We start from the raw sequence: 56,344 nt of genomic DNA, 5'->3' as shown, positions 1-56,344 counted from the left end.
TGGATGCAGACCCCATCGTGGCGCCTGTGTTTGCCCGTCATTGGCCGCAGTGGAACGTCTCGTAATGTTTGTGCAATCAGAGGAAACAATGAACCTCGTCGCTTCAGCCCCCTTGCTTAGCGGGCGTCCTGGCCTACGCTTTCTTGAAGTGGTGTAGGAATCATCCTTGAATTTGGCTGTCGCAGACATGAAACTCAAGAACCCTGCATGGAATTCAAAGGAGGTGCGCATGCTCATCCGGTCGCTGACCCTGGCTACCTTGATGGCTTTTACGGGGCCGCTGTTGGCTGCTGATGATAATCCGCTCAAGCAGGATCTGGGCAAGGCCCGGCCGCTGGTAGTGGTAGAGCTTGACGCCGGTAACCCTACGTTGTCGACGCTGAAGAAACAGCTGGACGAGCCTGCAACCAAGCAGCCCTTCGAAGAGCGCAGCATGGTGCTCTACACCGTGAAGTTCGGCAGCATCGGAGCGGAGGGGGAGAAGTTCGCGAAGGATCCCAAAGACAGCAAAAAGCTCACACCGCCGGAAACCAACGCACTGATTCGCGCCCTCAAGCTTGGCGTCGGCAGCGGTACCAAGGTGATTCTGGTGGGCAAGGATGGCGAAAAGAAACTTGAGAAGACCGTGCCACCTGACAGTCTCGACCTGAAGGAGTTCTTCAGCGCCATCGATCAGATGCCGATGGCTGAAAAAGAAGCCGCTGCCGTTGCGGAACCCGCGCCCGTCGAGCCTGCTCCGGCCAAGGGCACGAAACCCGTCAAACCGGCCAAGCCAGGCAGTAAACCGGCACCGCAACCACTGGACGACTGATGACGCGTGATCGCCGCGACTTTTTCGGCGAGTATCGGGCAATCGGCGTTTGTCGAGTCAGGGTAATGTCATCGCCGGGGGGCGCAGTCCAATGCGCCTGTCATTTTGTTACCTCGGCGGGGGCGCGATCGTACAGGTCATCGAACCGCACGATGTCGTCTTCGCCCAGATACTCACCGCTCTGCACCTCAATTATCACCAGGTCGATGATGCCGGGGTTGGTCAGTCGGTGTTTGTGCCCGGCCGGGATGTAGGTGGACTCGTTGGCGCTGATCAACAATTGATGCTCGCCGTTGGTGATCTGCGCCGCACCGCTGACCACTACCCAGTGTTCGCTGCGGTGGCGATGCATCTGCAGGGACAACGACGCCTGGGGCTTGACCACGATGCGTTTGATCTTGAAACAGCTGCCTTCCTCCAGCACGGTATAGCTACCCCACGGCCGCGTGACGGTGCGATGCAGGCTGTATGCCGGATGGTGCTGACGCTTGAGCTCGGCGACGATATAGCGCACATCCTGGCTGCGGTGGGCATCGGCGATCAGCAGCGCGTCGGGCGTGTCGACGATAATCAGGTCGCGCAAGCCCACCGCGCCGACTACACGCTCGGGCGAGTCGATGTAGCAGTTGTGCACGTCATGCAGAATCGCTTCGCCGTTGACCTGGTTGCCTTGGGCATCGCTGGGCGCGAGTCGGCGCAGGGCCTCCCAGGAACCTATATCGCTCCAGCCGATGTCGCAGGGCACCACGGCCACTTGGCTGGACTGCTCCATCAGCGCCACATCGATGGAAATATCCGGCGCGCTGGCGAAGGCATCCGCGTCCAGTTCACGCTGGCGCAACGTTTGGTTTTGCAGGCTGTGACCGTGCGCAAGCGAAGCGCGGCTGGCTTGGAGCACATCGGGTGCATGGGCGGCCAGTTCGTTCAGCAGGGTGCTGGCCTTGAAGCAGAACACACCCGCGTTCCACAGGTGTTTACCGCCGTCAAGGTAGCCTTGGGCGGTGGCCAGGTCGGGTTTCTCGACGAAGCGTTTGACACGGTTGCCGTGGCTCAGTTTTTCGCCTTGTTCGATATAGCCAAAGCCGGTTTCGGGGTAGTCGGGTCGGATGCCGAAGGTCACCAGGTAACCGGCCTCGGCGAGGTCGCGGGCCTGTGCCACAGCCTCGGCAAACGCTACCTCATTGAGGATCAAGTGGTCGGCGGGCATCACCAGCAACTGCGTGTCGCCGCCGACGTGTTCCTGCACATGCAGGGCCGCCACGGCGATGGCTGCCGCAGTGTTGCGACCAAACGGCTCCAGCAGCAGGTCCAGGGGCAGGTGGGCGTTGTTCACGCTGCGGTAGTCGTCGAGGGTGCGAAACAGCAGGTCGCGGTTGGTCACCGTGAGCACGCTGTGCACGCCAGGCAATTTGGCCGCGCGCTGGAAGGTTTTTTGCAACAGGCTCTGGCCGTCACGCATGCGCATGAAGGGTTTGGGCATGTCCTGCCGCGATACCGGCCACAGCCGTGTGCCCGAACCACCGGAAATGATGCAGGGAATTAATCCGTTGAGAGGCTTCATCAATGATTTCCTTGGTGGAAAGGACGGCAGCGACCGTCATGTAGACGGTGCAGTCGCCCTACACCGATCATTGGGAGATGCACGCCAAGTCGTATTCGACACTTTCTGAATGTCGACAGGGTGTCGCTGTTCAGTGATTTGCGCAATAACGCAGCCGCCAGCCGTCTTACTTCACCACTTCGATGTATTCAACGGGCGCCGGAGTCGACGTCACCCCAACCGAGCCGCCGCCCGGGCCGTGATCTCGCCCCGCACCCTGCGCGAGTCCACCACACGCTTTTTCGCCTCTGCCACTACCTGCTCCGGCGCTGTCTGCGGGCTGCCTGCCTCAAACGGCGGTGCCGGCGCATATTCGATCTGCAACTGCACCAATTGCGCCGCCGCTTCACTGTACAACTCCGCCGCCAGCACCAGCGCGAAGTCGATCCCGGCGGTGATGCCGCCACCGGTAAACAGGTTGCCGTCGCGCACCACGCGCTCCTGCACCGGGATGGCGCCAAGCGGGGCGAGCATGTCGTGGTAGGCCCAGTGAGTGGTTGCCTTGCGCCCGCGCAGCAAACCCGCCGCGCCCAGCACCACGAGCCGGTGCACACCGAGGTCACATAGCGTACGGTCTGCGCCTGGGCCTTGAGGAAGTCCAGGGTCTGCGGGTCTTCCATCAACGCACCGACCCCGGAGCCGCCGGGTACGCAGAGCACGTCCAGGTTCGGCAGTCGGCATAGGTCATGGTCGGGGTAAACACCAACCCGGTGCTGGAAGTGACCGGCGCGAGGTCTTTCCATACCAGGTGCAACTTTACATCCGGCAGAGAGCCGAGCACGTCATAGGGGCCGGTCAGGTCCAGTTGCTGGATGCCGGGAAACAACACAAAGCCGATCTGCAAGGTCATCGATGATGCTCCGATAAAGGGGTGGACGGCTTCACTCTAGAGGCCTAGGCTTTGGCGAATACGCCATAGAGCCCACAAATTACGCCAATCATGCCCAGAATCGTCCACGTCCTCGCTTTCGATAATGCTCAGGTGCTCGATGTGACCGGGCCGTTGCAGGTTTTCGCCTCAGCCAACGACCTGGCCCGCCAGCGCGGCTTGCCGTTGCCTTACGCCGTCTCGGTGATTGCGGCACAGACGGAACCGGTGATGACCTCCGCCGGGCTGGCGCTGGTGGCTGCGCCGCTGCCTGCCGTCGACGCGCCGTGTGACACCCTGGTGATCGCCGGTGGCTGGGGCGTATACGGAGCCGCCGAAGACCTGGCCCTGGTCGACTGGGTGCGCGAAAAAGCCCGGTACACCCGGCGCATGACGTCAGTGTGCACCGGTGCGTTTCTATTGGCCGCCAGCGGCATGCTTGACGGTTGCCGCGTGGCTACCCACTGGACGCGCTGCGAAGAACTGGCGCGCAAGTTTCCCGCGCTGACGGTGGAGTCCAATCCTATCTTTATCCAGCAGGGCGGCGTGTGGACCTCGGCCGGTGTGACCGCCGGCATCGACCTGTGTCTGGCGCTGGTGGAAGAAGACCTCGGTCGCGCCGTGGCTCTGGAAGTGGCGCGGCACCTGGTGGTGTTCCTCAAGCGTCCTGGCGGCCAGTCGCAGTTCAGCGTCACGCTGTCCCTGCAAAAGAGCGACAGCCGCTTCGCCGAACTCCACGCGTGGATCGCCGAAAACCTCAACCTGGAGCTGAACATCGCGACGCTGGCCGCCCAGGCCGGCATGAGCGAGCGCAGCTTCGTACGCCATTACCGTGCCGAAACCGGGCAGACCCCGGCGCGCGCGGTCGAACTGATCCGCGTCGAAACCGCGCGCCGACAATTGGCCGACAGCCACACGCCAATCAAGCGCATTGCTGTGCAATGCGGTTTTGGCTGTGAAGAAACCCTGCGCCGCAGCTTTCTCAGAGCGCTGTCGGTGACGCCCCAGGCTTATCGCGAACGCTTTTCGCCGGTGTCGTAAGCGAGCAATTCCAGCAGTGCATCAAGCGTCGCTTGCGGCGCTTCCTGGGGCATATTGTGGCCCACGCCGGGCAGCACCTGGCGCCGGTAAAAACCACTGAAGTGCGCCAGGTCATCGTCCTCTTGCGACGGCGGGCCGACACCATCGTCGGCACCGCACAAGGAAATGCTCGGCACCGAAATCGGCGGTTGTCTGGCGAGTTGTTCTTCGATGAACGCCAGCGCAGGATCGCCAGGCGCGTACATGAAACGGTGGCGATAGGAGTGAACCACCACCTCGACAAAATCCGGGTTGTCGAACGACGGCGCGGTCTGCTCATACAGCCCCGGCCCCTCGGCCCAGGAGGGCGACCACAACGACCACAGCAGCCTGCACAGTTCGCGACGGTTGGTGGTCAAACCGTCCACGCCACGCTGGGTGTGGAAGTAATACTGGTACCACAACCGATGTTCCGTCTCCGGCGGCCGTGGCTTGAGCGACTTGGCAATGTTCTGGATGTTGTAGCCATCCCCGGTCACCAGTCCGCGCACGCGTTCCGGCCATAGCGCGGCGACGATACACGCGGCGCGCCCACCCCAGTCATAGCCGGCCAACGTCGCTTGCGCGATGGCCAGCTCATCCATGAAGTCCAACAAATCCTTGGCCAGCGCCGCCTGTTGCCCGGAGCGCATCACCCGGTCATCGATAAACCGTGTTGGCCCATAACCGCGCAGGTAGGGCAACAGTACGCGGTAGCCGCGCTCGCCGAGCACTGGCGCAATCGCGTCGTAGCCGCGAGGGTCGTAGGGAAAGCCATGCAGCAGAATCACCGGTTCACCGTCGGCGGGGCCATGGGTTTCGTAGGCGATGTCGAGCATGGAGGTTCGTACGTTTCTCAGGGTTGCCACACGGTTTTCTCCCCACTCAATTTGCGATCCAGAAACGTCGCCGCACTGATCAACGCCAAATGGCTCAACGCTTGCGGCGTATTGCCCAGGTGCCGCGCCTGGCTGTCGAACTCTTCGGCATACAACCCTAAAGGGTTGGCATAGCGCAACAGTTGCTCGAACTCCAGGTGAGCTTTGTCCACCTGCCCAGCGCGTGCCAGGCATTCGACGTACCAGAACGAGCAGGCGGCAAACGCGCCTTCGGTGCCTTGCAGGCCGTCGATCCGGCTGTCGTCGTTGCGGTAACGGTAGACCATGCCGTCGCGTACCAGGCTTTTCTGAATAGCCTCCAGCGTACTCAGCCAGCGTGGGTCGGTGGCCGCGACGAAGCGCACCAGCGGCATCAGCAGCATCGAACCGTCGAGTGCGGTGCTGCCGATGTGCTGCACGAAATGCCCGCGTTCTTCGTTCCAGAAGTTGCTCCAGATGTCGGCATAGATCGCCTGGCGTGTCTGGTCCCAACGGGCGAAGGGCGCCGGCAGCGAGCGTTTGGAGGCCAGGCGGATCGCGCGGTCCAGGGCCACCCAGCACATCAGTCGCGAATGCAGGAAGTGATGCTGCTCGCCGCGCATTTCCCAGATGCCCACGTCCTGGCTGTCCCAGATCCCGCAGACCTGATCGACCACGTCCACCACATGTGCCCAGCCCTCGTGGGAGATGGCCTCGCCGTACTTATTGACCAGGTACACCGCGTCCATCAACTCGCCGTAGATATCCAGCTGGATCTGCTCGACCGCCTCATTGCCGATGCGCACCGGCCTGGCGTCGCCGTGGCCGCCGAGGTGGTCCAGGTGGGTCTCGGGCAACTCCTGCCGACCGTCGATGCCATAGAGGATATTGATTTTGACCGGTTGGCCGCAGCAGTCACTGACCCGGCCTCTGAGCCAGCGCATATAGGCATTGGCCTCCTCGACAAAGCCCAGGCGCATGAAGGCGTAGACGGTGAACGACGCGTCGCGGATCCAGGTGTAGCGGTAATCCCAGTTGCGTTCGCCAGCGGGGGTTTCCGGCAGGCCGAAGGTGGCGGCGGCGATGATTGCGCCATGTTTGCGCGAGGTCAGTAACTTCAGCGCCAGGGCCGAACGGTTGACCATTTCACGCCAGCGCCCGCGGTAGTTCGACTGGGCGATCCAGCCGCGCCAGAACTTCAAGGTGTGGGCCAGCGCCAGGTCGGTACAGCTGCTGTCGACGCGTTCGTCCGCCTGGCCGCCGAGTACGAACTCGGCGCCTTCATCCTGGGCCAGGGTGAAGGTGGCCACGGCGGCATTGTCTTCGATGTGCAGCGCATGGCTGCCGGCCAGGCGCAAGCCGGGTTGGCCCTGGGCGGTGAACGTCACCGTGCCGTTATCGACGGCGGCGTGGGTCGGCGTGCGTGCATAGTCATGCCGTACCGCGCAGCGCAGGTGCAGGTTGGCCGTGCCGCTGACCACGCGCACGCGGCGAATCAACAAGGGCAGGTCGTCGACTTCTTCGCTGATGGTCAGCAGGTCGGTGATTTCCACCACGGCTTCGTCGCTGAGCCAGCGGGTTTGCAACACGTTGGTGTCAGGCAGGTAGATCTGTTCGCGGCGCGCGTTGGGCAGGTCCGGAGTGAGCTGGAAGGTGCCGGCATCGGGGGTGTCCAATAGGGCGCAAAAGATCGATGGGCTGTCGAATTCCGGCCAGCAAAAAAAGTCGATGCTCCCTTTATCGTTCACCAGCGCCGCGCTGCGCATATCACCGATGATGCCGTGGGCGTCAATGGCACTTTGGGGTTCGTTCCTGAGATCAACCATTGTCACGAAACTCCGGATAAAGGCTCATGCCGCCGTCGATGAACAGCGTGCTGCCGACGACGTAATCGGAGGCGTCGCTGGCCAGCCACACCACGGCGTTGGCCACGTCCTCCACGTCACCGACGCGGCCATAGGGAATCAGCTTCAGCAATGCCTGTTCGGCCGCGCCTTCGGTGGCGGCGCGGTTGATCGCCGTGCGAATGGCCCCCGGCGCGATGCCGTTGATACGGATGCGGTGCTCGCTGACCTCCTGGGCGAGGGTGCGCATCAGCATCTCCACACCGCCTTTTGACGCCGCGTAATTCACATGCCCGGCCCAGGGGATCAGTTGGTGCACCGAGCTCATATGGATGATCTTGCCGGCGGCCCGTGACACGCCGTCACGAATCCCCTGGCGATTGAAGATACGCACGGCCGCCCGGGCGCACAGGAACTGGCCGGTGAGGTTGACGCCGATCACGCTGTTCCAGTCGTCCAGGGTCATGTCGACCAGCGCCGCATCCTTTTGCATGCCGGAGTTGGCCACCAGGATGTCCAGGTGGCCAAACGCATTCAGGGTCTGGGCGAACAGCCGTTCTACATCCGCCTCGTTGGATACGTCGGCGCCAATAGCAATCGCCCTGCCGCCGTTGGCGTTGATGTGTGCCGCCAGGTCCTGGGCCGGCGCGGCCTGGCTGTTGTAGTTGAGCACTACCGCGGCGCCCGCTTGCGCCAGCGCTTTGGCCGCGCCAGCGCCGATTCCGGAACTGGCACCCGTCACCAGCGCCACTTGTTGCTCCAGCGAAATGTGCATTGCCCACCTGACCTTGAATTCGTGAGTTCAGCTCAGCTGACTGATGGCGCGCAATAGAAGTTCACCCATGTGAAATTCGCGACTACAACCATGGCGATAAAAGGAATAAAAGAATTATAAAAAATAACCATAAGATACTAAAAAACCGTTGAAAAGCATTTGACAGGATTTTTTGCCCCGTGTCTTATAGGCACACATCAACCCGCTCCGCTGGTAGTTCAGCAGTCACGCGGAGTCACCTATAAGAGACGCCTATGTCTATATTGGCAGCTATAGGGGAACTACCAGGGCAGGGGGCAACGCGGTTGCCCAAGTTGGTTATCTTCGATTGTGATGGTGTATTAGTCCAAAGTGAAGAAATTACCCTGTCTGTATTGATTTCCTTGCTTAATGCACGTGTGCCTGCCAGCAAAGCACTCGACCGCGCTTATTTTATTGAGCACTTTCGTGGGCGAAAGATTGCGGACTGTCTGCGCGAAGCCGAGCAGTTATTGGATATGTGTCTGGAGTGTATGTTTGAAGATGAGTTTCGTGCGCGTGCGCTGGAAGCATTGACACTTGAGTTGAAAGCCACCGATGGAATCATTGATGTCTTGCAGCGGCTGCAGGTGCCGTATTGTGTGGCCTCCAGCGCGCCACGAAACAAGATAGAGCAGTGTTTGCAGCTGACCGGCTTGTTCTCTTATTTCGACGGGCGAATATTCAGTTGTTATGAGTTGGGGCGTTGGAAGCCTGACCCGTTGGTATTTTTAACGGCGTGTGCTGCATATAACGTTAAACCGCATGAAGCCCTGGTAGTTGAAGACAGTGTCACGGGTATTCAAGCCGCTGTTGCGGCCGGCATAAAAGTTCTGGGGTTTGGCCCGGTGCACCGTCACGATGTATTGGCCGACGCGGGCGCATGTGTGTTTTCCGCTATGCATGAACTACTGAACATCATTGATCAGTTCACTCAAGGAGCAGGCGTGGTGGGTACATTGGGTTACATAGAGCGGCTTAAACATAATGATCGAGCTTGCGAAGTGTGGTGGGATTCATCGCCTGTTATATACGCGCCCTATAAAAAATACCTGTTGGAAAAATATCCGGCGGCCGTTGCCCATATTGAGCAATTGATGCCGGATGATTTTGCGCAGCCCGGTGGGTTTGCCAGCGTCACCACCAACCCACGGTTGGTCGCTGCCGTGATCCTGGAAAAGCGCGATTACTGGTCCTCGCGTTTCAACCTGGCCAGCCTGTCGGCCGCTCAATTGCGCAAGAAACTGTATGACGAAGTCATCGTCGAAGGCGCCGCGACGCTCATGCCTCGATGGGTTCAATCGGCCCAGGCCGAGGGCTGGATCTGCGCCCAGGTCGACCCTGGGGACGTGCGTTGTAGCGAGCGCATGACGGCCCGTGGCCTTGAGCTGCAGCGCCTGGCCGCGAATGTGATGGTAAAAGTGCCGGGCAGCCTGGAAGGCTTCGAGACTGTCGAGCAACTGGTCGCCCAAGGCACCTCGGTCAACATCACGTTTTGCTTTACCGTCACGCAATTCCAGGCCGGGCTCCAGGCGATAGAGCGAGGCCTGGCCACCGCGCGCGACAAGGGAATCGATACGAGCCGTTGCAAATATGTCATCACCTTCATGATCGGGCGTTTTTCCTGTCAGCCCGAGTTCTCGCTGCAGGCCGCGGAGCGCGGCCTGGCACTGAGCCCGCAAGCGATGCGCTGGGCCGAATTACTGATCTACGAGCAGATACAAAGCTTGGTGGGCGCCTCGAAAGTGCCGGTCAAGACGCTGCTTTCCAGCATAAAAATCGACGTCGACGAGCGTGGCAACAAATCCTGCTGGCACCTGGAGAAAACCGGGCGGACGGCAACGTGCTACACGCTTACACCCGATGTAGTGGAGTTTCTGATCGAGCGTGAAAGCCACGGCAAACCGGTGGTTCCCGCCAACGAGACGGCTTCGGTGCCAGCGTCGATCTTAGCCACGCTGATGCGGATTCCTTACTTCTGCGAGGCGTACTTTGTCGACAGCATCGAGCCCTACGACTTCGGCAACCATGAGGCGTTTATCAATGCCTGCAATGAAGCCAACAGCGCTTACCGTCGCCTGACCGATTACTGCGTTCGACTCTGCCCTGCGACCAAGCCCCTCAAAATGGCGCCCAACACCCTTCTGGCCGCTGAATACGGGGTGTTGGCATGAACAGAATGATCGGTTTATGGGCACATCCACGCTCGCGCTCCACCGTGCTGGAACGGGTGTTTATCGAGCGCGGCGACTTCGAGGTCTTCCACGAGCCTTTTGCGCATATGGCGTTCCGTGAGGACTCGGCGATTCCGTCGGATGAGTGGGATCACAGTTTGCCCACCACCTATCAAGGGATAAGGCAGCATCTTATAAAGGCCAAAGAACAGGCCAACGTCTTTCATAAAGACATGTGCTATCACTGCCTTGATGCGTTGAAAGTGGATGTGGACTTCCTGGCGCAACAGGACAACATCTTTATTATTCGCGAGCCTGCCAGCAGCATTGTTTCCCATCACCGTATACACCCGGATATGCCCCTGCAGGCGATTGGGCATAAAGCCTTGTACGAGATCTTTTGTGTGGTGACCAAACTCACCGGCAAAGTGCCTTACGTGATCAATGCAGATGACCTTGCCGCCGATCCGGAACGCGTTATTCGCAAGTTGTGTGATTACCTGCAGATCGAATTCCTGCCCCGCGCCATGACGTGGAAACGCGAGTGCCCGCCGCAATGGAAAACCTGGAGAAGTTGGCACGTGGCCGCGGAGAACAGTGAGCGCATTGTGTTGCCGCAGCCTCAGTCTGTTGACTTCAGTGCATTCGACTGCGCGCCGGAACTGCAACGTATGTATGACTTTCATCGGCCGTTCTACGCGCGAATGAACGAATTCTGTCAATAAGGTGGGTGCATGAAAAAGTTAATTATTACCGGCGCTGCCAATGGCATTGGTCGGGCAACGGTGGAACAGGCCATTCAACAAGGCTACTTCGTGATTGGCGCGGACAAAGATGCGGATGGCTTATACGCATTGCAACGACTGTATGGCGCGGATGTATTGGAAGTGCACGTCGCAGACTTTTCGGACAGCGCGACCCTCAAGGGTTTTATTGCCATGCTCTATGAACGTCACGCGACTATTTACGGATTGATCAATAACGCCGGTATTTACCATGGCAAAAGTATCTACCACTATTGTGATGATGAAATCGACGAGATCCTCAATGTAAACCTCAAGGCGCTGGTCTACCTCTCCAAAGACTTTGCCGAACGGGAGATGCGTCACGAAGCCCCGCGCAGCATCGTCAATATCGCCTCGGTGGCCGGGGAGGTGGGCAGCTGCGATGCGATGTATGGCGCCACCAAGGCGGCGGTGATCGGCCTGACCAAGGCTAACGCGTGGAATTTCGCACCGTTTGTGCGGGTGAACGCCGTATCGCCGGCGCTGATCCACGACACCGCCATCTACGACACCATCCCCGAATACCGCCGTGCGGAATATGCACGCCAGGAAATTCTCAAGGAGCCGATCCTGCCCGGCGCGGTCGCCGAGGTGATTTTGCTGCTGGCCGGTGATGCCATGCGTCATATCAGCGGCAGGGTGATTCCGGTCGACAACGGAGCCTACCCGCGATGACCGCCTCGGCACCCAAGAAAAAACTGCTGCTGGTGGGCGCGGGCAACCTGTGCCTGCAGATCCTGAAGATCCTCGGGCCGAAAAATGCGTTCGAGTTTGTGGTGCTCGGTCGTAATGAAGAGGCGACCTTACGCCTGTGCAACCTGGTCCGGTTGTCGTGCGCGCAGTTGGGGCACTACATCGCGATCAAGCCCGTGATCGCCGACCTTACCGATATCGACAGGGTCACGCGGCTGCTGCGTGAAGAAGCGCCGGACCTGCTGGTGAACTGCGCGTCGCTGCAGTCGTGGCGGGTGATCACCGGCTTGCCCAAACAGTCCTTCGAGCAGCTCGATCAGGCGCAGTTCGGCCCCTGGCTGCCCATGCACCTGACGCTCATGCACGGCCTCATGCTAGCCGTGAAGGCCTCGGGCATCGCAGCCAGAACCGTCAATGCGGCGTTCCCCGATGCCGTCAACCCGATACTGGCCAGGGTAGGGCTGGCGCCGGATATCGGTGTGGGCAACGTGGCCAACCTGATCCCGGCGCTGCGTTTTTCCCTCGCGCGACTGCTGGAATGTGCACCCGACGATGTGCAGGTGCAGCTGTATGCCCAGCATTACTTCAGCCACTACGTGCCACGCGGCGGTTTGCCTGGACGCGCCAATTACCGCTTGTTGTATGAGGTTCGCGACCGTCCGGACGTGGCACGCCTGCCGGCCGAGGTGATCTTTGCCACGGTCAAGACCGCGTTCCGGCGCCTGGGCGGCATCGATGGGCAATTTCTCACAGCCTGTTCGGCGGTCACGGTGATCGAAGGGCTGGTTTCACCCACGCCGGTGCTGGTGCATGCCCCCGGCCCGTTGGGGCTGCCGGGTGGGTATCCGGTGTGGCTGCACGATGGGCACATCGAGGTGCAGTTCTCGCACGCCTGTCCGCAGGATGAGGCCGTGCGCATCAATACCATCTGCCAAAGCCAGGATGGCATCGACGAAATCCATTGCGATGGATCGGTGAGCTACAACCCTCAGTGCATGGCCGTGATGCAGGCAATGCTCGGCTACTCGAAAAAAACCATGTCCATCGAACAGTCCGCCGACTGTGCTCGCGAGTTGGCGAGCAAGTACGCGGCTTTCAAAAATACAACTGGGGTAGGTGCGTGATGAATCGGATGTCGTGGCACGAGCACAACGAAGTCGCCAGTTACGCGACGCAATATTCGGCCGACTTCGTCGAGCGCTGGGATGACTTGATCGATTGGGAAAAAAGAAAGGCGGGGGAGAATGGATTCTTTGAAAACCTGCTGAAGCGGCACGGCGTGAAGTCGGTGATCGACGTGTCGACGGGCAGCGGTTTTCACGCGGTGCAACTCAAGCAGGCGGGGTTCGATGTGGTCGCCACGGACGGCAGCAGCACGATGCTGACCAAGGCCCGTGCGAACTTCAGGGCGCGAGGGCTGGATATCGAATCGCACTACATGGACTGGCAGACCCTCGACCCGAGCGTGTTGGGGCATTTCGATGCCGTGGTATGCCTGGGCAGCTCGCTGTGCCATGTGTTTGCGGCGCGTGACCGAATCAGTGTGCTGGAAAAATTCCGCGCATTGCTCAAGCCCGGCGGCTTGCTGATTGTTGATCAACGCAACTTCTTTGCCATTCGCGCGGGCAAGTTCAAGTCCAGCGGCAATTACTACTACTGCGGCAAACAGGCGTCGGTCAGCCTGGGGCAGGTGGATCAGTCGCTGTGCGAGTTCATCTATTCCTTCGACAACCGGGAACAGTACCGCTTGCAGGTCTATCCGCTGCTACCCGGGGAGTTGACCACAGAAGTGCTTGAGTCCGGGTTTTCATCCCATGAAACCTACGGCGATTTCGAGCGCGACTACGACATGATGGATTGTGATTTTGTCATCCACACCGCACGCGCCATATGAGGAGGGCCTGATGAGCACACTGGTACACAGCAGCACCCGTCCGTTGGACAGCGTCGTACTGGCCGTGGTCCTGACCGGCTTCGTGGCCAGCACCTACGGCTTTGGCGTCTACCTCTTCGCCAACCTGGTGGTGGACATGCGCCGCGACATCGGCTTCGACTACACCACCGTGGGCTTGATCACCGGCGGGGCGCAAGTCGGCTTCCTGCTGTTTTCGTCGGTCACCAGCGTGATCAGCCGCTATGTCGAAGGCTGGAAAATCAGCCTGGTCTCCACCGTGATCACCTCGCTGGCGCTGTTGGGCCTGAGCGTCAGCCACAGTATCTGGCTGTCCGGCGGCCTGTTGATTTTGCTCGGAGGCTGCTCCGCTTCGGTGTATATCCCGCTGGCGGAGATCGTCACCAAGGGCTTCAGCCCCGGTAACCGATCACGGGTCATGGGGTTGATCTCCAGCGGCACCAGCTACGGCGTGTTTATCAACGGCTTGCTGGTGTCGTTTCTTACCCTGAACGGCGGCTGGCGTTCGATATGGCTGACAGCCGGCCTGATTTCTGTGGTGTTGTGCGTGATGGCCTGGTTGCTGTTGCGCAATCTGGCGGCGGGCGGGGAGGGCGAGGTCGCCGCTGAGCGCTTGGCGTCTGCCAGACGCCCCGTGGCCTGGCTGAGCCGCTCGCTGTACCTGACCTGGGCGATTGCTTTCCTCAATGGCATGGCGTTACTGCCATTCCAGACCTACCTGGCACCGTACTTGCGCGATGAGTTGGGCGTGTCGGTGCGGGATGCCGGATTTATCTGGACGACCATCGGCGCGGTGGGCATGGCGTCGGGGTTTCTGGTCGGGTGGATTGCCGACAAGGTCGGTGTGCGGGTCTCGTTGGCCATGTGTTTTTTAAGTGCGGGGCTGGCCTCGGTTCTGGTATTCAGTTTCAACAGCATCGCGCTGTTCTACCTGGCGGCGTTGTTGTTTGCGCTGGCGTTTTATCCGGTGTTCGGGTTGGTCCCCAGTTATATCGGGCAAATCGTGCCGGTCAGCCGGCTGACCCAGGCCTTTGGCATTGCCAATGTGCTGATCGGCTTGGGGGGCGTGTGCGGCAATTTTCTGGGGGGGCTTTCCAAGGACCTTACCGGGTCGTTCTCGACAGTCTATTGGGTGGTGGCGCTGTTGCTGTTCGTGCAATGCGTGATGGTCTTCATGCTGGGTAACCCCTCCGTTGCGGCGCGGGAGAGCGATCATGAGTGATGTTGCACACCGTCAAAACCCTGATCTGCATGCGTTTGCGTTCAGTCACCGCGAGCGTTTGCGCATCGGGCAGCCGTCCAGGGTCATCTGGCTGACAGGGCTTTCCGCGTCCGGCAAATCAACCATCGCCGATGCGCTGGACAGTGCGCTGCAAGCGCGAGGGTACATGACCTGCATTATCGATGGCGACTCGGTGCGCGGCGGGCTCTGTCGCGACCTGGGATTCAGCGAGCGGGACCGGGAGGAGAATATCCGTCGGGTCGCGGAGGTTGCGCGCTTGATGCTTGAGGCGGGGCTGATGGTGATCGTGGCGTTGATCTCTCCTTCGGCGGCCTGTCGGCATCACGCGCGCTCGATTGTGGGCCATGATTATTTTGTCGAAGTGCACGTGGATGTCTCGTTGGAAATCGCTGAACAACGTGACCCCAAGGGACTGTACAAAAAAGCCCGGGCCGGGCAGATCAAGCACTTCACCGGGATCGACTCGATTTATGAGGTGCCGGTCTGCCCGGACGTACACCTGGACACCCAGCTGCTGTCCGTAGCGCAGTCTGTCGAGGCTATTCTTGAACGGGCTCTGCGCGCCGACGATCACGCCTAGCCGTTGGTCTTTGCGTCTTTTATCCCAATGCCTGCATCCTGGAAAAACACGGTACTCTGCGCCATCGCAGCACTCGCGTGTTTATCAGGAGCAGGCATGACGCATTTTACCGGCACTGCAAAGTCGATTCGGCTGATTGGTGGAACTCGCGTGCTGGACTTCATCAATACGACCAATGGCCGTCGGCCCGGCTCCGCGCTCAAGGTCATGGAAGAGCGGCTCACCAGTTTCCAGTTCTTCTTTGAGTGGGCGCTGCATGCCTCGTTGATTTGCGCCCAGGAATTCGAGGCATACAAGCCCATGGTGTTTGAAGCGTCGATGTCGTACCAGCCGGACCTGGAGGCGCTGATTGCATTCAGGGAATGTTTGTATGCGGCGTTCTATCCGTTGTCCCTGGGCCAGGTTGCGCCTGATCAGGCCTTGCAGCGGATCAACCTGACGTTCCAGCAAGGCGTCGCCTGGCGCGTGTTGCGCTCGGTGGACGGCGTGCCGGGTTGGGCCTGGAAAAGCTGCGCCAGTAGCCATGAACTGACCGCGATGTTGATCGGCCGCTTGGCCATCGAGGCAACGCAACTGTTGGTATCCGGCAATCTTCGCGAACTCAAGAGCTGCACCGCCACCGACTGCGACTGGCTGTTCCTGGACAGCTCCAAGAACAAATTGCGCAAGTGGTGCCAGATGAGCGTGTGCGGCAGCCGGGAGAAGTTGAGCCGCCTTAAACAGGTGCTTTGATTTCGATACCGCTGGTGAGGTCGATAGCAGGCAATTGCTCGACTTGAATAGGACTGAGGAAACGCGCTGCGTTCGCTGCGATTTTTTTGTCTGTTTCCTACGTTCCCGTCACGCACTGATTGCAAGATCGGGAACCGATTCCGACAGATGGGCCACACAAGGGGAAAGCTGATGGCTCTCGACTTCGGGTTGACGCTACCGGCGGAAAATCGTCCCCTTCGATGGAGAAACCTATGTCGGTCCCGATACTGGATAAAACCCTGAACCCTTCTTCAACCCCAACCCCATCACGAACCGGTTCCACGTCCGAGGCCAAAGTCGCTCGCCCGATGCCTTCCGAGCTCTCCTTCAACAGCCACGACGCTGCTGACCTCAATTATCGAGTCGGGGAAACCCAGGGTGGTCCGGTCTTCGGCAATTATCAGCCGTCAACCGAACGGCACTATCGTCCTTGCCATCCCGGTTATCAGGGCGGCGCTCCTGCAATGCCGAGTTTTATGGAACAGTTCAAACAATGGATGACACAGTGGTTTGGCGGGGGGCGCCCACCCCACCGTCCAGGCTGCAGCAACCCGCCTCCACGGCCAGACCCGACCATTGGCAATCCACCGCCAAGACCGTTCCCGACCCTGCCTGGCAGGCCTGACCCGCACTATTCGAAGATGAATAGAGCAGAGCTGGCGCAGTTGCTGCTCAACAATTTCGACGCCTTCAAGGACCCCAGAAAACCGGGGTATATCAGTGTCGACAGCCTGCATGCCATGGCGAACAAGCCATGGTCAAGCGACCCGGTCATGAATCAGAACATTCGTTTGGCCAAAGAGTTGTTACGGCGTCCAGAGCTGACTGATGCCCTTGATCGACACAGTCGTACAGGCTCGCTGGATGGGCTGATCGACAGGGAAAACGTAAGTCTGGTCATCAAGGGCGATAATTTTTTCCAATTCAAGAGCGACAAGGAGCTGGCCGGGAAGATGCTTGAGCATTTCGATGAGTTGAAAGGGCGCTGTGGGAACGATCTCAACATCAGTAACCTGAAAAAACTGGCGCGCCAAGACCTCACGGGCGACTCGTCCAAGGACCATTTGATCCAGTTGGCCCAGGAGATTCTCAAGCGCAGCCACGTACTGAGAGATATGGATAACCACACGGGTACAAAAAACGACAATCTCATCAGTCGCGAATCGCTCTGGCGGCTTTCCCGCTGAATGACGCTCGGACGCTGCGCCTGGCGCGCGGTGTCCGGGCATCTTGGGCAGGGAACCATTTGCGACGATTTACCACGAAGAAAACATCCACCGGCGTTCGACTGCCTGTGGATGTTTTCAGCTACTGGATCAGGTCTGGACCATGAATTCGACATCCTTTGAATCTCGTCACGCCCAGTACACCGTTTCGCCCCTGTCCGCTGCGCCACATGAAGTAGAGGGACCGGGCATCTCGCGGCCACAAGGACTCAATCTCACTTCTAAGCCCAAGTGCAGTTTCAAGGCGCCCACCGCCGAGGATTTTGACAAAGGTACCCAAGCGTTCTGCGAAGAACCGGTATCCAGCCCCGCGTTCCCGAGGCTCGCCAGTCTGTGGAGCAAATTGTCCGGTCGCCTGTAATTCGTGCGTCCCCTGCCAAGGCTTGCGCAGGCTCTGTGGGGCGACAGGGCAAGCGGGTTACAAACGCTCAAGGTTTTCCGGAGGGGACCCGGTGTCTGAGTCGCTCATTGCCGGAACCATTATTTTTAGAGCACCACATAACCGAAGCCTGACCCGTGTTGACGTTTAAAGCGGTTTTGAAGGTCGGACAGTTGGGGCACAGGCTGCGGTATCTAAAATGGGTGAGATAAAAAATGAGTAATGGGATCGCTGATTCAATGTTCAGGCTGCCTCCTTTAGGTCATCGGTATTCAACCGGTGAAGGGCAACCTGTGGCCCCGCCGACGCAGGGGTGTTCTCAACCGCAGGGGGCTCAGGCCAACCTACAGGCTTACGACCACAGGAGCACGGACGGTAATCCCTATGCCGGCTTCGATGATCGTCTGCTGGCGACCGAACTGAAGAACAACTTTTCACTGCTGGGAAAATTTCAGAAAGACGGGCGCCTGCACGGCAGTGCGCTGCGGCAGATCGCCAACGAGCCTCTACACGACGGCACTGTTTCCGAGTCCACCATCAAGTTGGTCCAGGAGATAATCAACCGCCCGCGACTGAACGAGGCGATGCTTGTAAAAGGCGGTTATATCACCCCGGACAGCCTGTCCAAGGCCGCCGATTTGCTGCCCGGCAATACCAGCCCCTTTACGTATAACCTGAATCCGTTCTATGTGGAGACCGACGCACAGGTGGTCGAGGCGTTCAAGGACATGTTGGATAACGTTCTATTTGCCAACAAGCATCGGTACGTAACAACAGACATGCTGATCGAAATGAGCAAGGACCCTGACGAAAAGAACGAGGCAGGTCAAGTTGTACTGGATGCGGCCAATAATGGATTTCCCAAGAAAAAATACAGCATGCAGCAGGTCTACCTAGCCAGGAGCCTCATCGAGCGCCCAGGCTTACTGGCCTCGCTCGAGAGTAACAAGGCTAACGGTACGCGTATTTTTGGCAGTCACAACCATGACGGCTGCTTGAAGAGCAGCAGCATCGAGCGCTGGTTGGAGAACGACAAGAAGGAAAAAGGCAATTGAGGTACCTGGGTGCACGCCGATTTATTGAACGATTCAAGCGCCTGCGCCGCGCCTTGCTCAGACCCGCAATATTTTGCCGCTGACCGCCACCGCCGCCAGCATCCCTGCAATCAGCAAGAACGCCGTGGCCAGACTGCTGCCATGCGCGATGAACCCGATGACCGCAGGCCCGGCCAGTATCCCGGCATACCCCAGGGTGGTGATGGCCGGTACGGCAATGTGTTCAGGCATGACATTCTGCTTGCCGACGGCGGTGTAGAGCACCGGCACAATGTTGGAACAGCCCGCGCCCACCAGGGCATAGCCCAGCAGCGCCATCTCCCAAGCGGGTGACAGGGTGGCAAGGAACAGGCCGGTCGCGGCCAGAGAGCCACCTCCCATAATCACCCACGTGGGGCCCAATCGACGCACGATGGCGTCACCGGTGAGGCGCCCGGCCGTCATGGTCAAGGCGAACGCGGCATAACCGAGGCCCGCGTAGGCCTCATCCAGGCCACGTTCGGCGCTGAGGAACACGGCGCTCCAGTCAAGCACGGCGCCCTCGGCCAAAAACACGACAAAACACAGGCAACCGATAAACAGCACTACGCCATGGGGCACCGCAAACGCCGGCCCGGAGCTTTCGCTACCATAAGGCAGCAGATGCGGCCCGGCCTTGAGCAGCGCCGCAAGGGTCACGACCACCACCACCAGCGTTGCCTGCAACGGCGACAAACCCAGGCCCAGCAGCCCTGAGACACCCGCCGCACCGACGATGCCTCCCAGACTGAACAGTCCATGAAACCCCGACATCATGGTTTTGCCACTGGCCCTTTCGACAATCACGGCCTGCAAATTGACCGTGGAGTCCACCGTGCCCAGGCCGGCGCCGAACAGGAACAGCGCGGCGATCAGCAGCGGTACCGAACTGACCGTGGCCAGCATCGGCAAGGCCAGGCAGATCATGAGCGTGCCGGCTGTGAGCACGCGACGGCAGCCAAAGCGCGACGCCAATAGACCGGCCATGGGCATGGCGATGATCGAACCCACCCCCAGGCACAACAGCAGCAGACCCAATGTGCCTTCATTCAGTTGCGCGCGCGCTTTGGCGTACGGCACCAACGGTGCCCAGGCCGCGATACCGAAGCCTGCAATGAAAAACGCGATTCGGGTCGACATTTGCTCCAGGCGCCCTGGCACCACGGGGGCTGAGGTGGGAATGGCAGTCATGAAAAATCCTTGTTTTTTGCGTTCAACGAACGATGTCCGGCGCGACATCCTTGCACATCAGGCCATAGGGCGCGAGGGAGGTTCCACGGGAGACGCCGCCTTGAATTTTATTTTTACACAGCTGGAACGCTACGGAGGCCGACGACCACATACACACTGTCGGGTGTGTAGGAGGCGTTCTGGAAGGTGCGTAATCCCGGTGGGAAATGCTGAACCCCAGGGTTCCCGCTGTGGATTACCACCTTCCAGACCGCCTCTTGGTGGCGTGCAACGCTTGGTTCCCACACAATCGGGTCGCCTGTTTCTATTTTGATCGTCAGCGATGGCTGAGATGGATACTCCTATGACCCTGTTCTACGACGCACGCGGCAATATCTATGCGGTGGTCAACCCGGCGGCCTTAAGGCGCCAGGGCATCGGCGTGCCTGACAGCGCAGCGTCGGCGGCGCGTACGCGCAAGGCCTGGGCCGCATCGGCCATTGCCGCCGAATGCGAGTGGGGGGAGACCCCGCACCCGGCCGAGGGCAAGGCCCATCGTTGCGATGGCTTGCTGGTCGGCCCGTTCCAGGCCCTGCCGCCGTTCGACCTGCTGATCGTCAATACCGACGGCTCCCTGGCCGAGCGCAGTGGCAATGGCTTGACCATCTTTGCCCAGGCGCTCACCGACCAGGGCTTGATGACCGACGGCTGTGAACTGCGCGTGCATCATGACCAGCCCGATGGGGCGTCACCGGTGGCGACATGGGTTGAGCCGGCGGTCTTTGAGCACGTCGCGGGATTCTGGCTGGCCTTGGGGTTACCCGTCTTCGGACCGTCGGCCGTGGGGGCGAGGGATGTGGATCAGGTGTTGCTGGGCGCTACTGAACTCAGCCACGTCAGCGCGCTGGCGGCGATAGACCCGCACTGGGCACACAGCCAGTTTGTGCGTGTGGGCAATCCCCATTGCGTCACCCTGGTTGAACAGGCGTCGGCCCTGCCGGACAACTCACAGATGCAACGGCCCGCCCTGTTCGAAGCGCTGCAGGCGATAGCCTTCGCACCGCCTGCGGGCAGCGGCCAACCCTGTGTTGCCGGGATCAATTTGCAGTGGGCCGCCCGACAACCCGACAACCGGGTGGTCGCCCGGGTCTTCGAACGGGGCGAAGGCCCCACGGCGTCTTCCGGAACCAGCGCCAGTGCCGTGGCCTGTGCTGCATGGCGGGCGGGCTGGGTCGAGGCCGGCGAAGTGGCGGTGGTGATGCCGGGTGGCATTGCGCCAGTGCGCTTGCAGGTTCAGGACGATACGTTGCTGAGCGTCAGCCTGTTCGGGACCGCGCGACCTCAGGCATAAGTTTTTGAACGGCTGATAGCCTGTACGGGTGTCAGCTGTTTCTCTATTGGTTAGTTAATTAACTCAAGTCGTTGTAGGGCATTTCTTATATGTAAGAAGTGGCTCATTGGTGTGTTTTTTTATTTTGCAAAAGATACTTCCATTTTCGCTGTGCGAAACTTCTTTTTTATTTTTAAGCGGCCGTTTTTTTTCTGAAATCGCTAAGCTTCAGAGCGTTCAGGCGCTTTTTCTCGAAAGCTTATTCGCTGTTTTGCGGGAGGAAGTCTTTCAGTCCGATACTGGTTAATTAGGGCGGGTAACAACGGATGGTTAACGCGTTTGTTTCGTCACGTTTCAAATTGATTCTTCCATATATAGATACCGACTTTCAGGTCGTAGCGTTCAAAGGTCGCGAGGTCCTCGATCAACCTTTTTTCATCCAGGTGCAGGTGATCAGTGAAAACCCGTTTCTGGACCTGGAGGCGATGCTCCAGCAACCGGCCTACCTGGATCTGGGCGAAGCGAACGAAGGGCTGCACGGGCAGGTGTACACAATCGGCCGGGATGACCCCGGACGACGACTTACCCGCTATCACCTGACGCTCGCGCCGCGCCTTGCGTGCCTTGCCCATCGGCGTGACCAACGAATTTTCCAGCAGCGCAGCGTTCCGCAGATCATCGCGTCGGTCCTCGAGTCTCACGGCATCCTGGCTGACGCCTATTCCTTTGAGCTGGGCCCGGTGGTCTATCCGCCACGCACGTTCTGCGCGCAGTACGCGGAAACCGACCTGCATTTCATCCAGCGGCTGTGTGAAGAGGAGGGCATTCACTACCACTTTCGCCACAGCGAAGACGCGCATGTGCTGGTGTTCGGTGATGACCAGACGGTGTTTCGCCGCTTGCCCGCACAGCGTTATTGCGCTGCCGGAGGGCCCGAGGCCCAAATGCGGGTAATCCAGCGTTTCGATGTGCGCCTGGCCACCCGCAGTCGGCGAACGGTGCGGCGTGATCACGATTTCGAGCATCCTTCCCTGTGCCTGCAGGACGCGGCGGGTGCGGATTGCAGACATCCCCTTGAAGACTACAGCTATCCGGCCGGCTTTACCGGGCATGCCCACGGTTCGCGCCTGGCGCGTCGGGCGCTGGAGCGTCATCACAGTGACCGTCAGCGCGCCTTGGGCAGGAGTGATCAGCCGGCGCTGCGCAGCGGGCATTTCCTGGAGCTGCATGATCATCCAGATCCATCCTGCAATGACCTGTGGTTGATCACTTCGGTACGTCACGAAGGCTATCAGCCGCAGGTGCTGGAAGAGCTGGCCGGTAGGGTGATGGGAGAGATCGATAGCTTCCACGGCTATCGCAACCGCTTCACTGCAACCCCCTGGCGCGCGACGTATCGGCCGCCTCACAAACATCCCAAACCGGGTATCAACGGCAGCCAGACCGCCACGGTAACCGGGCCTGCCGGTGAGGAGGTGCACTGCGATGCATATGGCCGGGTGAAAGTGCGCTTTCATTGGGACCGCCTGGACACGTCCGATGACAAAAGCAGTTGCTGGGTACGGGTGGCGTCCGGTTGGGCCGGTGACGGGTTTGGCGCAACGATGATCCCGCGCGTGGGCATGGAAGTGCTGGTGACCTTTCTCGAAGGCGACCCCGACCAGCCGCTGATTAACGGCTGCCTGCCAAATGCGTTGCACATGCCTTCCTATCCATTGCCTCAGCACAAGACCCGAAGTGTTCTGCGCAGCCGCAGCACCCTGGGCGGTGGCGGCTCCAACGAGGTGTACCTGGAAGACCGACGCGGCGAGGAGCTTATCTACCTTCGGGCACAGCGGGACCTGGAACAACAGGTGGGCCATGACAGCCGCCTGGAGGTGATGGGAGAACGGCGGGAAATTATTCGCGGGTTAAGCACGGTTCACCTGGAAAACCAGGAGCATCACCAGGTCACCGGGGATCGCAAGGTGGTTCTGAAGGCTGACGATTATCTGCATGTGCAGGGCGACAGCCGGACCTATGTGGGACAGACCCTGTTGATCGAGGCTGGACAGCAGGTTCATCTGAAGGCCGGCGCCAGCCTGGTGATCGATGCGGGTGCACAGCTGAGTCTCAAGGCGGGTGGGGAGCATCTGGTCATCCAGGCGGGCGGTATTTTCAGCAGTCGCCCTATCACGCTCGGTGGCTCGCCGTGCGCGACCCCGTCGACGCGTACCCAGGGGGTGGCCGAGGAGCCGAAAGTCGCCGCCGTACAAGGTGCCATCATGAACCTGGCCAGGCAACTGGGCGCGGACTTCTGCCCTGTGTGTGAACGCTGCCGCGAAGGCCTGTGCGATATCCGTGAGAGGGCTGCCTGATGGAAAATCCTCCAAACCAGTGGATGTTCCAACAGATGCAGGCAGGACGCAGGCTCTGCCTGATGCTTGAGGGCGATAACGCAGCACGCCAGCCTATGCTGGCCGTCCGCGACGTGGCAGCGTATTTCAGCCTCTACGCCCAAACCCCGCTGGCGGAAATCGCTACCACAGGCCCGGTGATTCTGCTGCTGGAGCAGATGGGCGAGGCTGCGCTGCTCGACCTTTTAGAACAGCCAGAAACGAATTGGGGCTGGTTGGGCAGCATACCCACCACGGACCTGTCGAGCTTGAATCAGCACTGGCGCGAGCGGCTGCTGGTCGGGCCGGCAGGTCAGCAGTCGCTGTACCGTTTTCACGACAATCGCACATTCGCACGCGCATTGGATTATCTACCATTGCAGGATCGGGCGGTCTTGCTCGGTCCATTGATCAGCGTTTGCTACTGGCACGAAGACCGCTGGCACAGCGCCGATAATCCCGCCCCTGGCGAGTACCCTGTGCCCGATCCCGCCCCTTGGCTGAAAGCTCCAAACCCCAACGCCCGCGCCATCCTGCACGCCAATATCCTGCGTTATCTGCTGGCTGAACACAGTGAAAACCTGGTCGCGCTGGTCGAATTCCAAGACCCCAAAGTGTGGCTGATCCAAGTGCTGGAACAGGCTCGCGCCTGGCAATGGAACCGGCCCGAGCAGTTGGAGTTTTTGGTCGTGCGACGATTGGAAGAGGCTACTGGCACCAGCGTGATTCGCTGGCAGCCGAAGGAGTGGGAAACACCCGAGGAACACTTTGACCGGGTGGTATGGCAGTGGCGTTCGCTGGAGAAGAAGGATGAATAGGCAAGTTTTGGGTGTGCTGATTGTGCTGGGTACGGCGGGGCTTTTTGGGTGCGTGGGTCGGCCGGTTGAGAGCTTTACGTTGGAGGTGGATTTACCGGCGAATTTTAAACTTAAAACGGCCGCCAATTACCGGCCCGCAACGGGGGAAACCTGCACCTTGCCGCGTCGTCGAGGCAAGAGGCCGGAACGCAAAGTGTTCTTTACCGATTACACACCAGTGGCTCATCGGCTGAGTTATCAACTGCCGCTGACTGAAACTGTGAATGGATGCCCGTTGGTATTGCGCGGGGTGGAGTTTGATGTTTATGCGAAGTGGGGGAGTCGTGACGCGGATATTGGCGGGGACATTGGCGGCATCTCAATTTTAGATCGCACCAATACCCATTCCTCAGAGATGCCAGACCAGGGAGTTCAGCAGTTGCTGGGGCAGTGTCAATGGTTATTCCGGACGATAGGACGAAAGCAGGCAATCATAAAAATTCTTAAATGCAATTCTCTAGACGCTGCAGGCCAATTGCAAAGAGCATCGGCAGGTGGCGTCGCACGACGAGATCAGCTAGCGGGGAAAACCCTCAGGATGGCGCTGAGATTAAGTGGTGAGGAGGCGCCTGCTATCGACGATAACTGGGTAGCCGTTCCGGGTGGTTGGAAGCGTTGCAAGGGGAAAAACTTCGAAGACCCATACGCTTACTGCAACGGGAATCTCACCGACTTTAAGCCTATAAAAATGCCGGATGGTCGCATCTGTGAGGTTTATCCATCCTGCAAGTAAAAAGGAGAAAGCTCATGAAGCTGGACGCACGGAAGCAAAATTTTTTCAGCGATAAAAAACCTGCCTGCTCACTGCGAGGGCATTGGATTAGCTTTTGTTTGGTTGATGAGTTCGGAACGGGCTCTTCATATGGTGGTCTGCCGTATACCGTTTACGACAGTGCCGGACAACACTATAAAGGACGCTTGAACGGAGACGGCTTTGTCAAAATAACGGATATCTATTGTGGTCCGGTGGTTCTTATTTTTGACGATCTTTATTCCGGGGCAGAGCAACCCTATCAGCGGTTAATGACGCGCCCCACTTATAAACTTCCTATTACAGAACTTCAGTTTCGCGCGGAAGGAACTCGATTTGCTGCGGCGGATGGTCGGCGCGTTGAAAAGAATCCCGCTCAACAGCAAGCCAATCGGTTCTATCAGGTCGAAGTCCGTGATTTGGTCAGACATGTTGCACACTTACCTCCAATTGCGCCCCGGACTCATCAGCCCCAACGGCATGCCCTGAAAATGATGGACGACCTTGGTTTTGGCCCTCCCCAGTCAACGTTATCGGGCATCGTGCTGTTCCCCAACAACCACTCTGTTCTTGAAGTGCGGCCCCTGCGAGCTCTGCGGCCAATGCTGTCCACCGCTGATAACTTCTGTGCCTTGAACCTGTATCAGTTGGGGTTGTTTGCTGCGTTGAGTTATTGCGATTTCGGTCAGGAGCCGCCGGTCAAACCCGTGGATAAAGTTCATTTTCCGCTGGACCCGAGCGTTGGAAATCTCTTTGCCGAACAGCTTTCGGGGCACGACGAGGCCTGGCGGATTGATCCTGAACAAACTCAGCGTTTCTATCCGCTCTACGAAGAAATTCCTTACTCCAAACGTTTCGAAATTTTGCCCTTCGATCCCGAGCTGTATCCACAAAATCGTCCAGAGCTGGAGGAAGATCAGGAATATCCTTCGCGCCTGCACTTCTTTGATGACGAAAAAGACGGTACTGACACCCAGGCGTTCATCACCCATCACGATGACGTGATCCTGATCGCAGTACGTGGCACCGCCAGCCCAAGTGACGGGTTGCGTGATGCAAACGCCCATCAAACACCGTTTGCCGAAGGTGTCGGCAAGGCTCATGAAGGGTTCTATCAGGCTTACCGGGCGATGCGTGATTTCGTACTGCGATACCTCGGTCAGTTTTACAACGACCAACGAATAGTCATTTGCGGTCATAGCCTGGGCGGTGCCATTGCATTGTTATTGGCCGAAGGGTTGCGTCGTGTGTCGGATAGTGACTACAATATCCTCCTCTACACCTACGGCGCCCCCCGCGCCGCCGACTCCGAATTCACCGCCGGTGCATCCACCCTGGTCCACCACCGTATCGTCAACCACAACGACCCCGTTCCCAGTGTCCCGGCGCCCTGGATGAACACCACCGCCAAGCTCTGGGTCCCCGGCCTCGTTACGCTATTCAGCGCCCCCACAGCCGGTGGCCTGTTATTTGCCGCCGGCCTGGTGCGGTTCGGTGGTAACCCCTACCAACACCATGGCGAGCAACAGCATTTCATGCCGATCATGCTCCCGGATGGCACACAATCATCGGTGCTCTGGAAGCCCGGTTGTGAGTCCATCGAAGAGGCAGGCCGCAATCGAGCGTTGCAAGCTGACAGCGATATGCCCGAACGCGCCAGCTTGATCAGCCAGTTGGTGCAATACAAACAGCATTTCATGACGGCCAGCTACATCCCGGCCGCCTGGGCGACGCTGCGGCGTTGGCAACAAACCCTGGAAAACAACGGCCCGCTGGTGACCCAAAGAGAGTTTGAGTTAATCGACCATGCCCTCGAGACCATGCGCAGACAGCTTCAAGACAAGCGGCGAGAACTGACCCGACATCGACCGGCCAATGACCGTGCCTATGAACATCACGAGCCATTGAACGCCGAAATCGACCGTCTGCACGCCAGTCGTGAACGCTTGCAATCCCTGCGCTGGCGCCGCCTCGAAGCTCGCGATGTCTACGGCAGCCACGCCCAGGCCGCCCACTTGCAACCGAGTCTCAAGCGTTGGTTCAGTCACCGTGAAAACCGTGAACGGTCCCAGGTCGCCTGCGTACCTCCCGCCACGCAGAACGAAAGGGGCAAGCCGCAGCCGCTGGACATCGACTCGATCGTCTGATCAATGTGCCGACACAAACTCTACCTGTGCCGGCTGACGTTTCATCACAACCTTGCCGTTGCGAATCGAGTACAGCGCCAGGCCCTGGCTGCGAATCACCTCGTAGTCGCTGTCCGCCGAAAGGATCAACAGGTTGGCCGGGCGTCCGGGCTCGAGGCCGTAGCGATCACCCAGAGCCATGGCCTTGGCGCTGTTGTCGGTCACCAGGTCCAGTGCGCTTTGCAGGTTGCGATAGCCGAGCATATGGCAGATGTGCAGACCGGCCTCCAGCACTCGCAGGATGTTGCCGTTGCCCAACGGGTACCAAGGGTCGACGATGGAATCCTGGCCGAAGCACACGTTCATGCCAGCTTCGAGCAGTTCGTTGACGCGGGTCACGCCGCGTCGTTTCGGGAAGCTGTCGAAGCGGCCTTGCAGGTGGATACTTTCGGTCGGGCACGAGACGAAGCTGATACCGGAGTGCCCCAGCAGGCGGAACAGTTTGGCGCAGTAGGCGTTGTCGTAGGAGCCCATGGCCGTGGTGTGGCTGGCCGTTACGCGGGCACCCATGCCGCGGCTGCGGGCTTCTTCGGCCAACACTTCAAGGAAGCGCGAGTGTGGGTCATCGGTTTCGTCGCAATGCACATCGACCAGACAGCCGGTGCGTTCGGCCAGGTCCATCAGGAACTTCACCGAGCTCACGCCCTGATCGCGGGTGTATTCAAAGTGGGGGATGCCACCGATCACGTCGGCGCCCAGGCGAACGGCTTCTTCCATCAGTTCGCGGCCATTGCGGTACGACTCGATGCCTTCCTGGGGAAAGGCAACGATTTGCAGGTCGATCAGGTGCGTGCTTTCTTCGCGTACCTCCAGCATGGCTTTGAGCGCCGTAAGGTCCGGGTCGGTGACGTCTACGTGGGTCCGCACATGCTGGATGCCATGGGCCGCGAGGGCCTGGATGGTTTTTTTTGCGCGAGTCCTGGTGTCTTCCAGGGTGATGGTGGCCTTGCGTTCGCCCCAGCACTCGATGCCTTCGAACAGGGTGCCGCTCATGTTCCAGCGGGGCTCGCCGGCGGTGAGGGTGGCGTCGAGGTGGATATGCGGTTCGACGAAGGGCGGGATCACCAGATTGCCGGCTGCATCCAAATCACCGGTGGCTAAAACCGGCACCCCCGTTTGTGCGGTGATGCTGGCGATCCGGTCATATTCCAGGTGCAGATCATGCAGGCCTTCACGGTTGCGCAGGCGGGCGTTGATGATGTGCATGGGCAAGTTCCTCTTGGCTAAAACAATCAGGCAGACGGCGGCCAGATTACCATTCTCGTGAAACCACGCTTGTAGATTGGGTAGCCGGCGCACGCACGCGCAATACGGCGGTGAGCGCCATGTAGGTCAGCGATGCGGCCGCGATCCCCACCAACGGCGCAACCCACGGAGAATGGAACGCCAGCACGGTGCCCACGGCATACGCCGCCAGCCCTGGCCAGTTGAACGCCGGCAGGCGCGCTTCGGCCAGGCGTGGGTACTGGCCGCGATAACGGTAGAAGAAGTCTGCCATGATCACTCCGCCAATCGGTGGGATCACCGTGCCCAGCAGGATCAGGTAGGGCACCAGCATGTCGTACATGCCCAGCAGCGCGAGCAAGGTGCCGATCACTGCGCCGGCAAGCGTCACCGTCTTGCGCCGCCGGGTGCGCAACAGGTTGCAGCCGGCCACAGCGAAGTTATAGATGGTGTTGTCCTGGGTGCTCCAGATATTGAGCAGCAACATGGCCATCGCCGCCATGGCAAAGCCTTGCAGCAGCAACACTTCGACCACATCCGGTTGTTGATAGACGATGGCACCGTATGCCCCGATCAGCACCATCAGGCCATTGCCGATAAAAAAACCGATCAGGCTGGCCAGCACCGCCACCCTGGCCGAACGCGAAAACCGCGTCCAGTTGGTGGCCTGGGTCGCGCCGCTGACAAAGGTGCCGAACACCAGAGTGATGGCTGTGGACAAGTCCAGCTCACGGGTTGGCACGACCGCCAGCAGGCCGTCCCAACCACCAACTTTTAGCGTGGCGACCCACATCGACAGAATCAGTAACAAACCCATGGCCGGCACTGCGATGTAGGACAGAATCTCCAGCCCGCGATAGCCCACGTAGGCCGTGGCGCAAAACACCAGGCCGAACACCACCATCAATGCCAGCACGCTGCCAGGGCTTAATTCGAAATATTTACCCAGCACCACGGCGGCAGTGGCGGTGCCCCAGGCATACCAGCCGATCTGGGTGAAACCGAGGATCAGGTCACTGAGCTTGCTGCCCACTTCGCCAAAGCAGAAGCGTCCCATCAGGACAGAATTCAAGCCGCTCTTGAAGGCGATGTAACCCAGGCCCGCGGCATAAATGCCCAACAGCAGGTTTCCCAAGGCCACCACGCCGAGCATCTCGGTAAAACTGAACGCTACCCCCAGCTTGCCGCCGGCAAACATGGTCGCGGTAAAGAACGTGAAGCCCAGCAGCACCATGGCGGTAGACGCCAGGCCTTTGCGCGCGTGCAGGGGAACTTCGCTTAAGGGGTAATCGTTGCCCGGTTCTTGCTGCGCCATGGTCTTGCTCCCTGAATGAGTGACGCAAGCCCGTTGCACCGCGCGTGCCAACGCAGCAGCCGTGGGTATTTATTGCCAGACAGGGGAAAACGCAGGCGGGAGTGCTCGCGATGCCGGCCGGGCACGAAAGCAGTGCAGTGGTGATACAAAATGGATCAGTCGAACAGTGTCTGTTTGACCTGTGGCAAGGGAGCCCTCACCACAGTCGACGCCGGTTTACTCACCGCGATAGATGCAACCGCTGGTGCAGGTCTCATGGATACGAATCGCGCTGAGTTCCGGTAGCAGGGGTTTGAGTTCATTCCAGATCCACTTGGCCAGCACTTCGCTGGTAGGGTTTTCCAGGCCTGGGATGTCGTTGAGGTAGTTGTGATCGAGGCGTTCATAGAGCGGCTTGAAAATCGCCTTGATCTCCGAGAAGTCGCGAATCCAGCCGGTATGAGGGTCCAGGTCGCCGCTGAGGTGGATCGCCACCTTGAACGAATGCCCATGCAGGCGCCCGCATTTGTGGCCGTCCGGTACGTGCGGCAGGCGATGGGCGGATTCGAATGTAAATTCCTTGAAGATTTCCACAGTATTTTCAGCTCGGTCAGTATCTGGCAGGCGGCGAGTTTAACAGCTTGGTCCGTCACCGCGCATACCGCTCGGTCAAAGCGCCTGCAAGCGCTCACCCAGCCCACCGTTATCGGCCAGCTTCAGAAACTCATCACCCAGCCGTTGGCTCTCGCTCATCGCGGTTTGCCAGTATTTGTTGCGGCTTTTGTCATCGCCCATAAAACGCTTGAAGTCGCTGCGGTCCGGCAGTTTGCCGTGTGGCAGGCGGGCCAGGTAGTCCCTGGACGGCGCCAGCAGCAACACGTCCTGCAAACCCTGCGGGTTGCTGCGCCGCCATGGCAGGCCTTTGTCGAACCAGCCGGGGATGATCCGGTCGGTAAAGTGCGGGTACAGCACAATGTCGTCGCCGTGGTAGGGCAGGTCAAGGTGGTAGTCCAGCAGGCCGCCGTCGCGGTAGGTGCCGGTGCCTGCGCCAGGCAGGTCGCGCACGCCTTGCATCACCATGGGGATCGACCCGGAGGCGAGCAGCGCCTGGCGCAGGTTGCCGGTGTCCAACTCAAGGAAGCGCGAGGGAAAATCCGTGAGCGGATGCACCGGTGGCGCCTGGCGTGGGTCGTGAATGATCAGCCGTTCGAAATGCCGCGACAGCCGTGCGCGGCGCGCAGGTTATCGGCGATTACCGAGGACAGGCCCAGGCCCAGGCGCCCACGATGGTCATCGGCGAGCAGGCCATGGCTTTTGACCACCATGATGTTCAGGCGGTAGTCGGGGTTGTCCAGCACCCGCGCATCGCGGCCGGCGAGCAAATCGTCGAGCATGCGCTGGCAACTGCGGCTGACCTCGGCCATGGTCACGCCTTTGGCAAAGCGCTGTTCGTTATACAGGCGGCCCAGGTCAAGCAGGCCTTGCACCGGGTCGGGCAGGCAGGCACTGGCAAACCGCCAGGAGCCGATCGAAGCACCGATCAGCGCCCGTTCCCGTGGCGCACGCGGCAGCCAGTCGCCGAACAGCGCCAGGTCCAGGCCTTGGATGCCCAACGCCTTGGGGCCGCCGGCCGCGCCAGGGAGGATACCGACGTCTGCGGGCTTCAAGCCCTGTTCGCGAATGCGGGTAAGGGCGCGTTTACCGGCCCTGAGGGTCATGGCGGGGAATTTGATGTGGATGGCTGTCATACCGGTCTCTGTTGAAGCGAGCGGGGCAGTATAGGAAATCTCGCACGCTGCAGGAAAATGGCGTGCCGCCGCAATTGCCATGGTGGCAATTCAGTTTCAGTTAAGTTGCAGGCGTTACCGTGGCAGGCGTAGGAAAAACATTGTGTAACGGAGACTTATCATGCAGCGCCTCACAGCCTTGGTCGCCACCGTTATGATCGGCGTCACGACGACCCAGGTTGCCGCTGTCGACCCCGACAAACCACTGATCGTGCCCGCCACTGTTACAATTGTTGCCTTCGACCAACTGGAAGCCACGGCTCTGGCCCTGCACCCTGGCTCGACACTGCTGGACACCGATCTGGATGAGGACTACGGCAAGTACGTCTATGAAGTCGAAGTGCGTGACAGCAACGGCATTGAGTGGGACATCGAATTGGACGCGCTCTCCGGGCAGGTTCTCAAGAATCATCAGGATACGTAATGACGGTAAATTTACGCACCGGCAGTCGAGTGGCACTGGTGCTCGTGGTGTTCTGCTCAGGTTTGCAGGCCCGCGACCTCAACCAGGACGAAGCGTTGGCGCTGCGCCAGCAGGGCGTGATCCTGCCGCTGGAGCAACTGCTGCAGCAGGCCATGGAGCGGCATCCCGGTTCGCGCCTGCTGGAGGCCGAGCTTGAAAAAAAACATGGCCACTATGCCTATGAAGTGGAACTGCTGACCACCGACGGAGTGGTGCGCGAGATCAAGCTGGACGCGACCACCGGTGTGCTGATCAAAGATGAGGAAGACTGATGCGCCTGCTCCTGGTGGAAGACAACGTACCCCTGGCCGATGAGCTGTCGGCCGGCCTGCAGCGCCAGGGCTACGCCGTCGACTGGCTGGCCGATGGGCGCGACGCCGCGTACCAGGGCCGCAGTGAACCCTACGACTTGATCATTCTCGACCTTGGCCTGCCCGGCTTGCCGGGGCTTGAGGTGCTGGCGCAATGGCGTGCCGCCGCGCTGGTCACGCCGGTGCTGATTCTCACCGCGCGCGACTCCTGGGCCGAGCGTATCGAAGGGCTCAAGGCCGGTGCCGACGATTACCTGAGCAAACCCTTTCACCCCGAGGAACTGCACCTGCGCATCCAGGCACTGTTGCGTCGTTCCCACGGCCAGGCCAACCAGCCCACCTTGCAAGCCGCCGGGCTGCATCTGGACGAAGGCCGTCAGTGCGTGCTGCGGGATGGCGACGAGATTCAACTGACCGCCGCCGAATTCCGCCTGTTGCGTTACTTCATGCTGCACCCCGAACAGATCCTGTCGAAAAGCCACCTGGCCGAGCATTTGTATGACGGTGAAACCGAGCGCGACTCCAATGTGCTGGAAGTTCACGTCAACCACCTGCGCCGCAAACTGGGGCGCAGCGTGATCGAAACCCGGCGCGGCCAGGGCTACCGGTTCGGCGCCAGCCCTGCATGAGGTCGATTCAGCGGCGCCTCAGCCTGGGCTTGATCAGCGTGATGGTGATTGTCGGCGTGGTACTGGCGCAAACCAGCCTGTGGTTGTTCGAAGCCGGTTTGCAGCGCTACCTGGAAGCCGGCTTGCGCAACGACGCCGAAAACCTGCTGGTGGCGCTGGTACGCGGGCCCAGCGGCGTGCAACTGGATGAGCAGCGTTTATCTCCGGCCTACCAGCGGCCATTTTCCGGGCATTACTTCCGCATCGATTTTGCCGACACCCACTGGCGCTCTCGTTCGCTGTGGGATCAGGAACTGCCCCGGCTGCCCGAGAGCGGGATCAAGGGCAACCTGCAATTGGGCCCGGAAGGCCAGCAACTGCTGGTGCTGCGTGCGGACTACAAGCGCTTTGGCCAGTCGATTTCCATCAGCGTGGCCCAGGACTACACCCCGGTGCGTGAAAGTTTTCGCCTGATGCGTCAGATCGGTCTGGTGCTCGGGCTGGCGGCATTATTGCTGGTGCTGATCCTGCAACGCCTGACCGTACGCCGTGCGTTGCGTCCACTGGAAACCGCGCGTAACCAGATTGCCCAGTTGCAGCAGGGGCAACGCTCGCAACTCGACACCCAGGTGCCCGTGGAGCTGGAGCCCTTGGTCGCGCAGATCAACCACCTGTTGGCCCACACCGAAGACAGCCTTAAACGCTCGCGCAATGCCTTGGGCAACCTCGGGCATGCGCTGAAAACCCCGCTGGCGGTGCTGCTCAGCGCAGCGTCGAGCGAAGCGCTCAAGGACCAACCCGAACTGAGCAAATTGTTGCGCGAGCAGTTGGAGCAAGTGCAGCACCGTCTCAACCGTGAACTCAACCGCGCGCGCCTGGCCGGCGAAACCCTGCCGGGCGCGTTGTTTGACTGTGAAAAGGAACTGCCTGGCCTGCTGGCCACCTTGAACATGATCCATGGCGAGCACCTGGACCTGAGTTACCACGCCGGCCCCGGGCTGCAACTGCCGTGGGATCGTGAGGATTTGCTGGAACTGCTTGGCAACCTGATGGACAACGCGTGTAAGTGGGCTGATGCCGAAATTCGCCTGAACGTCAGCGAAACCGAGGACGCTTACCTGTTGACGGTGGAGGACGACGGCCCCGGTATCCCTGAAGCCCAGCGTGATCAAGTGTTCAGCCGTGGTGCGCGATTGGATGAGCAGACTGATGGCCATGGCCTGGGCTTGGGTATCGTGCGCGATATCGTCGAGGTGTGGGGCGGGGTGCTGCAGTTGCAAGAGAGTGAATTGGGTGGGCTCAAGGTGCTGATCGAACTGCCCAAGCGCCATTCCTGACACACTGCCATCGCAGCATGGGTATCTTCACATCTTGAGCGAGTCCCTTGCGTAGCAGCTGTCGAGGGTGTGCAGATACTCATGGCCATCGCGGGCAAGCCTCCTTGCCACAGGTTTTTTGACATGCAGCCCCACCTGCTGCAAAGTGCGCGCCCTCTAATAAGACCTCCTTAAAGCCTGCACTTGGGTTGCCATTTAATGGCCACCTGGGCGCGGGCATGCCTGTTTTTTATGTTTCTGCTTGAGGTAACCATGATTAACGCAGTCATCGCCGCGGTCGGCACCATGCTGGTGCTCAGCCTGTCCCGTGTGCATGTGGTCATCGCCATCATTGTTGGCGCGCTGGTAGGCGGTTTGACTGGCGGCCTGGGGATTGAGGCCACGCTCAAGGCTTTCAACGGCGGCCTGGGTGGCGGGGCGACTGTGGCTTTGTCCTACGCATTGCTCGGCGCTTTCGCAGTGGCGATTGCCAAGTCCGGCCTGGCTCACGCCCTGGCGGACAAGGCACTGCTGCTGGTGGACCGCCAGGACGCCACCGGTGGCAGCCATGTCAAATGGCTGTTGATCGGCCTGCTGTGGGTGGTTGCGATAGCCTCGCAGAACATCCTGCCGATCCATATCGCGTTTATCCCGCTGCTGGTGCCGCCGCTGCTGTACGTGCTGACCAAGCTGCAACTGGACCGTCGTCTGATCGCCTGTGTGATGACCTTCGGCCTGATCACACCGTATATGTTCCTGCCGGTGGGCTTCGGCAATATCTTCCTCAACCAGATCCTGCTGGCCAACGTGGCCAGCAGCGGCGTGGACATCAGCCAGGTCAATGTGACCCACGCCATGAGCCTGCCGGCCCTGGGCATGGTGGTCGGCCTGCTGGTGGCGGTGTTTCTCAGCTACCGCAAAAAACGCGTATACGACCTGGAGAAAATCGAGCGGGTCGAGCAGGTGGCGGTGCAGTACAACCTGCTGACCCTGTTGGTGGCGGGCGTGGCGATTGCCTCGGCGTTCATCATTCAGCTGTGGCTCGACTCGATGATCATCGGCGCCCTGGCCGGGTTCCTGATCTTCTCGGTGTCGGGCATCGTGCGCTGGCGCGATACCGACGACCTGTTCACCGAAGGCATGAAGATGATGGCCATGATCGGCTTCATCATGATCGCCGCCTCAGGCTTTGCCGAAGTGCTCAAGGCCACGGGTGACGTGCGTTCGCTGGTGGAAACCTCGGCAGCGTTCATCGGCCATAGCCGTGGCGTGGGGGCTTTGCTGATGTTGCTGGTGGGGCTGCTGGTGACCATGGGCATCGGCTCGTCGTTTTCCACGGTGCCCATCCTTGCGGCGATTTTCGTACCGCTGTGCGTGCAACTGGGCTTCAGCCCGGTGGCCATCGTGTGCATCGTCGGGACGGCAGGTGCGCTGGGCGATGCCGGCTCACCGGCGTCGGACTCTACCCTCGGGCCCACCTCGGGCCTGAACATCGACGGCCAGCATCACCATATCTGGGACACCGTGGTGCCGACTTTCCTGCACTACAACCTTCCGCTGCTGGCGTTTGGCTGGCTGGCCGCCATGACCCTCTGACGGCCCATTCCTATAGAATCTGCGCAGTCGGCCGATAACCTCTCAAGTCGCTTAAACAAGAGAGAGAAATCATGCGTCTGAGTCTGAAGGCCAAAGTCCTGTCCCTCGCCGTCGTACCGGTGCTGCTGTTTGCCCTGGTGATCAGCCTGACCACCGTATGGATTCTCCAGGGCCAGGCGCGCAACGAGGTGGCTGAAACCCGCGAGCGCCTGCTCAACAACGCCAAGGCCACCCTGCAAAGTTATGTGGAGGTGGCCATGAGCACGATCAAGCCGCTCTACGACGCGGCCGCTCCGGGCGATACGGCCGCGCGGGCCGAGGTGGTCAAGCTGCTCTCCAACACAAGCTACGGCAAGGACGGCTACTTCTTCGGCTACGACTCCGAAACCATTCGCCTGTTCAAGGGCAACAGCCCCGACGGCGTGGGCAAGAGTTTCAAGGACAACCGCGACCCTAATGGTGTGTACGTCAACCGTGACCTGGTCAAGGTCGGCAAGGACGGCACCCACTACCTGCAATACAGTTCGACCCAACCCGGTCAGACCGAGCTGGTGCCCAAGATGGGCTACACCGAGTACCTGCCCAAATGGGACATGGTCATCGGTACCTCGGTGAACCTCGATGGCATCGAAGCCCAGGTTGCGGTGGTCGAAGCCAAAGTGGAAAAACGCATGGAAGGCGTGTTGCTGAGCATCCTCGGCGTGGCCGTGGTGGTGCTGCTGGTGATCGCCGCCGTGGGTATGTTGCTGGCCAATACCATCTTGCGTCCGCTGCATTTGATGAAAGCCAACCTCGACGACATCGCCGCCGGTGAAGGCGATTTGACCCGCCGCCTGGCCATTACCAGCCAGGATGAGTTGGGCGACCTCGCGGGGGCCTTCAACCGTTTTGTTGACAAGATTCATGGCCTGGTTCGCCAGATCACCGACATGACCGCGCAACTTACCGGCCTGGTGAGCCAGGTGTCCGACCAGGCCCAGCGTTCCGAGCAGGCCATGGAGCGTCAGCGCCACGAAACCGACCAGGTGGCCACCGCGATCAACCAGATGTCCTCCGCTGCGCAAGAAGTCGCGCGCAGCGCCCAGGGCGCCTCAGTGGCTGCGCAACAGACTGACGCCGAAGGCCAGGCCGCCAAGCGTGTGGTGGACGGCAGCATCGCGCAGATCCACGCACTGGTGAATGATATTCGCAGCAGCGGCGTGTCTCTCGACAGCCTGCAGCAGGACGTGTCCTCGATTGTCAGCGTGTTGAGCGTGATCCGTTCGATTGCCGAACAGACCAACCTGTTGGCGCTTAACGCGGCGATCGAGGCCGCGCGGGCAGGGGAGGCCGGCCGTGGTTTCGCGGTGGTGGCCGACGAAGTGCGTGCGCTGGCCAGCCGTACCCAGACCAGCACCCAGGAAATCCAGGGCATGATCGACCGCCTGCAAAAAGGCACCGAGGCTGCCGTGGACGCAATGCGCCGCTCCAGCGACGCCGGTGAAGGCACCTCGGCCCAGGCCAACCAGGCCGGCGCGTCGCTGGACGCCATGGCGCAGCTGATCGGCACCATCAACTCGATGAACGCGCAGATCGCCAGCGCCGCCGAAGAACAGACTGCGGTGGCCGAAGAGATCAACCGCAGCGTGCACCAGATCGCAGTGGCCGTGGACAGCGTGGCCGATGAGACGCAGTTGGGCGCACAGACCTCGCGCAGCCTGGCGGACCTCGGCCAGCGCCTGGGACAACTGGTCGGTCAGTTCAGGATCTGACGTCCTCAGACATCGCGCATCAGCAGCGCAAAACGCAGGTCCATCTGCGCCGGCACGCGCACATACACCGTGTGCCCGTCCCCCGGCGCCACCTCGATGGCTTGCCCCTGGCTGTTGTGCAGGGTGTCCAGATCAAAGTGAAGGTTGCCGGTGGGCGTCATCAACTCCAGGTGGTTGCCCAGGGCAAAGCGGTTCTTCACCTTGACCTCGGCCAGCTCGCCGCGCCGCTCGCCGGTCAACTCGCCGACAAACTGCTGGCGCTCCGACACTGAGCTGCCGTTCTGGTAGTTCTGGTATTCATCGTGCACATGGCGGCGCAGGAAGCCTTCGGTGTAGCCACGTTGGGCCAGGGATTCAAGGTCTGTCATCAATGAACGATCAAATGCGCGCCCGGCCACGGCGTCGTCAATCGCCCGGCGATACACCTGGGTGGTGCGCGCGCAGTAGAAGTGCGATTTGGTGCGGCCTTCGATCTTCAGCGAGTGCACGCCCATATGGGTCAGGCGCTCCACGTGCTGCACCGCTCGCAGGTCCTTGGCGTTCATGATGTAGGTGCCGTGCTCGTCTTCGAACGCGGGCATATGCTCATCGGGACGGTTGGCTTCCTGCAGCAGGAACACTTGGTCGGTCGGCGTGCCAATCCCGAGCGTGGGCTCATACGCCTGGACGATGTCCCCCGTAGTGTTTTCCACCGCCGGCGTGGCCTGGTATTTCCAGCGGCACGCGTTGGTGCAACTGCCCTGGTTGGCATCGCGCTTGTTCATATAGCCCGACAACAGGCAACGCCCGGAATAGGCCATGCACAAGGCGCCGTGCACAAATACCTCCAGCTCCATGGCCGGCACCTGCTGGCGGATTTCGCTGATCTCCTCAAGGGACAGCTCCCGCGACAGGATGACCCGGCAAATCCCTTGTTGCTGCCAGAACTCGACGCTGGCCCAGTTCACCGTATTGGCCTGCACCGACAAGTGAATCGGCATCTGGGGGAAGTGCCGGCGCACCAGCATGATCAGCCCCGGGTCGGACATGATCAGCGCATCCGGGCCCATGGCGATCACCGGGGCCAGGTCCTTGAGGAAGGTCTTGAGCTTGGCGTTGTGCGGCGCGATGTTTACCACCACGTAGAAGCGCTTGCCTTGTGCGTGGGCTTCGTCGATGCCCAGGGCCAGGTTGGCGTGGTCAAATTCGTTGTTGCGCACGCGCAGGCTGTAGCGCGGTTGGCCGGCGTACACCGCGTCGGCGCCGTAGGCGAAGGCGTAGCGCATGTTTTTCAGGGTGCCGGCGGGGGCGAGCAGTTCGGGGGGAAGGAGCAGAGGCATGGAAATTCGAGTCGTAAAAGGTCGCGAGGGTAGCGGGCGGCGCCGAAGGGTTTATTGATCTGGGTCTACGCTTACCGCAACAAAGATGGCACTCGCAGGATTTGCCACGGACTAAGCAGCAGGGCGCGTGCGCGCCGAGCTTTCTGACATGGACCGGACATGAACCAAACCAACCTGCAATTCAAAACCCTGTTGTTGCTACTGGTCCTGGTGACCGTCGCCTTTATCTGGATATTGCTGCCGTTCTATGGCGCAGTGTTCTGGGCGGTCATCCTGGGTATCATCTTTGCACCGCTGCAGCGCCGCCTGCAGCAGCGATTCGGCTGGAACCGCAACCTCACCTCACTGACCACCTTGATGGTGTGCCTGGTGATCGCGATTCTGCCGGTCATCATCACCAGCGCCTTGCTGGTGCAGGAGGGCGCGACGCTGTACAAGAACGTCGAGAGCGGCAAGCTGGACGTGGCCGGTTATATCGAGCAGTTCAAACACTTTCTACCGCCGTATTTCCAGCATCTGCTGGACCGTTTCGGCTTGGGCAACCTGGAAGGGCTGCGCGAAAAGATCGTCAAGAGCGCGATGCAGGGCAGTCAATTCTTCGCCACCCAGGCATTCAGCTTCGGCCAGGGCACGTTTGATTTCCTGGTGAGCTTTTTCATCATGTTGTATCTGCTGTTCTTCCTGCTGCGCGACGGCCCTGAACTGGTGCGCAAGGTGCGCACGGCGGTGCCGTTGGCCGAACCGCAAAAGCGTCGGTTGCAGCTCAAGTTCAACCGCGTGGTGCGCGCAACGGTCAAGGGCAATGTGCTGGTGGCCGTGACCCAAGGCGCCCTGGGTGGCTTGATCTTCTGGTTCCTGGATATCCCCAGTGCGTTGCTCTGGGCGGTGTTGATGGCGTTTCTGTCGCTGCTGCCGGCGGTGGGGGCGGGGATTGTCTGGGCGCCGGTGGCGGTTTACTTCCTGTTGAGCGGTTCGATCTGGCAGGGCGTTCTGCTGGGGCTGTTCGGCGTGTTCGTGATCGGGTTGGTGGACAACGTGCTGCGGCCGATCCTGGTTGGCAAGGACACCAAGATGCCGGACTACCTGATCCTGATCTCGACCCTGGGCGGCCTGTCGGTGTTCGGCCTCAACGGGTTCGTGATCGGGCCGCTGGTGGCGGCGCTGTTCATGTCCAGTTGGGCGCTGTTTGTCGAGAGCAAGCCGCGGGTCAAACTGCCGTTACCTTGAACCTCAGGCGTGGAGCCGGAAGTTCGAGGCTTGCTGCAGCTGTTTTTCAGCGGCCGACAGCGACGTGAGCGGGCCGCTGATGGCCTCGCCGTCGCGTACCAGGTACCAGCAGGCGAGCAAGCCCGACGCTCGAAGCGGGGCGGGGACGGCGCTGCCGATGACGGACATGATTTGAACAGTGGGCATACATACCTCCAATCGCTATGGAGGCCACCTTACGAGACCCGGCGGCTGAGGAAAAATCACCTGGCTCGATAGTCGACATCAATGCCAGGCGTCAGTCGACTACCTGATCGAGCATGCTCACCACTTCCTGCTCGTTGAGCAGGCCCTTGCGCACCAGGTTTTCCGCCAGCAACGCGAGGAATTTCGCGCTGCGGTGACCTTCCAGATGCTTGAGTTCGGTGAGTGCGCTGTAAACCTTGCTGGACGTACAGAGGCCAGCGGTGCGGTGCGGGTTTTGTGTGGGCATGGTTCAGTCGTCCTTGTTGTTATTGGGTGGACAGGATCGAATAGTGAGAGTGAGTCGTGACACAAACATGACAGCGCGAGCCCCTATCGGGCAAGTAGACTTTGGACCTTGATCATGTGGGATTGGAGCCAGGCCATTGTCCTCATAGCGACCTTCGCACGATAAATCCGGACTTCACAGGCAAAAAAAGGCCCCGCGTGCGGGCGGGGCCTGTTTCGTGCGTCATGCCTAGCATTTACCAGCCGCGGCGGTAGTAGCCGTGCGGAGGGCCGTAGTAGCCACGAGGTGGGCCGTAATAGACCGGCGCCGGGCGGTAATACACCTCTTGCTGCACATACACCGGCGGCGGCGGTGCGTAGTACACCGGCGGGGGCGCGGCATACACCGGCTGCGGTTGCACATACACGGGCTGTTGCACGTACACCTCGCGGGGTTGGCTGGCAACCACGGAGCCCACAACGGCGGCGCCGACCAACGCACCCAAGGCGGCCGGGCCAGCCCATCCACCGCCGTGGGCGGAGGCTTGGCCTGCCATGGCGAGTGCACCGATAAGCAAGGCGATCCTGGGGATTTTACGATTCATGGTCATTCCTCGGTTAGCCCCTGCGCTTGTGGTCTGCAATCAATAGACTCAAGTAATGTCGCGGGGATACTTTTAAGACAACGTATTTTTGAAAAACAGCACAGCCGTTAGGTAAAGGTTGTGTAAGGTCTGTACCGATTTGCTTACTCAAGGGAGTTTTCCATGCAGATGCACCCCAACAAGGACACCCAACTGTGCATGTCGCTGTCGGCCCGCCCTGGGAATTTCGGCCTGCGATTTCATAACCACCTGTATGAACAGTTGGGTCTGAATTTCTACTATAAGGCCTTCAGCAGCCAGGATTTGCCCGGCGCGATCAGTGGTATCCGGGCGTTGGGCGTTCGGGGTTGCGGAGTGTCCATGCCGTTCAAGGAGGCCGCCATTGCCTTAGTGGACGAACTCGACGCTTCGGTTCAAGCGATTGACTCGCTGAACACCATCGTCAATACCAACGGCCATCTCAAGGCCTACAACACCGATTACATCGCCGTTGAGCAACTGCTCCAGAAACATGCAGTGCCCAAGGATTCGACCTTTGCTCTGCGCGGCAGCGGCGGCATGGCCAAGGCCGTGGCCAGTGCCTTGCGTGACGGTGGTTATGCCAACGGCGTGATCGTGGCGCGCAACGAGGCGGCGGGGCGCAGATTGGCGCAGAATCTTGGGTACGAGTGGCAAGCCGACCTTGGCGGGTTGCGCCCACGGATGCTGATCAACGTCACGCCGATCGGCATGACCGGTGGTGCCGAGGCGGATGCGTTGGCGTTCGAGGCCGAGGCTATTGATAAAGCCGAAACGGTGTTCGATGTGGTGGCGATCCCCGCCGAAACGCCGTTGATTGTTCGGGGACGGGCCAAGGGTAAGCAGGTGATTACCGGGCTGGAAGTGATCGCGATCCAGGCCCTGGAGCAGTTTGTGCTTTATACCGGTGTGCGGCCGACCCAGGAGCAGTTCGAAAAAGCCGTGGCGTTTGCCCGAAGCTGAAGGGCACTGATAGCCAAAAGTGGGAGCAAGTCGAATCGTCGCACCGCCCCTCCCACATTTTTGCCTGTATTACGCCTGGTCCAACTGCGCCAGGCGCTCTTCCAGCGCCGCGATTCGCGCTTCCAATTCTTCAATACGGTCCACAGACACTCCAGCCCCACGCTCAACCGGACTCCCCCGCGCGGCCATGATCACCTCAATATCCGCCGGGTCGCCCAGTGCATGGGTATAGCGGTCCTCCCGCTGTCCGGCCTGGCGCGGCACCAGTACCGCCAGCCCGCGTGAGATCAGGCGTTCGAGCTGATGCACCACTTGCTCGGCATCTTCGAAATCATGCATGCGCCCGCTGCGAGTCAGCAGTTCGTTGACGGTCTGCGGGCCGCGCAAAAACAACAGCCCAATCAGGATCACCTGAGCCGGCACCAGCTCCAGCGCCTTGTCCACGCGATGTTCCCAGCGGTCGGCGCGGCTGCCCATCACCAGGCGGGTGAAGCCTTGGCCTTCCAATACACGCAGGCTCTGGCCGACCTGGCCCTGGCTGAGGTTCATCACTGGCTCGCGGCTGGTTTTCTGGTTGCAGGCCAGCACCAGGGCGTTGAGCGTCAGGGGGTAGGTTTCGGGGTTGGTCGCCTGTTTTTCGATCAGGCAGCCCAGGAGGCGGATTTCCGTGCTGTTCAGGCGCGGCTCTGGGGTATCGGTGTCGTGCTCGGCGGTCATCGCGCGCGTTCCCTATGCAGTGAAGGCCTTTAGCCTATCCTTGAAAAATTAAAAGACAAGCGCTCGGCATGGCTATAATCGCCGCTGGTTCCAACCCTGCCATTACCGATGAGACTGTCATGACTATTTCCCTCTATGCCGCTTCCATCCCAGTCTTCAAGCAAATGCTCAACGCCCTGAGCGATGTGCTGAACAAAGCCGAAGCCCATGCCACAGCCAAGAACATCGACCCCAACGCCCTGTTGCAGGCGCGCCTGTTCCCGGACATGTTCCCGCTGGTGCGCCAGGTGCAGATCGCCGTCGACTTCGCCAAGGGCGTGTCCGCGCGCCTGGCCGAGATCGAAGTACCTAAATACGATGACAGCGAAGTGACCTTCGCCGACCTGCAAGCGCTGATCGCCAAGGTCCTGGCCTTCGTCGATACCCTCAAGCCCGAGCAAATCGACGGCAAGGAAGGCATCGAGATCATCACCCGCCCAGGCACGCCGAAAGAGAAGCGCTTCAGCGGCCAGTCCTACCTGTTGTCCTACGGCCTGCCGCAGTTCTTCTTCCACGTCACCACCACCTACGCCTTGCTGCGTCACAACGGTGTGGAAGTGGGCAAGCGCGATTACATGGGCGCTTTCTAAGCATCCAGTCACAAAAAAGCCCGGTGCGGTTCATTCAAGAACCGCACCGGGCTTTTTTATAGCCGGCGGTTAAGCCGCCTGTTCTTCCTTGCCCAGGCATGCGGCTGCGGTGAACAGCACATCGGTGGAGGAGTTGAGCGCGGTTTCCGCCGAGTCCTGCAACACGCCGATGATGAAGCCAACGGCCACCACCTGCATGGCGATTTCACTCGGAATGCCGAACAGGCTGCACGCCAGTGGAATCAACAGCAGCGAGCCACCGGCCACACCGGAAGCCCCGCAGGCGCACACGGCCGCGACCACACTGAGCAGCACGGCGGTCGGCAGGTCGACGTTGATGCCCAGGGTGTGCACTGCCGCCAGGGTCAGCACGGTGATGGTGATGGCGGCACCGGCCATGTTGATGGTCGCGCCCAGCGGGATCGATACCGAGTAGGTATCTTCATGCAAGCCCAGGCGTTTGCTCAACGCCAGGTTGACCGGGATATTCGCCGCCGAACTGCGGGTAAAGAACGCGGTGATGCCGCTTTCGCGCAGGCACATCAACACCAGCGGGTATGGGTTGCGGCGCAGTTTCCAGAACACGATGGCCGGGTTGATCACCAAGGCCACGAACAGCATGCAGCCGATCAGCACCACCAGCAGGTGCGCGTAGCCGAGCAGGGCGCCGAAGCCGGACGTGGCCAGGGTCGAGGCCACCAGGCCGAAGATCCCCAGCGGCGCAAAGCGGATCACCACGCGTACGATCAGCGTGACGCCGTTGGACAGGTCATCCAGCACGGTGCGGGTGGTAACGCCCGCATGGCGAATGGCGATGCCCATACCGATGGCCCACGCCAGGATGCCGATGAAGTTCGCGTTCATCAGTGCGCTCACCGGGTTGTCCACCACGCTGAGCAGCAGGCTTTGCAGCACCTCGCCAATGCCGCCGGGGGCGCTGACGGTGGCGTCGTGGCTGGCCAGCACCAGCGTCGAGGGGAACCACATGCTGGCGACTACCGCGACCACGGCCGCAGCAAAAGTGCCCAGCAAATACAGGAACAGAATCGGCTTGATATGGGTTTCCTGGCCGTGTTTATGGTTGGCTATCGAGGCCATGACCAGCACAAACACCAGAATCGGCGCCACGGCTTTCAGCGCGGTGACAAACACCTTGCCAATAAAACCAGTGGCTCTGGCAGCCTCAGGCGCCAACAGGGCAAGCAGGATGCCGGTGATCAGGCCGATAACGATTTGCGTGACCAGGCTGACGCGCATGAGTCGTTGCAAGAGGGAAGGGGCAGCAGTCATAAGGGGATGTCTCTAGTTTTTTTAGTAGGACGCAGCATTGCAGGAGGAAAGCGCTGTAGGAAGCAGGCGCGAAGTCTAGCATGCTGTAGGAAGCGTCCTGTTCGCTGCGGCATTCCGTCACCATGGCTGTCGGACTTGAGTGCCTTGCCCTACCTTGCCGTCACGGCAGGGCGGTAAACAGCTCCCGTCTTGCACCTTCGGTAATCGCCACGATGCCAGGGTGTTTGACCTTACGCTCCACTGAGATCGCATAGAACGACTCGGTAACCGCATCGGTCTGGCCGATCAGCGCCACGCCATACTGGCGCACCACTTCATCGGCAATCACGCTGGGGGCGATAAAAATCCCGCTGCCGGATTGGCCAAAGGCCTGCATCAGAGCGCTGTCGTCGAATTCGCCGATGATCCGCGGCTGGATCTGCTGCTCGGCGAACCAGCGTTGCAGACGGCTGCGGACGACGGTCTCCGCGCCCGGAATCAGCAGCGGGGCGCCATGCAGGCAGTGTGGGAAGTCGCCGTTGTGCTGGTCAGCCAATGCCTGGGTGGCAAAAAAGCTGATGCCGCATTCCCCCAGTTTCTGGCTATAGCCCTTGATGTCCAGGTGCGAGGGCATGGGACTATCGGAAATCACCAGGTCCAGGCGCTGAATCGCCAAGTCGGCCAATAACCGTTCTAGCTTGTCTTCGCGGCAGGTAATGCGCAGCGGCTCGCTGAGCTCCATGGTTGGCGCGATCAAGCGGTAGACGATGGATTTGGGCACCACATCCGCCACCCCGACCCGGAACACAATCTGCTGTTCGTTGGGCTGCGCGCGCAGCATCGCCTCCAATTCATTGCCGGTCTGGAACATCTGCTCGGCATAGGGCAGGGCCTGACGCCCGGCTTCGGTCAGCTCAAGTTGGCGGCCGACCCGTTGAAACAGTGCGATACCGAAGGTCTGCTCCAGCAGGCTGATCTGCCCGCTGATGGTCTGAGGCGTGAGGTTCAGCTGCTCGCAGGCGCGCACGATACTGCCGGTCTTGGCCACGACCCAGAAGTAGTGCAGTTGTCGGTAATTGAGCATGGCTGCCTCACTTCGTAAAAACCGAAGTATACGCTAGAAAAATACGAATTTTACTGAACTGTTCACCCGCATAGAATGCCTCGCTATCGCGGGGCCACTATTTGGACCCAAGGGTTATAACGAGGAATACATCATGAAACTCAATTCCCTGGGCGCGGCATCGTTGCTTGCGCTTTCATTGATGATGATCGGCGGTTGCGATCAGGTCGAAAAAAGCGCACAGCAAGTGCTGGGTAAAGCCTCCGAATCGGCCAAGCAAGCGATCGACGATACCCAGAAGGCCGCGGAGCAGGCGTTGAGCGAAGCGACGCAAGACCTGATCAATCCGCAAAAAAAGGATGAGCAGGAAGCAAACGAATCTGAATCGAACACTAAAGAAACCTAATCTCCCAGCACAACGTCAGGACTGACCTATGGATTACCTTTTACAACTGGCCGCCAGCCCCACCGCGTGGATCGCGCTGGCCACCCTGATCGTCATGGAAATCGTGCTGGGCATCGATAACCTGATCTTCATCTCGATCCTCACCAACAAATTGCCCGAGCAGCACCGGGCCAAGGCGCGACGCATCGGTATCAGCATGGCGTTGGTCCTGCGCCTGGGCTTGTTGAGCACCATCGCGTTTATCGTGCAACTGACGACGCCGGTGTTCGAAGTGTTCGGCCAGGCGTTTTCCTGGAAGGACATGATCCTGATCGCCGGCGGCCTGTTCCTGGTATGGAAGGCCACCACCGAGATCCACCACAGCATGGACCCGGAGCCGGAAGAGAAGGCCAGCACCAGCAACGTCGTGACCATCGGTTTTGCGGCGGCGATCGGGCAGATCCTGTTGCTTGACCTGGTGTTCTCCATCGACAGCATCATTACCGCCGTGGGCATGACCGAGCACTTGCCGATCATGATCATTGCCGTGGTGACTTCGGTGATCGTGATGCTGGTAGCGGCTGAACCGCTGGCCAAGTTCATCAACGACAACCCGACCGTGGTGATGCTGGCTCTGGGCTTCCTGATCATGATCGGCATGACGCTGATCGCAGAAGGCTTCGGTGCCCATGTGCCTAAAGGCTACGTGTACGCGGCCATGGCCTTCTCGGCGGCCATCGAGTGCTTGAACATTGCACGGCGCAATCGCCACAAGCGTTTGCTTGCCGCCCGTCAGTAAGCGCTGAAACAAACAGGCCGGCTGTGCTCACAAGAGCCCAGCCGGCCTTTTGCTGTCTGGTAGAATCCGCCCACTTGATAGCTTGAGGTCCACCATGAACGAGCCGATTCGCCTTACCCAGTACAGCCACGGCGCGGGTTGCGGCTGCAAGATTTCGCCGCAAGTACTGGAAGTTATCCTCGCCGGCAGCGGTGCACAGAACCTGGACCCCAATCTGTGGGTGGGTAACGCCTCCCGTGACGATGCGGCGGTGTACGCCATCGACGACGAGCGCGGCGTGGTCTCCACTACCGACTTTTTCATGCCGATTGTCGATGATCCCTTCGATTTCGGCCGCATCGCCGCCACCAATGCGATCAGCGACATCTATGCCATGGGCGGTGACCCGTTGATGGCCATCGCCATTCTTGGCTGGCCGGTGAACGTACTGGCGCCGGAAATTGCCCGTGAGGTGATCCGTGGCGGCAGGTCCGTGTGCGACGCGGCCGGCATTCCCTTGGCGGGTGGGCATTCCATCGACGCGCCGGAGCCGATCTTCGGCCTGGCCGTGACCGGCATCGTGCAAAAGCGCCATATGAAGCGCAACGACACCGCCACTGCCGGCTGCAAGCTTTACCTGACCAAGCCCCTGGGCATCGGCATCCTCACCACCGCGGAAAAGAAGGGCAAGCTGCGCGAGACCGATATCGGCCTGGCCCGTGACTGGATGTGCACCCTCAACAAACCAGGCAGCCGCTTCGGCAAACTGGCCGGCGTGACCGCCATGACCGATGTCACCGGTTTCGGCCTGTTGGGCCACCTGGTGGAAATGGCTGACGGCAGCGGTCTGACTGCCCGTATCGAATATGAAAAAGTCCCACGCCTGCCAGGGGTCGAGTACTACCTGGAACAGGGCTGCGTGCCCGGTGGTACTTTGCGCAACTTCGACAGCTATGCCAGCAAGCTGGGACGTTTGCAGGAGTTGCACAAACGTGTGCTGTGCGACCCGCAGACCAGCGGCGGCCTGCTGATCGCCGTCACCCCGCAAGGTGATGCCGAATTCCACGCGGTGGCCGCCGAACTGGGCCTGAACCTCGAGCCAATCGGCGCGTTGGTTGAGCGACAGAGCAACGCGGTAGAGGTGATTTGATGGCGACTGACATCACCGATTACCGCGATATCTTCCTCAACGACCGGCCGCTGATGGACACCCGCGCGCCGGTCGAATTCACCAAGGGCGCGTTCCCCGGCGTGATCAACCTGCCGCTGATGACCGATGACGAGCGCCAGCGGGTCGGCACCTGCTACAAGCAGCAGGGCCAGCAAGCGGCAATCGTGCTGGGACATGAGCTGGTGTCCGGGGCGATCAAGGCCAAACGTATCGAACAGTGGGCGCAGTTCGCCCAGGCCAACCCCAACGGTTACCTGTACTGCTTTCGTGGCGGCTTGCGTTCGCAGATCGTGCAGCAATGGCTGAAAACCGAAGCCGGTATCGACTACCCGCGGGTGGGCGGTGGCTACAAGGCGATGCGTACCTTCCTGGTGGAAACCATCGAGCAGGCCACGACCCAGTGTGACTTCGTGTTGCTGGGCGGCATGACCGGCACCGGCAAGACCGAAGTGCTCGGTCAACTGCATAACGCCCTGGACCTGGAAGGTCACGCCAACCATCGCGGTTCCAGTTTCGGCAAGCGCGCCACGACACAGCCGTCCAACATCGACTTCGAAAACCGCCTGGCGGTGGACCTGCTTAAAAAGCGCGCGGCGGGTACCGAGCAATTTGTGGTCGAGGACGAGAGCCGCATGATCGGCAGCTGTGCATTGCCATTGCCGCTGCACAAGGGCATGCAGGCGTATTCGATGGTGTGGCTGGAGGACAGCGTCGAAGGCCGCGTGGAACGCATCCTGCGCGACTATGTGGTGGAGCTGTGTGCGGAGTTTATCGGGGTGTTTGGCGAAAACGGCCACGCGCTGTTTGCCGAACGCCTGACCCAGAGCCTGGCCAATATCCACAAGCGTCTTGGCGGTGAACGCTTCCAGCGGTTGCATGCGATCATGCAGAAGGCTCTGGCCGAACAGGCACACAGCGGCACTGTGGACCTGCACCGCGGCTGGATCGAAGGGCTATTGCGCGAGTACTACGACCCGATGTACGCCTTCCAGCGTGAAAGCAAAGGCGCGCGCGTCGAGTTTGCCGGGGAGCAGGGCGCCGTGTTGGAGTATCTGCGCCAGAGAAACGGGCGCTCTGCATAGGCATATTTATGTGTTAGTGCTACGTAGGCATTCATGCAATGCCTACAGAATCACCGCCCCGATCAACCCGCACACCACACCCACCAGCATGGTCAACCCCGCGACCGTCACCAGCACCCGCGCATCGAAGTCCTTGCGCAGCATCAGCAGTGACGGCAGGCTCACGCTCGGCAGGGTCATCAGCAAGGCCACGGCCGGGCCGGTGCCCATGCCCAGGGTCATCATGGTTTGTACGATAGGGATCTCGGCCGCGGTAGGAATCACAAACAGCGTGCCGACAATCGCCAGCGGCACCAGCCATATCAGGCTGTTGGCCATCGCGCCGTCCACGTGGGGGAACAGCCACACACGCGCCGCGCCCAGCACCAGCACCGCCAGGATATAGACCGGGATGGTGCTCCAGAACAGCTGCCAGAGGGTGCGCAACCAGCGACTGAGGAACGGTTGCGATTCCAGGGTGCTGACTTCGGCTACCGCGTCCAGTGCCGCCTCCGGTACTTGGTCCGGTCGGGCAATGCGCTGCGCCACCAGCGACACACCCACCACCAGCACAATCCCCGCCACCAGCCGCAACGCGGTAAAGCCCCAGCCCAGCACAAAACCCATGAACACCAGGGTGGCCGGATTGAGCACCGGGTTGGCGATCCAGAAGGCCAGCGCCGCGCCCACCGACACCTGCTGGCGACGCATGCCCGCCGCCACCGGCGCGGCGCAGCAACTGCACATCATGCCCGGCAAGGCGAACAGCCCACCGCGCACGGTCGAGCCCAGCCCGGCGCGGCCGAACAGACGTAGCAGCCAGTCGCGAGGGATCAATACCTGTAAAAGAGAGCCGAGGATCACCGCCAGTACGGCGGCTTTCCAGATTGCCAGGAAATACACCTGGGCATAGGCCAGCGCTGCCGCCAGGGGCGAGCTTTGTTGATCATTGAGAATCGAGGCGCCGATGCTGTGGTTATCCGCCGCGGCAAACGCCTTGAAGTAGTAGGGCGACCATTTCACGTAGTAGAGGCCGACGCAGGCGACCAGCAGGAACAGCGCTGGTTTCCACCAGAACGACCAGCCCCGGTTGGGCTGGATGGAGGTGAGGTTGGACATGGGTGATGATCCGTCGATGAGTCAATAGCGACGCATCATACGCTCTCAGCTCTCGGCGCTCACCTGTGTGGGTTCCGGACAGGTCTGGTCGCCGTCATTCAAGCCTTGCTTGTAGTTGCGGCTCAACAGCGAGGCCTTGCCGTTGTGCCAGGTCAGCGTCAGGACATACAGCGTGTCGTAGTCATTGCCGGACCAATCTTCGGTGATGGTGTGTTTTTCGCCCGAGGCTTCACTCGCCACCTTGTTGATCAACTCCGGCAGGTAGCCGTGGGACCAGGCGGTGTAGATTGTGGCATTGTGATATTTGTCTTCGACCAGCTCATCGGCCAAGTCACTGGTGTCATTCGCCGAGAATTTGATATTCACCGGCAGGCCCAGCTTGATGGCGCTGGGACTGATGGTCATCAGTGGGCGGATGTAGCTGTAGGAGTTATCCCGCTCGCCTTCCTCTACATTGCGCGTCGGGTTGGCGGCGAACACGAAGTCGGCCTTGCCGAATTTCTCCGGCAATACCGTGGCCAGGTTCATCGCGCGGTTCAGGCCCTGGCAATTGAGTTGGCCCAGGCCGCCGGCGGGTTTTTCGCCGTGGCGCAGGAACACCAGGGTTTGTACGCCGTCTACGGGTTGGGCGCGGCTTTCACGGGCGTCGAGTGCAGCGACCATGGCGCCGCTGACCAGCAACAGCGGCAGCATGATGTAGGCATAGTGTCTCAGGCGTTGCACAAGGCGCAGAGGCTTGATCGTCATTGTAGGTTCGAGTCTTCATGCGTCACGTTAAGGCTGACAAGCCTGGCCCCAATAACGCCTGGGCGTCTTGCGGTATTCCCTGTCGATACAGCTGAGGTGCCTCCGTTCACCCGATAAGCGCACATAAGAGTGCACGAGGACGTATTGGTTCGCCTGTGCGGGATAATAGCCCGCTGATGTTGCGCATTGATGACTCATGCAGGACAGCCTCCAGGTGACTATCATGGAGGCTTTCCGCCCCAGGGGTCGTCCCGATGAATGCACTTGCCGCTTTCCCGATCAATAGCAAATGGCCTGCCCAGCACCCTGAGCGCCTGCAACTTTACTCACTGCCCACGCCCAACGGGGTAAAAGTCTCGATCATGCTGGAAGAGCTGGGCCTGCCTTATGAAGCGCACAAGGTCAGTTTCGAGACCCAGGACCAGTTGTCTCCCGAGTTCCTGTCCCTGAACCCCAACAACAAAATCCCCGCGATCATCGACCCCGACGGCCCGGCCGGCCAGCCGCTGGCGCTGTTTGAGTCTGGCGCGATCCTGATCTACCTGGCGGAAAAAACCAGCCGGTTGCTCTCCGAGGATCCGGCGACACGTTATGAAACGATTCAATGGCTGATGTTCCAGATGGGCGGCATCGGCCCGATGTTCGGCCAGTTGGGTTTTTTCAATAAATTCGCCGGCAAGGACTACGAAGACAAACGCCCCCGCGACCGTTACGCCGCCGAGTCCCGCCGCTTGCTGCAAGTGCTGGAAAAACGTCTGCTCGGCCGCACCTGGATCATGGGCGATGACTACAGCATCGCCGATATTGCGTCCTTCCCGTGGATCCGGAACCTGATTGGCTTCTACGAATCGGGTGACCTGGTGGGCATCGCCGACTTTCCCAACGTCCTGCGCGCGCTGGATGGGTTTATCGCCCGGCCTGCGGTGATCCGTGGCCTGAATATTCCGAGCTGAGCATGCCGACTTTCGATTTCAAACAACTGGATGTCTTCAGCCGTGTGCCGCTCAAAGGCAACCCATTGGCCGTGGTATTGGGGGCCGATAGCCTCAGCGACCAGCAGATGGCGGACTTCGCCAATTGGACCAACCTCAGTGAAACCACGTTTTTGCTGACACCGCGCGATCCAAGGGCTGACTATCGGGTAAGGATTTTTACCACCGTGCAGGAGCTGCCGTTCGCCGGGCACCCGACACTGGGCAGTTGCCACGCCTGGCTGCAAGCGGGCGGGGTGCCCCAAGGCGAGGAGATCATCCAGGAGTGTGAAATCGGCCTGGTGCGTATCCGTCGTCAAGGCGATGGGCTGGCGTTTATCGCACCGCCGTTGTTGCGCGCGGGACCGGTGGAAGATGACGTGCTCGAACGCGTGTGCCAGGCGTTGAACCTGGCGCCTGGGGCAATCGTGCGCAGCCAATGGGTGGACAACGGCGCCGGTTGGCTGGCGGTAATGCTGGCTGATCGTCAGGCTGTGCTTGACCTGCAACCGGACTATGCGCAACTGCTCGGCCTCGCGGTGGGCGTAGTCGCCCCGTGCGACCCGGCGCGCGACGAGGTGGATGCAGACTTTGAAGTGCGCGGTTTTATCGCCGGCGACGGCGCCCCGGAAGACCCGGCCACCGGCAGCCTGAATGCCGGTGTCGCCCAATGGTTGCTGGGGGAGGGGCTGGCGCCGGAGTGTTATGTCGTCAGCCAGGGCACGGCCATGGGGCGTGCCGGGCGTATCCACATTGAACGCCAGGGCAAGGAGATCTGGGTCGGCGGCGCCGTCGCGGTGTGTATCGAAGGCTGTCTACAGCTCTAGATCAATGAATTATTACCGACCGCGCAATACACTATTGGCCCCTGGCATTTGTGTTGCGGGGGGTTGGGGGCATAAGCTTTTGCCCCATAGTTTTGTCTTGAATCAGGAAAACCATGACCAGCCAGTTCCCTCAAGCCCGCCCACGCCGCCTGCGCCGCTCCCCGGAGCTGCGTGGCCTGTTCCAGGAAACCGAGTTCACCCTCAACGACCTGGTACTGCCGATTTTTGTTGAAGAAGAAATCGACGACTTCGTCCCGATCACCAGCATGCCGGGCGTGCGGCGTATCCCAGAGAAGAAACTGGCAAGCGAGATCGAGCGTTATGCCCGCGCCGGCATCAAGTCGGTGATGACCTTTGGCGTATCCCACCACCTGGACGCCAGTGGCAGTGACACCTGGAAAGAACGCGGCCTGGTTTCGCGCATGTCCTCGATCATCAAGGACGCCGTGCCGGAAATGATCGTAATGTCCGACACCTGCTTTTGCGAATACACCGACCACGGCCACTGCGGCGTGATGCACGGCAGCCATGTCGACAACGACGCGACCCTGGTCAACCTCGGCAAACAAGCCGTGGCCGCCGCCCGCGCCGGTGCCGACGTGATCGCCCCCTCGGCCGCCATGGACGGCCAGGTCCAGGCCATCCGCCGCGCCCTGGATGACGCCGGTTTTACCCATATTCCGATCATGGCCTACTCGACCAAATTCGCCTCGGCCCTCTACGGCCCCTTCCGCGAAGCCGGCGGCAGCGCGCTCAAGGGCGACCGCAAAAGCTACCAGATGAACCCCATGAACCGCCGCGAAGCCGTACGCGAATCGCTGCTCGACGAACAGGAAGGCGCGGACGCCCTGATGGTCAAACCGGCAGGTGCCTACCTCGACATCATCCGCGACATCCGCGAAGCCTCGCGTTTGCCGGTGGCGGCATATCAGGTAAGCGGTGAATACGCGATGATCAAGTTCGGCGCCCGGGCGGGAGCGATTGATGAGGATCGCGTGGTGCGCGAGACCTTGGGCTCGATCAAGCGGGCGGGGGCGGATTTGATTTTTACGTATTTTGCGATGGATTTGGCGTTGGCGGGGGTCTAAGACGCCGTTTATCCCCTGTGGTAAGCGGGCTTACTTATCACAGGGGGAGGAATGCGATCTTTCATATTTATTTTGAACAGCGCTTAGTTAAATTTTTCGTAATCCTCCGCACCTAATGACGCCAACCATTTATTGAAGAAATCAACTTGCTCTTGTGGATTGTTTGTTAGGTTTTCTTCTTCATAGTCAAATAAATGGACGATGTCGTCGTTGGTAGCTTGTTGGCCTAGCGTCATTTCGTATGCGACAAGCCCAGCGCTCATTTGAGAGCCCATTCTTGAAGGTTTAACATTTATTTTTGCTCCTTTGCATAAAAATGTTATATGCGAGAAATCTGCTCTAATTTTTGCGAAGCAAACATACAGATCTTTTCCTTCATAAACTTTTTTAAAGTTTTCGGCTTCTGAAAATGTCATGGTGAGTTTTGTTGGGCTATATTTGACGGTGACCTGTTTGTGTTCGTTATTGATTATTGCTTTTATATTTTTGGTTTTCATTTTATTACCTGTTGGGGTTTGGTATGGAATATCCAACGTAAGTTCCATCAGTTTTTACCGGGGTGGCGCCTAGTATGTCCTCTGTATTAATTTTATGATGGATAGCAAATTCTTGTTCTTTTGGGTAAGGCGCCTGCTTTCCTAATTCTGTATTTATATCATGGCCCTCAATATTTCTAAGCGTATATAAATAGCCTTTTTTGTCTCCATAGCTGGTAGCAAAGGTGATTGCGACTGCTCGGGATGGCGATGTACTTATGAAGTTGCTTGGCGGGTCGTCGCTGTCAATTGCGTGTAGGTATAAATCTTCGCTGTTGCCTTTGCTTTTAAACCCATTTTTGAAGACTTCGTTTGGAGGGATTTTGTCCCCGCGAAAAAGATATTCTTCATCACGACGCGGAGATGGAAGGTTGGGTTCGGTTTTTTTACTTGATGTCAGTGTTGAAGGATCTTCAACGCCTAAGGATGGTTTACATCCTTTCGTGCCAGGACATTTACTCAGTCCAAGCGGATCGATCCAACCCGTCGGGTTGGGCACGTACTGGTAGGCGTTGATCCCACCCGCCAGCTTCACCGGGTCTGGCGTCAGGTAACGACCGATATCCGGATTGTAGTAGCGATGGCGGTTGTAGTGCAGCCCGCTTTCCGGGTCGAAGTATTGGCCCTGGAAGCGCAACGGGTTGTCGACTTTTCCGACGTCGAGGCGGCTGATCTGGCCGTAGGCGCGGTAGTGGGCGGACCAGACGATTTCGCCGTCTTGATCGGTCAGCTCCTGCGGCGTGCCGAGGTGGTCGAGTTGGTAGTGGTAGGGCTGGGTTTCATCTGGGCCGAAGCCTTCCAGCAGGGCGAGCGGCCTAAAACTCTCCGGTTCGTAGAGGTAACTGCGATGACGGTCCGCATGGTGCTCGGCGATGAGTTTGTCGCCTTGCCAGAAAAACTCCGTGATGATGCCATCCACAGTTTTGCTGATGCGCCGCCCAAACGGGTCATAACGGTAACTCGCCGTTTGGCCGTTGGGTTGCGTAATACCGATCAGGCGGTGTTGGCAGTCGTATCGGTATTCGGTAATGAGTTGATGACCCTTGCCACGCCGTTCGCGGATCAGGTTGCCGAAGGCGTCGTAGTCGTAGTGCCGGTCGCCCTGGATCATCAGGCGGTTGCCGGCAACGATGTCGGGGCCGGGGCGGTCTTGCATCAGCAGGTTGCCGGCCGGGGTATGGGCGAAGCGTTCCTGCAGGTCTTGCGAGTGGTCGGCGTGGGTGAGGCGGTTGAGCGGGTCGTAGCGGTAGTGGTGTTTGCCTTTGCGAGTGTCGTTGAGGCGGGTGAGGTTGCCGGATTTGTCGTAGTCGTAGTGGCGTTGGTAGAAGTAATTTTCCTGTTGCGTGACGGTGTGGGCGTGCAGGCGGTGCTGGTCGTCGTAGTGGTAGTGGCTGAGGAGTTGGCCTTGTTGGCGTTGGTGCTCCTGGCCGGCTTTGAAGAGGTGCGAGGTGAGCGTTTTGCCATTCAACTCAACGGTGGCCAAATGACCGCCCTTGGCGTGGTTGAAGGTGAGGCGGTTGTTGTCCGGCAGGCGTAGATTTTTCAGTTGACCGCGGGCGTCGTAGCCATAGCGCAAAGTGCCCCAGCCTTGGTGTTCGGCGGTGAGGCGGTTTTGTGGGTCGTATTCGTAGGCCAGCGCCCAGTGGCCGTCGTCGACGCTGAGGAGGTTGCCCTGGCGATCGTAGGCATAATCAACCTTGCTGCCATCGGGTAGGGTTTTTCGTACGAGGCG

Annotated in this window: 53 protein-coding genes and 3 pseudogenes (1 of these 56 cut by a window edge); 35 read left to right on the top strand and 21 right to left on the bottom strand. The window is 60.0% G+C overall.

Annotated features, from left to right (window positions below):
• A protein-coding gene (locus JWR98_RS09885; protein ID WP_205489879.1) for a glutathione S-transferase N-terminal domain-containing protein crosses the window boundary here: on the top strand, window positions 1-65 show its end. The gene continues 568 nt to the left of window position 1, outside the view; the window shows 65 of its 633 coding nt (coding positions 569-633); its start codon lies beyond the left edge, outside the window; its stop codon occupies window positions 63-65.
• A gap of 164 nt (window positions 66-229) precedes the next feature.
• Window positions 230-811, top strand: a complete 582-nt coding sequence (locus JWR98_RS09880; protein ID WP_078732435.1) for a DUF4174 domain-containing protein — start codon at window positions 230-232, stop codon at window positions 809-811.
• A 100-nt stretch (window positions 812-911) separates the two neighbouring features.
• On the opposite strand, the gene JWR98_RS09875 is transcribed toward JWR98_RS09880, so the two are convergent.
• Entirely contained in the window at window positions 912-2,372 is a 1,461-nt protein-coding gene (locus JWR98_RS09875) for a mannose-1-phosphate guanylyltransferase/mannose-6-phosphate isomerase (protein WP_205489877.1), read from the bottom strand.
• Window positions 2,373-2,582: 210 nt separating this feature from the next.
• Window positions 2,583-3,261 (bottom strand): annotated as a pseudogene (locus tag JWR98_RS09870) (DJ-1/PfpI family protein).
• A 90-nt stretch (window positions 3,262-3,351) separates the two neighbouring features.
• On the opposite strand from JWR98_RS09870, the gene JWR98_RS09865 reads away from it, so the two are divergent.
• Window positions 3,352-4,320: a GlxA family transcriptional regulator gene (locus tag JWR98_RS09865; RefSeq protein WP_078732438.1), complete on the top strand. Its 969-nt coding sequence runs from the start codon at window positions 3,352-3,354 to the stop codon at window positions 4,318-4,320.
• Here the strand turns inward: JWR98_RS09865 and JWR98_RS09860 are convergent.
• The 3 genes from JWR98_RS09860 to JWR98_RS09850 are packed head-to-tail and all read right to left on the bottom strand — an operon-like array spanning window position 4,290 to window position 7,814.
• A complete protein-coding gene (locus JWR98_RS09860) occupies window positions 4,290-5,177 on the bottom strand; it encodes an alpha/beta fold hydrolase (RefSeq protein WP_078732439.1) in 888 nt (295 codons plus the stop codon). The genes JWR98_RS09865 and JWR98_RS09860 overlap by 31 nt on opposite strands.
• Before the next feature lie 17 nt (window positions 5,178-5,194).
• Window positions 5,195-7,021, bottom strand: a complete 1,827-nt coding sequence (locus JWR98_RS09855) for a glycoside hydrolase family 15 protein (protein WP_205489875.1) — start codon at window positions 7,019-7,021, stop codon at window positions 5,195-5,197.
• Window positions 7,014-7,814 (bottom strand): glucose 1-dehydrogenase, encoded by an 801-nt coding sequence (locus JWR98_RS09850; protein ID WP_078732441.1) that lies wholly within the window; start codon window positions 7,812-7,814, stop codon window positions 7,014-7,016. The genes JWR98_RS09855 and JWR98_RS09850 overlap by 8 nt, the downstream gene beginning before the upstream one ends.
• 305 nt (window positions 7,815-8,119) lie before the next feature.
• Here JWR98_RS09850 and JWR98_RS29355 point away from each other — a divergent pair, with 305 nt between their 5' ends.
• The 10 genes from JWR98_RS29355 to JWR98_RS09795 all read left to right on the top strand — a co-directional run bounded on the left by JWR98_RS29355 (window position 8,120) and on the right by JWR98_RS09795 (window position 18,632).
• The gene (locus tag JWR98_RS29355; protein WP_225908653.1) at window positions 8,120-10,006 is read left to right on the top strand and encodes an HAD-IA family hydrolase; all 1,887 of its coding nucleotides are present in this window, start codon (window positions 8,120-8,122) and stop codon (window positions 10,004-10,006) included.
• Entirely contained in the window at window positions 10,003-10,731 is a 729-nt protein-coding gene (locus JWR98_RS09835; RefSeq protein WP_205489873.1) for a sulfotransferase-like domain-containing protein, read from the top strand. The genes JWR98_RS29355 and JWR98_RS09835 overlap by 4 nt, the downstream gene beginning before the upstream one ends.
• Before the next feature lie 9 nt (window positions 10,732-10,740).
• Entirely contained in the window at window positions 10,741-11,466 is a 726-nt protein-coding gene (locus tag JWR98_RS09830) for an SDR family NAD(P)-dependent oxidoreductase (protein WP_078732443.1), read from the top strand.
• On the top strand, window positions 11,463-12,608 hold the full coding sequence (locus JWR98_RS09825; protein ID WP_205489871.1) for a Rossmann-fold NAD(P)-binding domain-containing protein: 1,146 nt from the start codon (window positions 11,463-11,465) through the stop codon (window positions 12,606-12,608). The genes JWR98_RS09830 and JWR98_RS09825 overlap by 4 nt, the downstream gene beginning before the upstream one ends.
• Window positions 12,608-13,378 (top strand): class I SAM-dependent methyltransferase, encoded by a 771-nt coding sequence (locus tag JWR98_RS09820; protein ID WP_078732445.1) that lies wholly within the window; start codon window positions 12,608-12,610, stop codon window positions 13,376-13,378. The genes JWR98_RS09825 and JWR98_RS09820 overlap by 1 nt, the downstream gene beginning before the upstream one ends.
• A 10-nt stretch (window positions 13,379-13,388) precedes the next feature.
• The gene (locus tag JWR98_RS09815) at window positions 13,389-14,618 is read left to right on the top strand and encodes an MFS transporter (RefSeq protein WP_078732446.1); all 1,230 of its coding nucleotides are present in this window, start codon (window positions 13,389-13,391) and stop codon (window positions 14,616-14,618) included.
• The gene (gene cysC / locus JWR98_RS09810) at window positions 14,611-15,219 is read left to right on the top strand and encodes an adenylyl-sulfate kinase (protein ID WP_078732447.1); all 609 of its coding nucleotides are present in this window, start codon (window positions 14,611-14,613) and stop codon (window positions 15,217-15,219) included. The genes JWR98_RS09815 and cysC overlap by 8 nt, the downstream gene beginning before the upstream one ends.
• A 96-nt stretch (window positions 15,220-15,315) precedes the next feature.
• A complete protein-coding gene (locus JWR98_RS09805) occupies window positions 15,316-15,951 on the top strand; it encodes a CGNR zinc finger domain-containing protein (protein ID WP_078732448.1) in 636 nt (211 codons plus the stop codon).
• Between the two features lie 233 nt (window positions 15,952-16,184).
• Window positions 16,185-17,159: a type III secretion effector protein gene (locus tag JWR98_RS09800; protein ID WP_078732449.1), complete on the top strand. Its 975-nt coding sequence runs from the start codon at window positions 16,185-16,187 to the stop codon at window positions 17,157-17,159.
• Window positions 17,160-17,792: 633 nt separating this feature from the next.
• Window positions 17,793-18,632 carry a hypothetical protein gene (locus JWR98_RS09795; protein ID WP_225908652.1) on the top strand — a complete coding sequence of 280 codons (840 nt, stop codon included), beginning with the start codon at window positions 17,793-17,795 and terminating at the stop codon, window positions 18,630-18,632.
• A gap of 57 nt (window positions 18,633-18,689) precedes the next feature.
• On the opposite strand, the gene JWR98_RS09790 is transcribed toward JWR98_RS09795, so the two are convergent.
• A complete protein-coding gene (locus tag JWR98_RS09790) occupies window positions 18,690-19,841 on the bottom strand; it encodes an MFS transporter (RefSeq protein WP_078732450.1) in 1,152 nt (383 codons plus the stop codon).
• Between the two features lie 343 nt (window positions 19,842-20,184).
• Here JWR98_RS09790 and JWR98_RS09785 point away from each other — a divergent pair, with 343 nt between their 5' ends.
• The 5 genes from JWR98_RS09785 to JWR98_RS09765 all read left to right on the top strand — a co-directional run bounded on the left by JWR98_RS09785 (window position 20,185) and on the right by JWR98_RS09765 (window position 27,280).
• Complete coding sequence (locus JWR98_RS09785) at window positions 20,185-21,171, top strand: diaminopimelate epimerase (RefSeq protein ID WP_205489869.1); 987 nt, start codon at window positions 20,185-20,187, stop codon at window positions 21,169-21,171.
• A 305-nt stretch (window positions 21,172-21,476) separates the two neighbouring features.
• Window positions 21,477-23,507: a type VI secretion system tip protein TssI/VgrG gene (gene tssI, locus JWR98_RS09780; protein WP_205489868.1), complete on the top strand. Its 2,031-nt coding sequence runs from the start codon at window positions 21,477-21,479 to the stop codon at window positions 23,505-23,507.
• Window positions 23,507-24,343: a DUF4123 domain-containing protein gene (locus JWR98_RS09775; RefSeq protein WP_205489867.1), complete on the top strand. Its 837-nt coding sequence runs from the start codon at window positions 23,507-23,509 to the stop codon at window positions 24,341-24,343. Before tssI ends, JWR98_RS09775 begins: the two co-directional genes overlap by 1 nt.
• The gene (locus JWR98_RS09770) at window positions 24,336-25,115 is read left to right on the top strand and encodes a hypothetical protein (RefSeq protein ID WP_078732454.1); all 780 of its coding nucleotides are present in this window, start codon (window positions 24,336-24,338) and stop codon (window positions 25,113-25,115) included. The genes JWR98_RS09775 and JWR98_RS09770 overlap by 8 nt, the downstream gene beginning before the upstream one ends.
• Window positions 25,116-25,129: 14 nt before the next feature.
• Window positions 25,130-27,280 carry a lipase family protein gene (locus JWR98_RS09765; protein WP_078732455.1) on the top strand — a complete coding sequence of 717 codons (2,151 nt, stop codon included), beginning with the start codon at window positions 25,130-25,132 and terminating at the stop codon, window positions 27,278-27,280.
• On the opposite strand, the gene codA is transcribed toward JWR98_RS09765, so the two are convergent.
• The 4 genes and pseudogenes from codA to JWR98_RS09745 form a co-directional block, all read right to left on the bottom strand.
• Window positions 27,281-28,525 carry a cytosine deaminase gene (codA, locus tag JWR98_RS09760; RefSeq protein WP_078732456.1) on the bottom strand — a complete coding sequence of 415 codons (1,245 nt, stop codon included), beginning with the start codon at window positions 28,523-28,525 and terminating at the stop codon, window positions 27,281-27,283.
• Window positions 28,526-28,571: 46 nt separating this feature from the next.
• Complete coding sequence (gene codB, locus JWR98_RS09755; RefSeq protein WP_205489865.1) at window positions 28,572-29,858, bottom strand: cytosine permease; 1,287 nt, start codon at window positions 29,856-29,858, stop codon at window positions 28,572-28,574.
• 216 nt (window positions 29,859-30,074) lie between these two features.
• Entirely contained in the window at window positions 30,075-30,431 is a 357-nt protein-coding gene (gene queD / locus JWR98_RS09750; RefSeq protein WP_003173033.1) for a 6-carboxytetrahydropterin synthase QueD, read from the bottom strand.
• Window positions 30,432-30,506: 75 nt separating this feature from the next.
• Window positions 30,507-31,585 (bottom strand): annotated as a pseudogene (locus JWR98_RS09745) (patatin-like phospholipase domain-containing protein).
• 160 nt (window positions 31,586-31,745) lie between these two features.
• Here JWR98_RS09745 and JWR98_RS09740 point away from each other — a divergent pair.
• The 7 genes and pseudogenes from JWR98_RS09740 to JWR98_RS30150 all read left to right on the top strand — a co-directional run bounded on the left by JWR98_RS09740 (window position 31,746) and on the right by JWR98_RS30150 (window position 37,669).
• A complete protein-coding gene (locus JWR98_RS09740) occupies window positions 31,746-32,048 on the top strand; it encodes a PepSY domain-containing protein (RefSeq protein ID WP_078732459.1) in 303 nt (100 codons plus the stop codon).
• Window positions 32,048-32,359: a PepSY domain-containing protein gene (locus tag JWR98_RS09735; protein ID WP_205489863.1), complete on the top strand. Its 312-nt coding sequence runs from the start codon at window positions 32,048-32,050 to the stop codon at window positions 32,357-32,359. Before JWR98_RS09740 ends, JWR98_RS09735 begins: the two co-directional genes overlap by 1 nt.
• On the top strand, window positions 32,359-33,027 hold the full coding sequence (locus JWR98_RS09730) for a response regulator transcription factor (protein WP_078732461.1): 669 nt from the start codon (window positions 32,359-32,361) through the stop codon (window positions 33,025-33,027). Before JWR98_RS09735 ends, JWR98_RS09730 begins: the two co-directional genes overlap by 1 nt.
• Window positions 33,024-34,343: an ATP-binding protein gene (locus tag JWR98_RS09725; protein WP_078732462.1), complete on the top strand. Its 1,320-nt coding sequence runs from the start codon at window positions 33,024-33,026 to the stop codon at window positions 34,341-34,343. Before JWR98_RS09730 ends, JWR98_RS09725 begins: the two co-directional genes overlap by 4 nt.
• 255 nt (window positions 34,344-34,598) lie before the next feature.
• Entirely contained in the window at window positions 34,599-35,918 is a 1,320-nt protein-coding gene (locus JWR98_RS09720) for a Na+/H+ antiporter NhaC family protein (RefSeq protein ID WP_179119906.1), read from the top strand.
• Window positions 35,919-35,989: 71 nt separating this feature from the next.
• Window positions 35,990-36,811: pseudogene (locus JWR98_RS30155) on the top strand (cache domain-containing protein); the annotation flags it as partial.
• Window positions 36,812-36,847: 36 nt separating this feature from the next.
• The gene (locus JWR98_RS30150; RefSeq protein ID WP_425273176.1) at window positions 36,848-37,669 is read left to right on the top strand and encodes a methyl-accepting chemotaxis protein; all 822 of its coding nucleotides are present in this window, start codon (window positions 36,848-36,850) and stop codon (window positions 37,667-37,669) included.
• Between the two features lie 5 nt (window positions 37,670-37,674).
• Here the strand turns inward: JWR98_RS30150 and trhP are convergent, their stop codons facing one another.
• On the bottom strand, window positions 37,675-38,988 hold the full coding sequence (gene trhP, locus JWR98_RS09710; protein WP_078732464.1) for a prephenate-dependent tRNA uridine(34) hydroxylase TrhP: 1,314 nt from the start codon (window positions 38,986-38,988) through the stop codon (window positions 37,675-37,677).
• A 159-nt stretch (window positions 38,989-39,147) separates the two neighbouring features.
• Here trhP and JWR98_RS09705 point away from each other — a divergent pair, with 159 nt between their 5' ends.
• On the top strand, window positions 39,148-40,215 hold the full coding sequence (locus JWR98_RS09705) for an AI-2E family transporter (RefSeq protein ID WP_078732465.1): 1,068 nt from the start codon (window positions 39,148-39,150) through the stop codon (window positions 40,213-40,215).
• 3 nt (window positions 40,216-40,218) lie between these two features.
• Here JWR98_RS09705 and JWR98_RS09700 read toward each other — a convergent pair whose 3' ends face one another.
• From JWR98_RS09700 to JWR98_RS09690, 3 genes are all read right to left on the bottom strand, one after another.
• Entirely contained in the window at window positions 40,219-40,401 is a 183-nt protein-coding gene (locus JWR98_RS09700; protein WP_003173043.1) for a hypothetical protein, read from the bottom strand.
• Window positions 40,402-40,492: 91 nt separating this feature from the next.
• Window positions 40,493-40,687: a hypothetical protein gene (locus JWR98_RS09695; RefSeq protein WP_003173044.1), complete on the bottom strand. Its 195-nt coding sequence runs from the start codon at window positions 40,685-40,687 to the stop codon at window positions 40,493-40,495.
• A 235-nt stretch (window positions 40,688-40,922) separates the two neighbouring features.
• Window positions 40,923-41,276, bottom strand: a complete 354-nt coding sequence (locus JWR98_RS09690; protein WP_003173045.1) for a hypothetical protein — start codon at window positions 41,274-41,276, stop codon at window positions 40,923-40,925.
• Window positions 41,277-41,432: 156 nt separating this feature from the next.
• On the opposite strand from JWR98_RS09690, the gene JWR98_RS09685 reads away from it, so the two are divergent.
• The gene (locus JWR98_RS09685) at window positions 41,433-42,251 is read left to right on the top strand and encodes a shikimate 5-dehydrogenase (RefSeq protein ID WP_205489854.1); all 819 of its coding nucleotides are present in this window, start codon (window positions 41,433-41,435) and stop codon (window positions 42,249-42,251) included.
• Between the two features lie 69 nt (window positions 42,252-42,320).
• On the opposite strand, the gene JWR98_RS09680 is transcribed toward JWR98_RS09685, so the two are convergent.
• Window positions 42,321-42,968 carry a YceH family protein gene (locus JWR98_RS09680; protein ID WP_078732467.1) on the bottom strand — a complete coding sequence of 216 codons (648 nt, stop codon included), beginning with the start codon at window positions 42,966-42,968 and terminating at the stop codon, window positions 42,321-42,323.
• Window positions 42,969-43,087: 119 nt separating this feature from the next.
• On the opposite strand from JWR98_RS09680, the gene JWR98_RS09675 reads away from it, so the two are divergent.
• Window positions 43,088-43,597 (top strand): DUF1993 domain-containing protein, encoded by a 510-nt coding sequence (locus tag JWR98_RS09675; protein WP_078732468.1) that lies wholly within the window; start codon window positions 43,088-43,090, stop codon window positions 43,595-43,597.
• A 69-nt stretch (window positions 43,598-43,666) separates the two neighbouring features.
• Here the strand turns inward: JWR98_RS09675 and sstT are convergent, their stop codons facing one another.
• Together sstT and nhaR are read right to left on the bottom strand one after the other, a co-directional pair.
• Window positions 43,667-44,887, bottom strand: a complete 1,221-nt coding sequence (sstT, locus tag JWR98_RS09670) for a serine/threonine transporter SstT (protein WP_078732469.1) — start codon at window positions 44,885-44,887, stop codon at window positions 43,667-43,669.
• 160 nt (window positions 44,888-45,047) lie between these two features.
• Window positions 45,048-45,950, bottom strand: coding sequence for a transcriptional activator NhaR (gene nhaR, locus JWR98_RS09665; RefSeq protein ID WP_078732470.1), 903 nt, complete (start codon window positions 45,948-45,950; stop codon window positions 45,048-45,050).
• Between the two features lie 133 nt (window positions 45,951-46,083).
• Here nhaR and JWR98_RS09660 point away from each other — a divergent pair, with 133 nt between their 5' ends.
• From JWR98_RS09660 to mnmH, 4 genes are all read left to right on the top strand, one after another.
• On the top strand, window positions 46,084-46,335 hold the full coding sequence (locus tag JWR98_RS09660) for a hypothetical protein (protein WP_078732471.1): 252 nt from the start codon (window positions 46,084-46,086) through the stop codon (window positions 46,333-46,335).
• A 28-nt stretch (window positions 46,336-46,363) separates the two neighbouring features.
• A complete protein-coding gene (locus tag JWR98_RS09655) occupies window positions 46,364-47,113 on the top strand; it encodes a TerC family protein (protein ID WP_078732472.1) in 750 nt (249 codons plus the stop codon).
• Window positions 47,114-47,207: 94 nt separating this feature from the next.
• Window positions 47,208-48,242, top strand: coding sequence for a selenide, water dikinase SelD (selD, locus tag JWR98_RS09650; protein ID WP_078823971.1), 1,035 nt, complete (start codon window positions 47,208-47,210; stop codon window positions 48,240-48,242).
• On the top strand, window positions 48,242-49,345 hold the full coding sequence (gene mnmH, locus JWR98_RS09645) for a tRNA 2-selenouridine(34) synthase MnmH (protein ID WP_078732473.1): 1,104 nt from the start codon (window positions 48,242-48,244) through the stop codon (window positions 49,343-49,345). The genes selD and mnmH overlap by 1 nt, the downstream gene beginning before the upstream one ends.
• Window positions 49,346-49,387: 42 nt before the next feature.
• Here the strand turns inward: mnmH and JWR98_RS09640 are convergent, their stop codons facing one another.
• Both JWR98_RS09640 and JWR98_RS09635 read right to left on the bottom strand, forming a co-directional pair.
• Window positions 49,388-50,443 carry a permease gene (locus tag JWR98_RS09640; protein WP_078732474.1) on the bottom strand — a complete coding sequence of 352 codons (1,056 nt, stop codon included), beginning with the start codon at window positions 50,441-50,443 and terminating at the stop codon, window positions 49,388-49,390.
• A 45-nt stretch (window positions 50,444-50,488) separates the two neighbouring features.
• Window positions 50,489-51,190: a histidine phosphatase family protein gene (locus JWR98_RS09635; RefSeq protein ID WP_078732475.1), complete on the bottom strand. Its 702-nt coding sequence runs from the start codon at window positions 51,188-51,190 to the stop codon at window positions 50,489-50,491.
• Between the two features lie 254 nt (window positions 51,191-51,444).
• Here JWR98_RS09635 and JWR98_RS09630 point away from each other — a divergent pair, with 254 nt between their 5' ends.
• The 3 genes from JWR98_RS09630 (at window position 51,445) to hemB (ending at window position 54,076) form a co-directional block, all read left to right on the top strand.
• Window positions 51,445-52,143 (top strand): glutathione S-transferase N-terminal domain-containing protein, encoded by a 699-nt coding sequence (locus JWR98_RS09630; protein WP_078732476.1) that lies wholly within the window; start codon window positions 51,445-51,447, stop codon window positions 52,141-52,143.
• Between the two features lie 2 nt (window positions 52,144-52,145).
• The gene (locus JWR98_RS09625; protein ID WP_078732477.1) at window positions 52,146-52,988 is read left to right on the top strand and encodes a PhzF family phenazine biosynthesis protein; all 843 of its coding nucleotides are present in this window, start codon (window positions 52,146-52,148) and stop codon (window positions 52,986-52,988) included.
• 113 nt (window positions 52,989-53,101) lie between these two features.
• Window positions 53,102-54,076 (top strand): porphobilinogen synthase, encoded by a 975-nt coding sequence (hemB, locus tag JWR98_RS09620; protein WP_205489845.1) that lies wholly within the window; start codon window positions 53,102-53,104, stop codon window positions 54,074-54,076.
• Window positions 54,077-54,159: 83 nt separating this feature from the next.
• Here hemB and JWR98_RS09615 read toward each other — a convergent pair whose 3' ends face one another.
• Both JWR98_RS09615 and JWR98_RS09610 read right to left on the bottom strand, forming a co-directional pair.
• Window positions 54,160-54,621 (bottom strand): hypothetical protein, encoded by a 462-nt coding sequence (locus tag JWR98_RS09615; protein WP_225908651.1) that lies wholly within the window; start codon window positions 54,619-54,621, stop codon window positions 54,160-54,162.
• Window positions 54,578-56,344, bottom strand: a 1,767-nt coding sequence (locus tag JWR98_RS09610; RefSeq protein WP_205489843.1) for an RHS repeat-associated core domain-containing protein, incomplete at its 5' end; no start/stop codon positions are given. The genes JWR98_RS09610 and JWR98_RS09615, both read right to left, overlap by 44 nt.

This window comes from Pseudomonas lactucae, from assembly GCF_016937615.1.
GTDB lineage: Bacteria > Pseudomonadota > Gammaproteobacteria > Pseudomonadales > Pseudomonadaceae > Aquipseudomonas > Aquipseudomonas lactucae.
The sequence above is the reverse complement of the archived record's forward strand: the minus strand, read 5'-3'. Positions and strand labels throughout refer to the sequence as shown.

Bases quoted from the DNA above. Each gene is read 5' to 3' on its own strand.
- JWR98_RS09880 (WP_078732435.1), top strand. From the start codon at position 230: ATGCTCATCCGGTCGCTGACCCTGGCTACCTTGATGGCTTTTACGGGG.
- JWR98_RS09875 (WP_205489877.1), bottom strand. From the start codon at position 2,372: ATGAAGCCTCTCAACGGATTAATTCCCTGCATCATTTCCGGTGGTTCG.
- JWR98_RS09865 (WP_078732438.1), top strand. From the start codon at position 3,352: ATGCCCAGAATCGTCCACGTCCTCGCTTTCGATAATGCTCAGGTGCTC.
- JWR98_RS09860 (WP_078732439.1), bottom strand. From the start codon at position 5,177: ATGCTCGACATCGCCTACGAAACCCATGGCCCCGCCGACGGTGAACCG.
- JWR98_RS09855 (WP_205489875.1), bottom strand. From the start codon at position 7,021: ATGGTTGATCTCAGGAACGAACCCCAAAGTGCCATTGACGCCCACGGC.
- JWR98_RS09850 (WP_078732441.1), bottom strand. From the start codon at position 7,814: ATGCACATTTCGCTGGAGCAACAAGTGGCGCTGGTGACGGGTGCCAGT.
- JWR98_RS09835 (WP_205489873.1), top strand. From the start codon at position 10,003: ATGAACAGAATGATCGGTTTATGGGCACATCCACGCTCGCGCTCCACC.
- JWR98_RS09830 (WP_078732443.1), top strand. From the start codon at position 10,741: ATGAAAAAGTTAATTATTACCGGCGCTGCCAATGGCATTGGTCGGGCA.
- JWR98_RS09825 (WP_205489871.1), top strand. From the start codon at position 11,463: ATGACCGCCTCGGCACCCAAGAAAAAACTGCTGCTGGTGGGCGCGGGC.
- JWR98_RS09820 (WP_078732445.1), top strand. From the start codon at position 12,608: ATGAATCGGATGTCGTGGCACGAGCACAACGAAGTCGCCAGTTACGCG.
- JWR98_RS09815 (WP_078732446.1), top strand. From the start codon at position 13,389: ATGAGCACACTGGTACACAGCAGCACCCGTCCGTTGGACAGCGTCGTA.
- cysC (WP_078732447.1), top strand. From the start codon at position 14,611: ATGAGTGATGTTGCACACCGTCAAAACCCTGATCTGCATGCGTTTGCG.
- JWR98_RS09805 (WP_078732448.1), top strand. From the start codon at position 15,316: ATGACGCATTTTACCGGCACTGCAAAGTCGATTCGGCTGATTGGTGGA.
- JWR98_RS09800 (WP_078732449.1), top strand. From the start codon at position 16,185: ATGTCGGTCCCGATACTGGATAAAACCCTGAACCCTTCTTCAACCCCA.
- JWR98_RS09795 (WP_225908652.1), top strand. From the start codon at position 17,793: ATGAGTAATGGGATCGCTGATTCAATGTTCAGGCTGCCTCCTTTAGGT.
- JWR98_RS09790 (WP_078732450.1), bottom strand. From the start codon at position 19,841: ATGACTGCCATTCCCACCTCAGCCCCCGTGGTGCCAGGGCGCCTGGAG.
- JWR98_RS09785 (WP_205489869.1), top strand. From the start codon at position 20,185: ATGACCCTGTTCTACGACGCACGCGGCAATATCTATGCGGTGGTCAAC.
- tssI (WP_205489868.1), top strand. From the start codon at position 21,477: ATGGTTAACGCGTTTGTTTCGTCACGTTTCAAATTGATTCTTCCATAT.
- JWR98_RS09775 (WP_205489867.1), top strand. From the start codon at position 23,507: ATGGAAAATCCTCCAAACCAGTGGATGTTCCAACAGATGCAGGCAGGA.
- JWR98_RS09770 (WP_078732454.1), top strand. From the start codon at position 24,336: ATGAATAGGCAAGTTTTGGGTGTGCTGATTGTGCTGGGTACGGCGGGG.
- JWR98_RS09765 (WP_078732455.1), top strand. From the start codon at position 25,130: ATGAAGCTGGACGCACGGAAGCAAAATTTTTTCAGCGATAAAAAACCT.
- codA (WP_078732456.1), bottom strand. From the start codon at position 28,525: ATGCACATCATCAACGCCCGCCTGCGCAACCGTGAAGGCCTGCATGAT.
- codB (WP_205489865.1), bottom strand. From the start codon at position 29,858: ATGGCGCAGCAAGAACCGGGCAACGATTACCCCTTAAGCGAAGTTCCC.
- JWR98_RS09740 (WP_078732459.1), top strand. From the start codon at position 31,746: ATGCAGCGCCTCACAGCCTTGGTCGCCACCGTTATGATCGGCGTCACG.
- JWR98_RS09735 (WP_205489863.1), top strand. From the start codon at position 32,048: ATGACGGTAAATTTACGCACCGGCAGTCGAGTGGCACTGGTGCTCGTG.
- JWR98_RS09730 (WP_078732461.1), top strand. From the start codon at position 32,359: ATGCGCCTGCTCCTGGTGGAAGACAACGTACCCCTGGCCGATGAGCTG.
- JWR98_RS09725 (WP_078732462.1), top strand. From the start codon at position 33,024: ATGAGGTCGATTCAGCGGCGCCTCAGCCTGGGCTTGATCAGCGTGATG.
- JWR98_RS30150 (WP_425273176.1), top strand. From the start codon at position 36,848: ATGACCGCGCAACTTACCGGCCTGGTGAGCCAGGTGTCCGACCAGGCC.
- trhP (WP_078732464.1), bottom strand. From the start codon at position 38,988: ATGCCTCTGCTCCTTCCCCCCGAACTGCTCGCCCCCGCCGGCACCCTG.
- JWR98_RS09705 (WP_078732465.1), top strand. From the start codon at position 39,148: ATGAACCAAACCAACCTGCAATTCAAAACCCTGTTGTTGCTACTGGTC.
- JWR98_RS09700 (WP_003173043.1), bottom strand. From the start codon at position 40,401: ATGCCCACTGTTCAAATCATGTCCGTCATCGGCAGCGCCGTCCCCGCC.
- JWR98_RS09695 (WP_003173044.1), bottom strand. From the start codon at position 40,687: ATGCCCACACAAAACCCGCACCGCACCGCTGGCCTCTGTACGTCCAGC.
- JWR98_RS09690 (WP_003173045.1), bottom strand. From the start codon at position 41,276: ATGACCATGAATCGTAAAATCCCCAGGATCGCCTTGCTTATCGGTGCA.
- JWR98_RS09685 (WP_205489854.1), top strand. From the start codon at position 41,433: ATGCAGATGCACCCCAACAAGGACACCCAACTGTGCATGTCGCTGTCG.
- JWR98_RS09680 (WP_078732467.1), bottom strand. From the start codon at position 42,968: ATGACCGCCGAGCACGACACCGATACCCCAGAGCCGCGCCTGAACAGC.
- JWR98_RS09675 (WP_078732468.1), top strand. From the start codon at position 43,088: ATGACTATTTCCCTCTATGCCGCTTCCATCCCAGTCTTCAAGCAAATG.
- sstT (WP_078732469.1), bottom strand. From the start codon at position 44,887: ATGACTGCTGCCCCTTCCCTCTTGCAACGACTCATGCGCGTCAGCCTG.
- nhaR (WP_078732470.1), bottom strand. From the start codon at position 45,950: ATGCTCAATTACCGACAACTGCACTACTTCTGGGTCGTGGCCAAGACC.
- JWR98_RS09660 (WP_078732471.1), top strand. From the start codon at position 46,084: ATGAAACTCAATTCCCTGGGCGCGGCATCGTTGCTTGCGCTTTCATTG.
- JWR98_RS09655 (WP_078732472.1), top strand. From the start codon at position 46,364: ATGGATTACCTTTTACAACTGGCCGCCAGCCCCACCGCGTGGATCGCG.
- selD (WP_078823971.1), top strand. From the start codon at position 47,208: ATGAACGAGCCGATTCGCCTTACCCAGTACAGCCACGGCGCGGGTTGC.
- mnmH (WP_078732473.1), top strand. From the start codon at position 48,242: ATGGCGACTGACATCACCGATTACCGCGATATCTTCCTCAACGACCGG.
- JWR98_RS09640 (WP_078732474.1), bottom strand. From the start codon at position 50,443: ATGTCCAACCTCACCTCCATCCAGCCCAACCGGGGCTGGTCGTTCTGG.
- JWR98_RS09635 (WP_078732475.1), bottom strand. From the start codon at position 51,190: ATGACGATCAAGCCTCTGCGCCTTGTGCAACGCCTGAGACACTATGCC.
- JWR98_RS09630 (WP_078732476.1), top strand. From the start codon at position 51,445: ATGAATGCACTTGCCGCTTTCCCGATCAATAGCAAATGGCCTGCCCAG.
- JWR98_RS09625 (WP_078732477.1), top strand. From the start codon at position 52,146: ATGCCGACTTTCGATTTCAAACAACTGGATGTCTTCAGCCGTGTGCCG.
- hemB (WP_205489845.1), top strand. From the start codon at position 53,102: ATGACCAGCCAGTTCCCTCAAGCCCGCCCACGCCGCCTGCGCCGCTCC.
- JWR98_RS09615 (WP_225908651.1), bottom strand. From the start codon at position 54,621: ATGGAACTTACGTTGGATATTCCATACCAAACCCCAACAGGTAATAAA.